The sequence below is a fragment of the Isoptericola sp. F-RaC21 genome (genome assembly GCF_038593535.1).
Classification (GTDB): domain Bacteria; phylum Actinomycetota; class Actinomycetes; order Actinomycetales; family Cellulomonadaceae; genus Isoptericola.
In genome coordinates this window covers 111880-169550 of sequence record NZ_JBCFYX010000005.1, presented here as the reverse complement: position 1 = coordinate 169550, position 57671 = coordinate 111880, and the positions used below count along the sequence as shown (strand labels likewise).

Annotated in this window: 45 protein-coding genes and 2 tRNA genes (2 of these 47 only partly in view); 28 read left to right on the top strand and 19 right to left on the bottom strand. The window is 71.7% G+C overall.

Annotation, left to right across the window (positions count from 1 at the left end):
* Together AAG589_RS18980 and AAG589_RS18975 are read left to right on the top strand one after the other, a co-directional pair.
* Positions 1–516 carry the 3' portion of a dihydrofolate reductase family protein gene (locus AAG589_RS18980; RefSeq protein WP_430568851.1) on the top strand. 66 nt of this gene lie to the left of the window's left edge, so the window shows 516 of its 582 coding nt (coding positions 67–582); its start codon lies beyond the left edge, outside the window; it ends in the stop codon at positions 514–516.
* A 2-nt stretch (positions 517–518) separates the two neighbouring features.
* The gene (locus tag AAG589_RS18975) at positions 519–1217 is read left to right on the top strand and encodes a histidine phosphatase family protein (RefSeq protein ID WP_430568850.1); all 699 of its coding nucleotides are present in this window, start codon (positions 519–521) and stop codon (positions 1215–1217) included.
* Between the two features lie 34 nt (positions 1218–1251).
* Here the strand turns inward: AAG589_RS18975 and dnaB are convergent, their stop codons facing one another.
* Positions 1252–3849 carry a replicative DNA helicase gene (dnaB, locus tag AAG589_RS18970; protein WP_430568849.1) on the bottom strand — a complete coding sequence of 866 codons (2598 nt, stop codon included), beginning with the start codon at positions 3847–3849 and terminating at the stop codon, positions 1252–1254.
* Between the two features lie 444 nt (positions 3850–4293).
* Between dnaB and AAG589_RS18965 the strand changes: the two genes are divergently transcribed.
* The gene (locus tag AAG589_RS18965) at positions 4294–5598 is read left to right on the top strand and encodes an MATE family efflux transporter (protein WP_430569218.1); all 1305 of its coding nucleotides are present in this window, start codon (positions 4294–4296) and stop codon (positions 5596–5598) included.
* 51 nt (positions 5599–5649) lie between these two features.
* Here AAG589_RS18965 and AAG589_RS18960 read toward each other — a convergent pair whose 3' ends face one another.
* Entirely contained in the window at positions 5650–6225 is a 576-nt protein-coding gene (locus AAG589_RS18960; RefSeq protein WP_430568848.1) for a winged helix-turn-helix domain-containing protein, read from the bottom strand.
* Between the two features lie 280 nt (positions 6226–6505).
* Between AAG589_RS18960 and AAG589_RS18955 the strand changes: the two genes are divergently transcribed.
* Positions 6506–10624 carry a carboxypeptidase regulatory-like domain-containing protein gene (locus tag AAG589_RS18955; RefSeq protein WP_430568847.1) on the top strand — a complete coding sequence of 1373 codons (4119 nt, stop codon included), beginning with the start codon at positions 6506–6508 and terminating at the stop codon, positions 10622–10624.
* 76 nt (positions 10625–10700) lie between these two features.
* On the opposite strand, the gene rplI is transcribed toward AAG589_RS18955, so the two are convergent.
* From rplI to AAG589_RS18930, 5 genes are all read right to left on the bottom strand, one after another.
* Positions 10701–11150: a 50S ribosomal protein L9 gene (rplI, locus tag AAG589_RS18950; RefSeq protein ID WP_430568846.1), complete on the bottom strand. Its 450-nt coding sequence runs from the start codon at positions 11148–11150 to the stop codon at positions 10701–10703.
* 20 nt (positions 11151–11170) lie between these two features.
* Complete coding sequence (gene rpsR, locus AAG589_RS18945; protein WP_100422261.1) at positions 11171–11407, bottom strand: 30S ribosomal protein S18; 237 nt, start codon at positions 11405–11407, stop codon at positions 11171–11173.
* An 86-nt stretch (positions 11408–11493) separates the two neighbouring features.
* Positions 11494–12042, bottom strand: a complete 549-nt coding sequence (locus tag AAG589_RS18940; protein ID WP_430568845.1) for a single-stranded DNA-binding protein — start codon at positions 12040–12042, stop codon at positions 11494–11496.
* A gap of 105 nt (positions 12043–12147) precedes the next feature.
* Positions 12148–12438, bottom strand: a complete 291-nt coding sequence (gene rpsF, locus AAG589_RS18935; RefSeq protein ID WP_380243995.1) for a 30S ribosomal protein S6 — start codon at positions 12436–12438, stop codon at positions 12148–12150.
* Positions 12439–12596: 158 nt separating this feature from the next.
* Positions 12597–15131 carry a transglycosylase domain-containing protein gene (locus AAG589_RS18930; RefSeq protein ID WP_430568844.1) on the bottom strand — a complete coding sequence of 845 codons (2535 nt, stop codon included), beginning with the start codon at positions 15129–15131 and terminating at the stop codon, positions 12597–12599.
* 309 nt (positions 15132–15440) lie between these two features.
* Between AAG589_RS18930 and AAG589_RS18925 the strand changes: the two genes are divergently transcribed.
* The 4 genes from AAG589_RS18925 to AAG589_RS18910 all read left to right on the top strand — a co-directional run bounded on the left by AAG589_RS18925 (position 15441) and on the right by AAG589_RS18910 (position 20554).
* Positions 15441–16115, top strand: coding sequence for a PadR family transcriptional regulator (locus tag AAG589_RS18925; RefSeq protein WP_430568843.1), 675 nt, complete (start codon positions 15441–15443; stop codon positions 16113–16115).
* Positions 16112–17203: an inositol-3-phosphate synthase gene (locus AAG589_RS18920; protein ID WP_430568842.1), complete on the top strand. Its 1092-nt coding sequence runs from the start codon at positions 16112–16114 to the stop codon at positions 17201–17203. Before AAG589_RS18925 ends, AAG589_RS18920 begins: the two co-directional genes overlap by 4 nt.
* Positions 17204–17296: 93 nt before the next feature.
* Positions 17297–18640 carry an MFS transporter gene (locus tag AAG589_RS18915; protein ID WP_430568841.1) on the top strand — a complete coding sequence of 448 codons (1344 nt, stop codon included), beginning with the start codon at positions 17297–17299 and terminating at the stop codon, positions 18638–18640.
* 342 nt (positions 18641–18982) lie between these two features.
* On the top strand, positions 18983–20554 hold the full coding sequence (locus tag AAG589_RS18910; RefSeq protein WP_430568840.1) for an MDR family MFS transporter: 1572 nt from the start codon (positions 18983–18985) through the stop codon (positions 20552–20554).
* A 55-nt stretch (positions 20555–20609) separates the two neighbouring features.
* Here AAG589_RS18910 and AAG589_RS18905 read toward each other — a convergent pair whose 3' ends face one another.
* Both AAG589_RS18905 and AAG589_RS18900 read right to left on the bottom strand, forming a co-directional pair.
* Positions 20610–21944 (bottom strand): MFS transporter, encoded by a 1335-nt coding sequence (locus tag AAG589_RS18905; RefSeq protein ID WP_430568839.1) that lies wholly within the window; start codon positions 21942–21944, stop codon positions 20610–20612.
* A gap of 94 nt (positions 21945–22038) precedes the next feature.
* Complete coding sequence (locus AAG589_RS18900) at positions 22039–23526, bottom strand: CCA tRNA nucleotidyltransferase (RefSeq protein WP_430568838.1); 1488 nt, start codon at positions 23524–23526, stop codon at positions 22039–22041.
* A gap of 83 nt (positions 23527–23609) precedes the next feature.
* Between AAG589_RS18900 and AAG589_RS18895 the strand changes: the two genes are divergently transcribed.
* From AAG589_RS18895 to trxA, 6 genes are all read left to right on the top strand, one after another.
* Complete coding sequence (locus AAG589_RS18895) at positions 23610–24260, top strand: NUDIX hydrolase (RefSeq protein WP_430568837.1); 651 nt, start codon at positions 23610–23612, stop codon at positions 24258–24260.
* Between the two features lie 10 nt (positions 24261–24270).
* Entirely contained in the window at positions 24271–26661 is a 2391-nt protein-coding gene (locus AAG589_RS18890; protein WP_430568836.1) for a DUF6049 family protein, read from the top strand.
* Positions 26658–28523, top strand: a complete 1866-nt coding sequence (gene murJ, locus AAG589_RS18885) for a murein biosynthesis integral membrane protein MurJ (protein WP_430568835.1) — start codon at positions 26658–26660, stop codon at positions 28521–28523. The genes AAG589_RS18890 and murJ overlap by 4 nt, the downstream gene beginning before the upstream one ends.
* 148 nt (positions 28524–28671) lie before the next feature.
* On the top strand, positions 28672–30618 hold the full coding sequence (locus tag AAG589_RS18880; protein WP_430568834.1) for a hypothetical protein: 1947 nt from the start codon (positions 28672–28674) through the stop codon (positions 30616–30618).
* A gap of 107 nt (positions 30619–30725) precedes the next feature.
* The gene (gene trxB, locus AAG589_RS18875; protein ID WP_430568833.1) at positions 30726–31775 is read left to right on the top strand and encodes a thioredoxin-disulfide reductase; all 1050 of its coding nucleotides are present in this window, start codon (positions 30726–30728) and stop codon (positions 31773–31775) included.
* Between the two features lie 31 nt (positions 31776–31806).
* Positions 31807–32139 carry a thioredoxin gene (gene trxA, locus AAG589_RS18870; RefSeq protein WP_430568832.1) on the top strand — a complete coding sequence of 111 codons (333 nt, stop codon included), beginning with the start codon at positions 31807–31809 and terminating at the stop codon, positions 32137–32139.
* Positions 32140–33926: 1787 nt separating this feature from the next.
* Here the strand turns inward: trxA and AAG589_RS18865 are convergent.
* From AAG589_RS18865 to rpmH, 8 genes are all read right to left on the bottom strand, one after another.
* A complete protein-coding gene (locus tag AAG589_RS18865) occupies positions 33927–35327 on the bottom strand; it encodes a ParB/RepB/Spo0J family partition protein (RefSeq protein ID WP_430568831.1) in 1401 nt (466 codons plus the stop codon).
* 166 nt (positions 35328–35493) lie between these two features.
* Entirely contained in the window at positions 35494–36561 is a 1068-nt protein-coding gene (locus tag AAG589_RS18860; RefSeq protein WP_446719767.1) for a ParA family protein, read from the bottom strand.
* Positions 36562–36737: 176 nt separating this feature from the next.
* Entirely contained in the window at positions 36738–37406 is a 669-nt protein-coding gene (gene rsmG / locus AAG589_RS18855; protein ID WP_430568830.1) for a 16S rRNA (guanine(527)-N(7))-methyltransferase RsmG, read from the bottom strand.
* A gap of 74 nt (positions 37407–37480) precedes the next feature.
* Complete coding sequence (locus AAG589_RS18850) at positions 37481–38011, bottom strand: Jag family protein (protein ID WP_430568829.1); 531 nt, start codon at positions 38009–38011, stop codon at positions 37481–37483.
* Positions 38012–38034: 23 nt separating this feature from the next.
* Positions 38035–38967: a membrane protein insertase YidC gene (gene yidC, locus AAG589_RS18845; RefSeq protein ID WP_430568828.1), complete on the bottom strand. Its 933-nt coding sequence runs from the start codon at positions 38965–38967 to the stop codon at positions 38035–38037.
* Positions 38968–39024: 57 nt separating this feature from the next.
* On the bottom strand, positions 39025–39348 hold the full coding sequence (yidD, locus tag AAG589_RS18840) for a membrane protein insertion efficiency factor YidD (protein WP_430568827.1): 324 nt from the start codon (positions 39346–39348) through the stop codon (positions 39025–39027).
* Positions 39345–39734, bottom strand: coding sequence for a ribonuclease P protein component (gene rnpA, locus AAG589_RS18835; RefSeq protein ID WP_430568826.1), 390 nt, complete (start codon positions 39732–39734; stop codon positions 39345–39347). The genes yidD and rnpA overlap by 4 nt, the downstream gene beginning before the upstream one ends.
* Before the next feature lie 3 nt (positions 39735–39737).
* Complete coding sequence (gene rpmH, locus AAG589_RS18830) at positions 39738–39875, bottom strand: 50S ribosomal protein L34 (protein WP_013840089.1); 138 nt, start codon at positions 39873–39875, stop codon at positions 39738–39740.
* A 418-nt stretch (positions 39876–40293) separates the two neighbouring features.
* On the opposite strand from rpmH, the gene dnaA reads away from it, so the two are divergent.
* From dnaA to AAG589_RS18805, 5 genes are all read left to right on the top strand, one after another.
* A complete protein-coding gene (gene dnaA, locus AAG589_RS18825) occupies positions 40294–41709 on the top strand; it encodes a chromosomal replication initiator protein DnaA (RefSeq protein WP_430568825.1) in 1416 nt (471 codons plus the stop codon).
* A 651-nt stretch (positions 41710–42360) separates the two neighbouring features.
* Positions 42361–43494 carry a DNA polymerase III subunit beta gene (gene dnaN / locus AAG589_RS18820; protein ID WP_429731084.1) on the top strand — a complete coding sequence of 378 codons (1134 nt, stop codon included), beginning with the start codon at positions 42361–42363 and terminating at the stop codon, positions 43492–43494.
* 44 nt (positions 43495–43538) lie between these two features.
* Positions 43539–44432, top strand: a complete 894-nt coding sequence (gene gnd, locus AAG589_RS18815) for a phosphogluconate dehydrogenase (NAD(+)-dependent, decarboxylating) (protein ID WP_430568824.1) — start codon at positions 43539–43541, stop codon at positions 44430–44432.
* 32 nt (positions 44433–44464) lie between these two features.
* Complete coding sequence (recF, locus tag AAG589_RS18810; protein WP_430568823.1) at positions 44465–45655, top strand: DNA replication/repair protein RecF; 1191 nt, start codon at positions 44465–44467, stop codon at positions 45653–45655.
* 118 nt (positions 45656–45773) lie between these two features.
* Positions 45774–46268, top strand: a complete 495-nt coding sequence (locus AAG589_RS18805; RefSeq protein WP_446719773.1) for a DUF721 domain-containing protein — start codon at positions 45774–45776, stop codon at positions 46266–46268.
* Positions 46269–46342: 74 nt separating this feature from the next.
* Here AAG589_RS18805 and AAG589_RS18800 read toward each other — a convergent pair whose 3' ends face one another.
* A complete protein-coding gene (locus tag AAG589_RS18800; RefSeq protein WP_430568821.1) occupies positions 46343–47905 on the bottom strand; it encodes an LPXTG cell wall anchor domain-containing protein in 1563 nt (520 codons plus the stop codon).
* Between the two features lie 442 nt (positions 47906–48347).
* Between AAG589_RS18800 and gyrB the strand changes: the two genes are divergently transcribed.
* The 7 genes from gyrB to AAG589_RS18765 all read left to right on the top strand — a co-directional run bounded on the left by gyrB (position 48348) and on the right by AAG589_RS18765 (position 55022).
* On the top strand, positions 48348–50450 hold the full coding sequence (gene gyrB / locus AAG589_RS18795) for a DNA topoisomerase (ATP-hydrolyzing) subunit B (protein ID WP_430568820.1): 2103 nt from the start codon (positions 48348–48350) through the stop codon (positions 50448–50450).
* 115 nt (positions 50451–50565) lie between these two features.
* The gene (gene gyrA, locus AAG589_RS18790; RefSeq protein ID WP_430568819.1) at positions 50566–53187 is read left to right on the top strand and encodes a DNA gyrase subunit A; all 2622 of its coding nucleotides are present in this window, start codon (positions 50566–50568) and stop codon (positions 53185–53187) included.
* Positions 53187–54044: a DUF3566 domain-containing protein gene (locus AAG589_RS18785; protein ID WP_430568818.1), complete on the top strand. Its 858-nt coding sequence runs from the start codon at positions 53187–53189 to the stop codon at positions 54042–54044. Before gyrA ends, AAG589_RS18785 begins: the two co-directional genes overlap by 1 nt.
* Positions 54045–54159: 115 nt before the next feature.
* A tRNA-Ile gene (locus AAG589_RS18780) sits at positions 54160–54233 on the top strand.
* A gap of 63 nt (positions 54234–54296) precedes the next feature.
* Positions 54297–54416, top strand: coding sequence for a DLW-39 family protein (locus AAG589_RS18775; protein ID WP_217700772.1), 120 nt, complete (start codon positions 54297–54299; stop codon positions 54414–54416).
* Between the two features lie 30 nt (positions 54417–54446).
* A tRNA-Ala gene (locus AAG589_RS18770) sits at positions 54447–54522 on the top strand.
* A 131-nt stretch (positions 54523–54653) separates the two neighbouring features.
* Positions 54654–55022 carry a YciI family protein gene (locus AAG589_RS18765; protein WP_430568817.1) on the top strand — a complete coding sequence of 123 codons (369 nt, stop codon included), beginning with the start codon at positions 54654–54656 and terminating at the stop codon, positions 55020–55022.
* Between the two features lie 81 nt (positions 55023–55103).
* Here the strand turns inward: AAG589_RS18765 and AAG589_RS18760 are convergent, their stop codons facing one another.
* Entirely contained in the window at positions 55104–56138 is a 1035-nt protein-coding gene (locus AAG589_RS18760) for a hypothetical protein (protein WP_430568816.1), read from the bottom strand.
* Between the two features lie 105 nt (positions 56139–56243).
* On the opposite strand from AAG589_RS18760, the gene AAG589_RS18755 reads away from it, so the two are divergent.
* Positions 56244–56783: a peptidylprolyl isomerase gene (locus AAG589_RS18755; RefSeq protein ID WP_430568815.1), complete on the top strand. Its 540-nt coding sequence runs from the start codon at positions 56244–56246 to the stop codon at positions 56781–56783.
* 219 nt (positions 56784–57002) lie between these two features.
* Positions 57003–57671: the 5' portion of a rhomboid family intramembrane serine protease gene (locus AAG589_RS18750; RefSeq protein ID WP_430568814.1), read on the top strand. It continues 126 nt past the right edge of the window; 669 of the gene's 795 nt are visible here — the first part of the coding sequence; it begins with the start codon at positions 57003–57005; its stop codon lies beyond the right edge, outside the window.

Here is a 57671-nt window from a genome sequence, read left to right as displayed (position 1 = left end):
TTCGACCGGTTTCTCTTCGAAGGGGACCATGCCGACGGGATCTGGCAGAGGTACCAGGGGACCGCACCCACCGAGCTCGCCGAGACAGCGGGCCTTCCGTTCCGCGACGGACCGTTCGACACGGTGCTGATGGGCTGGAACACGTACGCGGTCGGGCTCCCCTCGCTGCCGAACCCCTACCGGCACCTGCGCCAGATCGTGTTCACCCGCGGGCACGAGGCGCCGGAGGGCTCCGCGGACATCGAGTTCACCGACCGGGATCCCGTGGACGTGGTGCGCGAGCTGAAGGCCGAGGACGGGGCCGGCATCTGGCTCTGCGGCGGCGGCACGCTCGCCGCCGTGCTCGCCGACGAGATCGACAGGCTCACGCTCAAGCTGAACCCCGTGCTCTTCGGGAACGGCGTCCGCCTGTTCGGCGACCGCCCGTACAGCCCTGAGGCCCTGCGACCGCTCGCCATCACGCCCTACGAGTCCGGGGTCGTGCTCGCCGAATACGCGCGACGCCGACACGCGTGAGGGTGACCACCGTGAAGACACCAGGCGAGGTCAGTCCGCCCGCGCCGATTCCAGGGCGCGTCCCCGCGTGCGAGCGCAGGGTCAGCGTCGTCACACACCCGGAGGCGACCCATCATGTCGACCACGTGGTGGGCGGGCACTTCGACTCGGCACTCACCCCTCGCGGGGAACGGCACGCTCTGATGATCGCTGCCGCTCTCCGCGAGCGCATCGACGAGACGGCCCACGTCACGGTCGCGACGTCCGACCTGAGACGCACACGGCGGACGGCCGAGGTCATCGGACAGGCACTGTCCGTCGAGCCCGCTCTCGACCCGCGGCTGCGTGAGAAGTCGTACGGGGAGGCCGGCGGACGCCCACAGTCGTGGCTCGACGCGCGGTTCGTCCCTCCGCCGGCGGTCGGCGACCGCCTCCGGCATCACGAGGGCCTGGACGGCGCAGAGACGCGGTGGGACGTGGCGCAGCGCGTCTACAGCGCGATGACGGATCTGCTCGCGCTCCCGGTCGACGAACTTGTGATCGTGACGCACGGCGGCACGGCAGGACTCGTCATCGCGGCCTGGATCGGCATGCCGATCGAGGCGGCCGGCCACGTGGCATTCCCGGTGCCGTCAGGCAGCATCACGACGCTGCGAGAGGACGGCTATTTCCACAACCGTGCCGTCGTCACCGTCGGCGACACCCGGCATCTAGATATCTGAGGGTCGGGGACGCGGACTCGACGACGTTTCGACGTCAGGACTGCATGTCCACGAATCGCGAGTAGTGGCCCTGGAAGGCCACGGTGATGGTGTCGGTCGGGCCGTTACGGTGCTTGGCGACGATCAGGTCGGCCTCGCCGGCGCGAGGCGATTCCTTCTCGTAAGCATCCTCACGGTGAAGCAGGATCACCATGTCGGCGTCCTGCTCGATCGAGCCTGACTCACGCAAATCAGACATAGCAGGCTTCTTGTCCTGCCGCTGCTCAGGGCCACGGTTCAGCTGCGACAGCGCGATGACCGGGACGCCGATCTCCTTCGCCAGAAGCTTGAGCGCGCGGGAGAACTCGGAGACCTCCTGCTGGCGAGACTCGACCTTCTTGCCGGACGTCATGAGCTGCAGGTAGTCGATGACGACCAGCTTGAGGTCATGCTTCTGCTTGAGCCGACGGCACTTGGCGCGGATCTCGGTGAGGGACATGTTCGGCGAGTCGTCGATGAACATCGGCGCCTCGGACACGCGGCCCATCACCTTGGCGACCTTCTGCCAGTCGTCCTCGCCCATGGAGCCGTTGCGCAGCTTCTGCAGGTGGACGCGCGCCTCCGCCGACAGCAGGCGCATCGTGATCTCGTTGCGGCTCATCTCGAGCGAGAAGACGACGGACGACTGCTGGTGCTTGATGGACGCCGCACGTGCGATGTCGATCGCCAGGGTCGAGTTGTGCGTGGGGATCATGGCCCGGCTTGCCAGGTAGAGATGCGAGGAATGCTCGATCTCCACGCACCGGACGGGCACCGACTCAATGCGCCGCACGTCGACCACGAACCGTGACGTCAACTTGGCCGTGGACGGCCGACGCCGCGCCTTGTGCACAAGGCGCTTGCGCTCCAGCCCGAACACGTCGTCGTCCGTCGTGAAGGTGATCGTGTAGGCCACCGACGAGCCGGCGCTCCTGCCGCGCACAGCCTTCTCCCACCAGCCGGTGCGGTAACCCAGACTGTGGACGAGCTCACGGAAGCCCTCGGCGAGCTTTCGGCTGGTCACCGCGAACTGCACGCTGCCGGTGCGGTTCACGGTGCCGTCGGTGTCCAGCAGTCCTGCGAGCAGCTCGCGCCGCTGCGCCTCGCTGGCACGGAGGTACTGGTCGGGGATGTGCTTGTCGCCCAGCACTCCGAGGGTTCGCAAGATGGCGGGAACACTGCCGTGATGCTCGTGGCACGCCATGCACCGGCGGTGTCCCGAGCTGGGTTCACCGCAGTCAGGGCAGGTCGGGGCAGCCGATCGAGGAGACACCGCGGACGACTTACCGCCGCAGGAGCGGCCACACGTCTTGACGTGGGCGAGCTTCGGGATGAACTCGGTGCCGCAGACCACGCAACGGCGCGCTGCGACGGGCGCGTCGCTGGGCAGTTGCAGCTGATACAGCTTTGCGGTGCCGGGAACCGAGGTCCGCTCGCCGACGACATAGCCGAGCCCCTCGATCCGCATCGCTATCTCGGGATCTGCCGACGTGAAGCGGGCGGACGACGAATGTCCGTCGCCGAGCCACACTCCGAGGGCGTACGGGTGGAGCGGGAGCTCGGCTTCGGGAAGATCAAGCGCTCTTGCCGTCACGATCGAGTGATTCACCCGACGATCCGCCGTCGCGCAGAGCAATGACCCTGCGATCTCCTCGGTCGTCCGGATCTCGGACTCGGGTGCCTGCCCGTGACGCACCTTGCGGCGCTGGGCACGCGTGCTCGTCGACCATTCGTGCTGCGCGTCGGCGACGATGGTGGTGCCGTCGTCGAAGACGACCTCGTAGCACGGCCGGCCGGTCATCACCTCGGTGGCGCGGACGACGCGCGTGGGCGTGCCGTCGGCGGCGATCAGCTCGTCGCCCACCGCGACGTCGCCCATCGTCGTCCACCCGGTGGGTGTGGGCAGCGGGGTGTCGAGAGCCAGCGCCTTTCCCATAGCAGGCCGCGCGGCGATGACGATCATCTGCCCGGGGTGCAGGCCGTTGGTGAGACGGTCGAGGTCGGCGAAGCCGGTGGGGACGCCGACCATGCCCTCGCCACGGTTTCCGGCGGCCTCGATCTCGTCCATGGTGCCGCCGATGATCTCGGCGAGCGGCAGGTAGTCCTCGGAGGTCTTGCGCTCGGTGACGGCGTAGATCTCCGCCTGCGCGGTGTTGACGATGCCCTCGACGTCGCCGCCGTCGGTGGCGTAGCCGAGCTGCACGATCTTGGTGCCGGCCTCGACGAGGCGGCGCAGCACGGCGCGCTCCTGCACGATGCGGGCGTAGTAGCCGGCATTCGCCGCTGTGGGGACGCCGGCCATGAGGTCGTGGATGTACGGGGCGCCGCCGACCCGCGCGAGCTCGCCGCGCTTGGTGAGCTCGGCGACGACGGTGATGGCGTCGGCGGGCTCGCCGCGGCCGTACAGGTCGATGATGGCGTCGTAGATCGCCTCGTGCGCGGGGCGGTAGAAGTCGTTGCCGCGGATCTGCTCGACGACGTCGGCGATGGCGTCCTTGGAGAGCAGCATGCCGCCGAGCACGCTCATCTCGGCGGCGACGTCCTGAGGAGGGGTGCGGTCGAAGGTGGCGCCGGGCGCCCCCTGATATCCCGCCTCGAGCTCCTCGATCGACATGCTCACCCCGCTCCCCCGCCGTCGCCGGCGTCCGGTCCGTCACCGGACATCGACTACCGCTGTCAGGTCCACGTTCTACCGTGGCCCTCTGACACCGCGGACGACGCTAGGCGCGCCCGCGACCGTGCGCAATCGACGGTGTGGACACAGGTGTGGACGAGCCTGTGGATATGCCCCTCAGGCTGTGCACGGCCGGTGGACAGACATGTGCACAACTGGGGATATCGGCTGTGTACAACTTCTGACAGGCCGCTGACCTGCGGCGACGTTACCCTCAGGCTGTGGAGGAGAAGAAAGTTGGGTGAGGTGCACCGCACCCCGGATCCAGACGCCGGACACCCCGGCGCCACCCCTCCTTCACCGACGCCGCCGGAGGGTCACCCACCCGCGGAGGCCGCCGACCCCTCCGCCCACAGGGTTGTCCACAGGGGTGACCGACGCCGCATCGACCGCGACATCCTCGCCCTCGCGCTGCCCGCGCTGGGCGCCCTGGTCGCCGAGCCGCTGTTCGTGCTCGTCGACAGCGCCGTCGTCGGCCACCTCGGCACCGCGCAGCTCGCCGGCCTGTCCGTCGCGTCCACGCTGCTCGTCACCCTCGTCGGGCTGTGCGTGTTCCTCGCCTACGCCACGACGGCCGCCGTCGCCCGCCTCGTGGGCGCCGGGCGCACCCGCGACGCGCTGCAGTCGGGTATCGACGGCATGTGGCTCGCCCTGGGCCTCGGCGTCGTGCTGGCCGCCGTCCTCGCCGTCGGGGCGCACTGGGCGGTCGGGGCCATGGGTGCTGGCACCGACGTCGCCGGCTACGCCGCCACCTACCTGCGCTGGTCGGTGATCGGCCTGCCCGGGATGCTCGTGGTCCTCGCCTCCACGGGCGTGCTGCGCGGCCTGCAGGACACGCGCACGCCCCTGTGGGTGGCCTCCACGGGCGCCGTCGTCAACGCGATCCTGTCCGTCGTCCTCGTCTACGGCGCCGGCCTGGGGATCGCCGGGTCGGCCATCGGCACGGCCGCCACCCAGCTCGGCATGGCGGCGGTCCTCACGGTCGTCGTGGTGCGCGGGGCCCGGCGCCACCACGCCTCGCTGCGCCCCCACCACGCGGGCATCTGGGCCAACGCCCGGGCGGGCGCGCCGCTGTTCGTCCGGACGGCGTCGCTGCGCCTCGCCATCCTGCTCACGGTCGCCGTCGCGACCAGCCTCGGCGCGACGGCGCTGGCCGGCTACCAGGTCGTCAACAGCCTGTGGGGGCTCGCCGCGTTCGCCCTCGACGCCCTCGCCATCGCCGGGCAGGCGCTGGTGGGCCACGGCCTCGGGGCCGGCGACGTCGGCCGCGTGCGCGCCGTCCTGCGCCGGTCCCTCCAGTGGGGCGTCGGCGCCGGCGTCGTCATCGGCGTCGTCTTCGCCGTCTCCGGCTGGTGGCTCGCCCCGCTGTTCACGACCGACCACGACGTGCGGGTCGCGATCACCGCGGGCCTCGTGGTCACGGGCGTGCTCATGCCGATGGCGGGCTGGGTGTTCGTGCTCGACGGCGTCCTCATCGGCGCCGGCGACGGCCGCTTCCTCGCCTGGGCCGGCATGCTCACGCTCGTGGTCTACGTGCCCTTCGCCCTCGCGGTCCGCGCCTGGGCGCCCGACGGCGCGATCGGGCTCGCGTGGCTGTGGGGAGCGTTCGCGGGCGTGTTCATGCTGGCGCGCGCCCTCACCACCGGCCTGCGCGCCCGCGGCGACCGGTGGATGGTCACGGGCGCGTGACGCCGTCGGACCGCCGCGTGAACAGGGTGTGACGGCGGCGGCGCCGACCGGTCACGCGGGCACCACGAGCCGGTAGCCGATGCCGCGCACCGACGACACGCGCAGCTCGGGCACCACGCGCAGCCGCTTGCGCAGCCGCTTCACCGCGGACACCACCGGGTCCGGGTCGCCCAGGTAGCCGGTGCGCCACACGGTGCTGGTCAGCTCGGCGAACGACCACACCCGGTCCGGCGCGGACGCGAGCGCGACCAGCAGGTCGAACTCCCGCATCGACAGGTGCACGGGCGCGCCCCCGGCGGTGACCTCCCGCGCCGCGAGGTCCAGCACCAGCGCGCCGAGCACGATCCGCCGCGCCCGGCGCTCCTCGTCCGCCGCAGCCCCCGGCTCGTCGTGCGACGGCGCGACGGGCGCGCGGGCGTGCACCTCGAGCGTGTGCGGCGCCTCGTCGTCGGGCAGCACCGCGGGCGGAGCCGCGCCGAGGAGCGTCCGCGCGCCGTCGGTGTCGGCGGTCGCGATCACGGCCGCCCTGCCGCGCAGCAGGCGGGCCACCTCGCCCACCCGTTGCAGCGGCAACCCGATGCAGAGCACGTAACCGCCGACCGGCTCGACCACGTTCTTGGGGGGCATCTGCCGTCCTCCGTCCGACGCGCACTCCGGGAAAGGTCGCGGACATCGTTTACCCAGGTGCCTATCAGAGTTCAGGCGCCACCGCCCGCCGACGGCTCCGGAACCGACCCGGAGCTGGCCCCTGGTTGACCGGAAACTGGCCGCCGAGCGTCCTTGTCCGCCGGAGGAACGCCGGATGGGCTGGAGGGCGGGCCCCGACCGGGCGCCCGTCACGACGCCCCCGCACCCGGGGGCTCCCTCACCTGGAGGAAGCGTGCACACACCGATCCGCACGAGATCGATGGGAACGAGATCGACCGGAACCAGGCGGGGGTGGGTCGCGACGACCGCGGCTCTCGCCCTCCTCGCCACCTCCGCGGCCGGGGTCGCACCGGCGTTCGCCGACGACGGCCCGCCGCTCGCCCCCACCCCCGACGTCCCCGACCCCGCGGACAAGATCGGGGCCGCCGTCGAGAAGGACCTCGCCGCCGGCCCCGCCGACTTCTGGCTCGAGCTCGCCGACACGGCCGACCTGCGCGCGGCGCGCGACATCGCCGACTGGGACGACCGCGGGCAGTACGTCTACGACACCCTGACGGCCGTCGCGGACGCCGCGCAGGCCGGCCTCGTGAAGGACCTCGACGCCGCCGGCGCCGACTACGAGACCTTCTGGATCTCCAACGCCATCCTGGTGCGCGACGGCGACGGCGCCCTCGCCACCACGCTGGCCGCGTCCCCCGAGGTCGAGCGCATCAGCGCCCCGCGCGGCTACCACCTCGTGGAGCCGGTCGAGCGGGACAAGGTCTCGACGCAGGGCACGCAGTCGGTCGAGTGGGGCCTCCAGGCGATCAACGCCGACGACGCGTGGGCCCTCGGCTACACCGGCGACGGCGTCACCGTCGCGAACATCGACTCCGGCGTGCAGGGCGACCACCCGGCCCTCGCGGGCCAGTACCGCGGCCTGCAGCCCGACGGCAGCGTCGTCGACGACTACAACTGGTTCGACACGTCGAACGCCTGCCCCGGTGCCTCCCCCTGCGACACCGACGGCCACGGCTCCCACACGATGGGCACCATGGTGGGCGACGACGGCGCCGGCAACCAGATCGGCGTCGCCCCCGGCGCGGACTGGATCGCCGCCAACGGCTGCGCCACCTGCTCCAACGCCGACCTCCTGGAGTCCGGCCAGTGGATCCTGGCGCCCACCAAGGTGGACGGCAGCGACCCCGACCCGAGCAAGCGGCCGCAGGTCGTCAACAACTCGTGGGGCTACGACGCCCCGGGGGTGATCGACGACTTCATGGCGGACCAGATCGACGCGTGGGAGGCCGCCGGCGTCTTCGGTACCTGGTCGGCCGGGAACATGGGCCCGGGCTGCACCACCACGTCCTCGCCGGGCGCGAACACGAACACGTACTCCGTCGGCGCGTTCGACTCGTCCGGGGCCGTCGCCTCGTTCTCGTCGCGCGGCGCGGGCGAGGACGGCGGGACCAAGCCCGACATCGCCGCCCCCGGCGTCAACGTGCGCTCGTCGGTCCCCGGCGACGGCTACGCGTCGTACAACGGCACGTCGATGGCGGCCCCGCACCTCGCGGGCGCGGTCGCGCTGCTGTGGAGCGCGGCGCCGAGCCTCGTCGGCCAGATCGAGGAGACGCAGGCGCTGCTCGACGGCGCCGCGGTCGACGTCGACGACACGACGTGCGGCGGCACCGCCGACGACAACAACGTGTGGGGCGAGGGCAAGCTCGACGTCATGGCCCTGCTCGACGCCGCGCCCGTGGGCGACACCGGCCTCGTCACGGGCACCGTGGCCGCGGCCGACGGCGCGCCGGTCGCCGGCGCCGAGGTGACGTTCGACGGCTCCCGCGACCGCACCGTCACGGCCGGCGACGACGGCACCTTCACCGCCGAGCTCGCCGTCGGCGACTACGCGGTGAGCGCGCACGCGTTCGGGTTCGTCGCCTCCGCGCCGGCCGACGTCGCCGTCGCCGCCGACGAGACCGTCACGCTGCCGATTACACTCGAGCGGGCGGCGACCCGCACCGTCTCCGGCACGGTCACCGAGAAGGACGGGTCGCCCACCGCGGGCGCCGTCGTCACGCTCTCGGGCCCGCTGGAAGCCGTCACCACCGGCGACGACGGGCGGTACGCCATCTCGGGCGTGCCGGACGGCACGTACACCCTGACCGTCTCGGCGGGCACCTGCGCCGATCCGTTCAGCACGGAGGTCGTGGTGGACGGCGACGAGACCGTCGACGCCGCCCTCAAGCGGCTCGTGGACGGCTACGGGTACTACTGCTCCACCGGCACCGCGGGCGTCGCGACGGGCGACACGCCGCTGGCCCTCACGGGCGACGACAAGGCCGCGTCGGTCGACCTGCCGTTCGGCTTCCCGTTCTACGGCGAGACGTACGACACCGCGTACGTCGCGACCAACGGGTTCCTGAACTTCCTCTCCTCGTCGACCAGCCTGTCCAACGTGGCGCTCCCCGCCGCGGCGGCGCCCAACGCGGCGATCTACCCGTTCTGGGACGACCTGTTCCTCGACGAGCAGTCGGCCGTGTACACCGGCACCACCACGGTGGACGGCGTCGACGCGTTCGTCGTCGAGTGGCGCGACGCGCGCAAGTACCGCCCGGAGACCGACCGCGTGAACTTCTCGGTCACCCTGCTCGCCGACGGGCGCGTGACCCTCGGCTACGGGGCCGTCACCGACACCACCACCGCGCGCGGCGACTCCGCCACGATCGGCATCGAGAACGCGGCGGGCACGGTCGCGTCGCAGTTCTCGTACAACGCGGCCGCGGTCGCCGAGGGGCTGTCCGTCACCTACGACCTGGCGGGCATGGGTTCCGTGACCGGCACCGTGCGCGACGGGAACACCAAGGAGCCGCTGGAGGGCGCCACCGTCACGATCACGTCGAAGGACGACGGCGACGAGACGGTCGTCACCACCGGCGCCGACGGCACCTACACCGCCCGGCTCCCGCTGGAGCGGTACGCGCTCGCCTACGCGAAGGACGAGTACGCGGGCGCGACCCGCAACGCGGCCCTCACGGAGGACGGCCAGGTCGTGACGCGGAACGTCGCGCTCGGCGCCGGCCGCCTCGAGGTGAACAAGGAGAGCGTCTCGGCGTCGCTCGGCATGGGCGCCACCGCCTCCCGCGCGTTCCAGCTGACCAACACCGGCACCGAGCCGGTGGACGTGACGCTGGGCGCCGGTGGCGGCGGGTTCGAGATGCTCGGGGTCGGCGCCAGGGGCGGCACGGCGGCGGACGGCGGCGTCATCCACCACGTCGCCGACGACGCCACCGTGCCCGAGTCGCCGAAGCCGTCCTTCGGCACCACCGGGTCCGGGCTCGGCACCTCGGACGGGAAGAACGGTCTCGCGTCGTCCGGAGCCAAGGCAGGGACGGTCTCGCCGGACCTGTCGGCGGTCCCGCTCGACCAGACCACGCTGACCCACTCCGCGTCGCAGGACATCGTGGCGAACAACTCCGCGGCCTGCAGCAACCAGGTGGTCACGCAGGACAACGGCTACCTGCGCACCTTCACGCTGAGCGACTTCGGCATCGACGGGTCGTTCGACGTCTCGGCCGTGTCCTTCGGCGTCGAGGCCGTGCAGGTCGCACAACCGCTCACCGTCAACCTGTACACGCTCGAGGGTGACCTCGTGTACGCCAACATGACGCTGATCGGCAGCGCCGAGGCGACGGTGGGCACGGACGCGGGCGGCACGGTCGTCACCGTGCCCGTCACGGGCGAGGTGCCGAAGGACGGCACCCTCGTCGTCGAGATCGACGTGCCGGCCGGCGGCTGGTTCTTCGCCGGGTCGAACGGCGCCGGGCAGACGGCGCCCACGTACCTCCGGTCGGAGGCGTGCGGCCTCGTCGAGCCGACCGACACCGCGGAGGTCGACTTCCCGGACATGCACCTCGTCATGAACGTGTCCGGCGAGTCGTCGGGCGGCGCGGGCCTCACGTGGCTGGACATCCAGCCGCCGGAGCTCACCCTCGCGCCCGGGGCCTCCGTGCGGGCCGCGGTCGCCCTCACCGCCGCGGTCGAGCAGCCCGGGACGTACTCGGCCACCATCACGGCGGGCGAGGACACCCCGTACGAGGCACCCACCGTCGCCGCGCTCATGACGGTGAAGGCCCCGACCGGCTGGGGCAAGGTCGCCGGCACGGTGACGGGCGACGGCGACCCGCTCGACGGCGCCGTCGTCCACCTCGACGGCAAGGCGTACGACACGACCCTCGTCACGGGGGCCGACGGCGCGTACGCGTACTGGATGCCCAAGGCCAACGGGCCGCTCCAGCTGGTCGTCGCGGCGAACGGGTTCGTCCCGGCCGTCCGCACCGCACAGATCGTCGCCGGGCAGACGGCGGTCTACGACGTCGACCTGAAGCCGCTGCCCTGACCGTCCGAGGGAGGACGACGAAGGTCCCGGTCCCCTCGCGGGGGCCGGGACCTTCGTCTCGTCAGGCGTCAGGCGTTCAGCCGGCGACGACCTTGACGGCGATCTTCGCGGAGACCTCGGGGTGCAGGCGCACCGACACGGTGTACTCACCGGTCGTCTTGATCGGCTGACCGATCTCGATCTTGCGCTTGTCGACCTGCGGGCCCTCGGCGGCCACGACCGCGTCGGCGATGTCACCGGTGGTGACGGCACCGAACAGGCGGCCGGACTCGCCGGCGTGCGCCGTGACGACGACCGTCTTGGCGGCCAGCGAGTCGGCCACCGCCTTGGCCTCGTCCAGCGTGGCGATCTCGCGGGTCTTGCGAGCCTTGCGGATCGCGGAGACCTGCGACTCCGCACCCTTGGTCCACGGGGTGGCCAGGCGGCGCGGGATGAGGAAGTTCCGGGCGTACCCGTCCTTCACCTCGACGACGTCGCCGGGCTCACCGAGGCCGGTGACCTCGTGCGTCAGGATCAGCTTTGCCATGATTCAGTGATCCCTTCCGGTCAGCGGGCCGAGGACGAGTACGGCAGCAGCGCCATCTCACGGGCGTTCTTCACCGCACGGGCGATCTGGCGCTGCTCCTGGACGGAGACGCCGGTCACGCGACGCGCGCGGATCTTGCCGCGGTCGGAGATGAACTTGCGCAGCAGCGCGGTGTCCTTGTAGTCGACGGACTCGATCTTGGCCGTCTTGAGCGGGTTGGCCTTCTTCTTGGGCTTGCGCACCACAGGCTTCGCCATGGTGTTGCTCCTTCACAGGTGCAGTCCTCACGAGCGCCGGCACAGGGCCTGCACGGGAGGACGGGTGATCTGGGGACTGGCGCCGATCAGAACGGGGGCTCGTCCGAGAACCCGCCACCGGAGGAGGCGGGACCGGCCGTGGCCCACGGGTCGTTGCTCTGACCGCCGCCGGAAGAACCGAAGCCTCCGCCGGGCTGGCCGCCACCCTGGGGGCCGCCGAAGCCGCCCCCCTGGTTGCCGCCGCCGCCGCCGAAGCCGCCGCCACCCGAGCGCTGGGCGCGGGTGACCTTCGCCGAGGCGTACCTCAGCGACGGGCCGACCTCGTCGACCTGCAGCTCGAAGACGGTGCGCTTCTCCCCCTCGCGGGTCTCGTACGAGCGCTGAGTCAGACGGCCCTGCACGACGACGCGCATGCCCTTCGTCAGCGACTCGGCGACGTTCTCCGCGGCCTCGCGCCAGACCGAGCAGGACAGGAACAGCGCTTCGCCGTCCTTCCACTCGTTGGTCTGGCGGTCGAACGTGCGCGGCGTGGACGCGATGCGGAAGTTGGCGACGGCAGCCCCTGACGGGGTGAAGCGCAGCTCCGGGTCCGCGACCAGGTTTCCGACGACCGTGATGACGGTCTCACCAGCCATGCCATGCTCCTTCGTTCGTCCGTGAGTCGTGAGGGGATCCCATCACGGGCCGCCGACATCCGACAGGACGTCGCCCGCGACGGGGGCAGAGATTCGGTTCAGGTCTCAGCGGGCGTCGGTGCGCAGGATCTTGGTGCGCAGCACGGCCTCGTTCAGGCCGAGCTGGCGGTCCAGCTCCTTCGCGGTGTCCGGCGTCGAGGTGAAGTCGACGACGGCGTAGATGCCCTCGGAACGCTTGTTGATGTCGTACGCCATGCGGCGACGACCCCAGATGTCGACCTTGTCGACGGAGCCGCCCTCGGTCGAGATGACCGACAGGTACTTCTCCAGCGACGGGGCCACGGTGCGCTCCTCGACCTCCGGGTCCAGGATCACCATCAGCTCGTACTGACGCATGTGTTCAACCCACCTCCTCTGGTCTCAGCGGTCACGGTCGTTCCGTGACAGGAGGGTTCTTGCGTGCGTCGGCCGCGCGCCGACCCCGGAGCGGTCCGGGACGGTGGGCACAGCCAGTCGACCAGGATACCCGCCAGGGCGGGCGTCCCGGAAATCGGTCAGTTCTCGGTGCTGTTGTCGCCCCAGCCCGGTAGCACGGGATCGCCTTCCTCGTCATCGGGCGGTGGGGTCGACGCGCTCTCGGACGGCTCGGGATCCTTACCCGGCTTGGGGCCCTTGGAGACGATCAGCGTCACGGTGGAGCCCTGGTCGACGCTGTTGCCCTGCCCGGGGTCGGTGTCGATCACGATGCCGACGGGCTGGTCGCTGAACTCCTCCTTGACCGCGGGCTGCAGGGCGTCGCCGTAGATCATCTGCTCCGCCGTCGTCCGCGGCTGCCCCACGACGGTCGGGATCACGACCTGCTCGGGCTGGTCCGGCTGCCCCGTCGAGACGACGAGGGTGACGGTCGTGCCGACGGGCACCTCGGTGCCCGCCCCCGACACCTGCAGCACGGTGCCCTTGGGCTCGTCGCTGTTCTGCGCCTGCGTGCGTGCCACGAGCTGCAGCTTCTCCAGCTCCTGGGTCGCCTTGGCCACGTCCTGACCGACGAGGTCCGGCACGGTGACCTTCTCCTCCTCCGTCTCGGAGGGCGTCGGGGACGGCGTGTACGCCGGCTGCGACGGCACGTACTCCGGGAACTGCTCGACGTCCATGCCCTCCGTCGCGACCTGCATAAAGTCGGTCCACGCCCGCGCGGGCCACGAGCCACCGGTGATCTCGTCCCACTCGCCGAAGCCGTCGATCTGGTCCTGCCCGGCGATCTTGCCCGCCTCGAGGTCGAGCGTCTTGTACTGCCGCAGACCGACGACGGTCGTGAGCTGCGGCACGAAGCCCGCGAACCACGCCGACTTGTTGTCCTGCGACGTGCCGGTCTTGCCGGCCACGGGCCGGCCGAGCTCCTGGGCCGTGCGACCGGAACCCTCCTCGACCACCTTCGTCATCGCGTAGGTGGCCGCGGTGGTGACGTCCGCGTCGAACTCCTTCTCCTGCTCCTCCGGCGCCTCGTACAGCGTGGTGCCGTCGAGCGTCTCGACCTTCGACACGACGTGCGGCGTCGTGCGGTAGCCGCCCGCGGCGATGGTGGAGTAGGCGCGCGCGAGATCGATCGGGTAGACGGACGCGGTGCCGAGCACGTTCGAGGGCACCGGGTCGATCGGGTACTGCTCGGAGTCGCGGATCCCGGCCCGGTGCGCCACGTCCACGGTCTTCTCCGGGCCGACCTCGACGTTCAGCTCGGCGTACGCGGTGTTCACGGAGTGGGCCGTGGCGTCGGCCAGGCTGATCTGCCCGAAGTCCTCGAGCCCGAAGTTCGCGGGCGACCAGGGCTTGCCCTCGTCGTCCTTGATGTCCGGGAAGACGTGCGGCGAGTTGCCGTCGAGCTTCTCCTCGAGGGTGTGGCCGTCCTCGAGGGCGGCCATGAGGGTGAACGGCTTGAAGGTGGAGCCCGCCTGGACGACGTCCTGCGTCGCCGTGTTGAGCGACTGCTTCACGTAGTCCGGCCCGCCGTACAGCGCCTTGACCGCGCCGGTCTGCGGGTCCATCGAGACCAGCGACATACGGACGTTCTTGTTGGCCTTGCCGTAGGTGCCGTCCTCGTGCAGCGTCTTCTCCACCTCGACGGCGGTCTTCTGCAGCTTCTGGTCGATCGTCGTGGTGATCTTCAGGCCGCGGGTCTCGAGCTCCTGCTCGGAGTCGAGGGGGGCGTCAGGGTTGCTCTTGGACTTGACGAGCTCCTTCTTCACCTGCGCCAGGAGGTAGCCCTTCTGCCCGCCCTGGGTGTTGGTGGCTTCCTTCTTCTTCTGGAACTTGGGGAACTCGGCCTTCTTGTACTCGTCGTCGGTGACGTACCCCTGCTCGTGCATCTTGCGCATGCTGCGCGCCCAGCGCTCCTTCGCCTGGTCGAGGTTGACCGACGGGTCCCAGTTCTGCGGCGACGGGATGATGCCGGAGAGCATCGCCGCCTCGGAGGGCGTGAGGTCCTTGGCGTCCTTGTTGAAGTACTCCTGCGACGCCGCCTGGATGCCGTACATGCCGCGACCCCAGTAGATGGTGTTCAGGTAGTTCTCGAGCACCTCTTCCTTGGGCTGGGCCTGCGCCACCTTGAGCGCGATGATCGCCTCGCGCGCCTTGCCCGCGTACGACGTCGTCGTGTTGAGGTAGTACCGCTCCACGTACTGCTGCGTGAGCGTGGACGCGCCCTGCCGGCCGCCGCCCTTGAGGTTGTTGTACGCCGCGCGGACGATGCCCTTGGGGTCCACGCCCTTGTTGGTCCAGAAGGTCTCGTCCTCGGACGCGACGACGGCGTTCCCGACGTACGGCGGCAGGTCCTCGAGCTGCACGATCTCGCGCTTCTGCTCGGCGAACGTGCCCATCTCCTTGCCGTTTCCCCAGTAGACGGTCGTGGCCTGGTACTGCACGTCGTCCAGGCCGTCCGGGATCGTCGTCGTGCTCCACGCGGCCACGAACAGGCCCGCGCCGAGCGCCGTCCCGGTGAGCAGGGTGCCGACGACGATGCGCCAGGACGGCAGCCAGCGCTGCACCGGGCCCTTGCGCGGGCGCGGGTAGTTCCAGAAGCGACGTCTCCTCGCCACGTCAAGCCTTTCGTCGTGCGGGACCGGCGTGCTGCTCGTAGAGTGCGCCGGCCTGCGGACCACAGGGAACACTAGGCGATGCCACCGTGCCGACGGGAGCCTCGGGCGCCCGGGGCGACGGTTCGTCCCCAGGCGTCCCCATGCCTCTGGCCTGCGCTCCGCGGAACCTTCACAACTGGCCCGGCACCGCGTCCGAGCGCCTCCCGTTGCGCGACCGTGTCGGCGAGTCCTATCCTCGCGATGTATCGACTCGATACGTCGTGACGACGGGTCGGCAGCAACGGACGGACCGACAGGAAAGGAGCCCTCGTGCGCAGCAGGTCTGTGGTGCTCGAGACGGCCATCCTCGGCCTGCTCAACTCCGCCCCGCTGCACGGGTACGAGCTGCGCAAGCGGCTCAACCTGCTGCTCGGCTCGTTCCGCGCGTTCTCCTACGGCACCCTCTACCCGGCGCTGAAGTCCCTCGTCGCCCGCGGCCTCATCGAGACCACGGAGCGGGAGGCCCCGGCCCCCGCGGCGCGGGCGTCGGGATCCCGGCAGGCCGGCGCCAAGTCCTCGGGCAAGGCATCGCTGTCGGGCCGGCGCGGGCGGATCGTGTACCGGCTGACGGCGGACGGCAAGGAGCATCTCCAGACCGTCCTCGCGTCGTCGGGCCCGGCCGCCTGGGAGGACGAGAACTTCGACGTCCGCTTCGCGTTCTTCGCGCAGACGGACGCCGAGACCCGCATCCGTATCCTCGAGGGTCGGCGCACCCGGCTCACCGAGCGGCTGGAGGCGGTCCGAGAGTCTGCCGCACGCACCCGCGAGCGGCTCGACGAGTACACCCTCGAGCTGCAGCGCCACGGGCTCGAACAGGTCGAGCGCGAGGTGCGTTGGCTCGACGGACTCATCACCACGGAACGCGACCGTGCTCTCGGCCGCGCCCGCGACCACAGTGCCGGGGTGCCAGGCGCCCCGGCCCAGAGAAACAAGGAGCGAGGATGACCTCCGTCCGCGTTGCCATCGTCGGTGTCGGAAACTGCGCATCGTCCCTGATCCAGGGCGTGCACTTCTACCGCGACGCCGCCCCCACCGACACCGTCCCCGGCCTCATGCACGTGCAGCTCGGCGACTACCACGTGCGTGACCTGGAGTTCGTGGCGGCGTTCGACGTCGACGCGAAGAAGGTCGGCTTCGACCTGGCCGAGGCCATCCACGCCTCGGAGAACAACACGATCAAGTTCGCGGACGTGCCGCCCACCGGCGTCACGGTCCAGCGCGGCCACACGCTCGACGGCCTCGGCGACTACTACTCGGCGACGATCGACGAGTCGGACGCCGAGCCGGTCGACGTCGTCCAGGCGCTCAAGGACGCGAAGGTCGACGTCCTCGTCTCCTACCTCCCGGTGGGCTCCGAGGAGGCGGACAAGTTCTACGCGCAGTGCGCCATCGACGCGAAGGTCGCCTTCGTCAACGCGCTGCCCGTCTTCATCGCGTCCGACCCCGAGTGGGCGAAGAAGTTCGAGGACGCCGGCGTGCCGATCGTCGGCGACGACATCAAGTCGCAGGTCGGCGCCACGATCACGCACCGCGTGCTCGCCAAGCTGTTCGAGGACCGCGGCGTCGTGCTGGACCGCACGTACCAGCTGAACGTCGGCGGCAACATGGACTTCAAGAACATGCTGCAGCGCGACCGCCTCGAGTCGAAGAAGGTCTCCAAGACGCAGGCGGTGACCTCGAACCTCACCGGCGCGCTCGGCGGCAAGAAGGAGGACCGCAACGTCCACATCGGCCCGTCGGACTACGTCGCGTGGCTCGACGACCGCAAGTGGGCGTACGTCCGCCTCGAGGGCCGCGCGTTCGGCGAGGTGCCCCTGAACCTGGAGTACAAGCTCGAGGTGTGGGACTCCCCCAACTCGGCCGGCATCATCATCGACGCCGTGCGCGCCGCGAAGATCGCCAAGGACCGCGGCGTCGGCGGCCCGATCCTCTCCGCGTCGACGTACTTCATGAAGTCCCCGCCCGTGCAGATGGAGGACACCGCGGGCCGCGCCCAGCTCGAGGCGTTCATCCGCGGCGACGTCGAGCGCTGACGCCCCACCCCTCGGTGGTTGAGCCTGTCGAAACCCGGTGACGAGGTTTCGACAGGCTCAACCAGCGAGCTGCTCCATGGGAAGGTAAGGGACGTGGGAGCCATCAGCGAGACCTGGCAGGAGCTGCGCGCGCTGCTGCGGCTGGAGGGCTTCCGCAAGCTCTTCACCGTCCGGCTGGTCTCGCAGGCGGGCGACGGCATGTTCCAGGTGGGGCTGGCGTCGCTGCTCTTCTTCTCCCCCGAGTCGCAGGGCACCGCCGCGGCGATCGCGGGCGCGTTCGCCGTCATGCTCGCCCCCTTCACCATCGTCGGCCCGTTCGCCGGCGTGCTGCTCGACCGGTGGCAGCGCCGCCAGGTGCTGGTGTGGGGCAACGCGGTGCGCCTCGTGCTCACGCTCGCGATGGCGGTCGTGATGCTCTCCGGCGGCGTCGGCTGGGCGATCTACGCGATCGGCCTGGCGGCCCTGTCGGTCAACCGCTTCCTGCTGGCCGGGCTGTCCGCCGGCCTGCCGCGCGTCGTCGACGGCCCGCTGCTGCTCACCGCCAACTCGCTGTCCCCCACGCTCGGCGCGGGCGCGGCCTTCGTGGGCGGCGGCATCGGCTTCGTCCTCGGCCTCCTGTTCGAGCCCGGCCGGGTCAAGGACTCGTCCGCGCTCGTGTGCGCGGCCCTCGTCTTCGGCGTCGCGTCCCTGCTCGCCACGCGCCTGCGGCGCACCCAGCTGGGGCCCGAGGAACCCGCGGAGGCCGATCTGCGCGGCGAGCTCGTCAAGGTCGCGCGCGGCCTGGCGGACGGCGCGCGCTACCTCGTCGCCCGCCGCACCCCAGGCCAGGCGCTGCTCGCCATGGCCGTGCACCGGTTCCTGTACGGCGTGGTGTTCATCGCGTCGATCCTCATCTCGCGCAACCTGCTCGACCCCGGCAGCCAGAGCGCCGGGATGGCGACGTTCGCCGTCGTCATCGGGCTCACGGGCGCCGGCGGCGCCGTCGCGATGGTGCTCACGCCCACGCTGTCCCGCCGCACCGGCCCGCAGGGCTGGATCGCCGTCATGCTGCTGCTCGCGGCCGCGAGCCAGCTGCTGCTCGTCACCACGCCGGAGCGCGTCGTCGTCTACACGGGCGCCGCGCTGCTCGGCCTGGCCGCCCAGGGCACCAAGATCGCCGTCGACACGATCGTGCAGCGCGACGCCGAGGACGAGTTCCGCGGCCGTGCGTTCGCCTTCTACGACGTGCTCTACAACGCCGCGTTCGTCGGCGCCGCCGCCCTCGCGGCCTTCACCCTGCCGGACACCGGCTGGTCCCGCGGCGTCTTCGTCGGCCTCGCCGTGGCCTACGTCCTCGCCGCCCTGCTCATGGCGACGCGCGGCGCCCGCACCCCCGTGGTGGTGCCGCCCCGCGTCCGCCGGGCCGGGGGCGCCGAGGACGCCGCCGCCCGCGCCTGACGCCGGCCCCGTCGTGAACCGACGGTTCACGACCGTTCCCGGACCGGCCGTTGTTCCGGCACCGGCCCCTGCCGCAGGCTGAGGTTCCGCGCTCCCCGACGCGCTCGCACGTCGACCGACGAGTTCCACCCGGAAATCAGGTCGTCACGGGGAGCGGGAATATCGCAGGATGGTTCGTGGTCGTACACAGTACGGTCTCGCCCGTCCGGCGACCGTGAAGTTCGCACCGGGGTGACCGGCCCCCGGCACCACGACCGACCACGACGACGTGCCGCGCCCACCGGCGTCGGCCCTCCCCTGCCCTCCGCCGGGTTCCCCGGCACGACGCGAGCGGAGCACAGCGTGCCAGCCCCTCGACACACCGACACCACCGTCCCACCCGACGCGCAGACCCCGGAGGCCACCCTGACCACCCCCGCCACCACCGACGAGGGCACGACCGCGGCGAGCCACGGCATCGTCATCGACGAGGCCGTGCCCCAGCGCCTGACACGCCAGCAGTTCACCGTCATCGCGCTGCTGCTGGGCTCGGCGTTCGTCGTCATCCTCAACGAGACGACGATGAGCGTGGCCCTGGCTCCGCTCATGACCGACCTCGGCATCACCGCGAGCACCGGGCAGTGGCTCACCACCGCGTTCATGCTGACGATGTCGGTGATCATCCCGGCGACCGGGTTCCTGCTGCAGCGCCTCGGCACGCGCGGCGCCTACCTGCTCGCCATGTCGCTGTTCAGCGCGGGGACCCTGCTCGCGGCGCTCTCCCCCGGCTTCGGCTGGCTGCTGGGCGGTCGCATCGTGCAGGCCTCCGGCACGGCGATCATGATGCCGCTGCTCATGACGACGATCATGACCGTGGTGCCGCCGGCGATCCGCGGCAAGGTGATGGGCAACATCTCCATCGTCATGGCGGCCGCGCCGGCGCTCGGCCCGGCCATCTCGGGCATCATCCTCGACGCGCTGAGCTGGCGCTGGGTCTTCGGCATCGTGCTGCCGATCGCGCTCCTCGCCCTGGTCATGGGCTTCTTGTACGTCCGGGACGTGGCCGACCGTACACATTCTCGACTCGACCCGCTGTCGCTGTTCCTGGCGGCCGTCGCGTTCGGCGGCCTGGTGTACGGCCTGTCCAGCATCGGCGAGGCGGCCCGGCACGCGCCGCCGGTCGCGCCGTGGATCCCGATCGTCGTCGGCCTCGTCGTGCTCGGCCTGTTCGCCTGGCGCCAGCTCCGCCTGGCCCGCGACGACCGCGCGCTGCTCGACCTGTCGGTGTTCCGGTTCCGCGGCTTCTCGGTCGGCCTCACGATCATGGCCGTCGGCATGCTCGCCATGTTCGGGTCGCTGATCCTGCTGCCGCTGTTCCTGCAGGACGCGATGGGCCTCGAGCCGCTGGCCACCGGCCTCGTCGTGCTGCCGGGCGGGCTCCTCATGGGTCTCCTCGGCCCGACGGTCGGCCGCCTGTACGACAGGGTCGGCCCCCGGCCGCTGGTCACGCCCGGCCTGGTCGTCGTGACTATCGCCCTGGCCCTGTTCACCCAGGTGCACGCGGACTCGTCGCCCTGGTACATCCTGGCGCTGCACGTGACCCTCAGCCTCGGCCTGGCGTTCATGTTCACGCCGCTGTTCACCTCGGCGCTGTCGTCGCTCACGCCGCACCTGTACTCGCACGGGTCGGCCGCGATCGGCACGGTGCAGCAGCTCGCCGGCGCCGCCGGCACCGCGATGTTCGTCGCGGTCATGACGACGCGCTCCGTCGCTCTCCTGGAGGACGGGGCGACGGCGCAGGTCGCCCTGGCCGAGGGCGTCGGCGACGCGTTCGTCTGGGGCGCGGCGATCATGCTCGTCGCGGTGGGGCTGTCGCTCCTGCTGCGGCGCGTGCCCGACTCGCCCGAGGGACAGGGCGTGCCGGCGGCGCACTGACCCGCCGTAGCGCTGGTTGAGCCTGTCGAAACCCGGTCGCGTGGTGTCGACAGGCTCAACCGACGGTGCTCGGCTCCCGCGCCGCGACCTTGAAGGCCGGCGCCAGCACGATCACGCCCAGCGCGAGCATCGCGGGGACGGCGAACGCCAGCCGCAGGCTCAGCACCTCGGCGACGGCGCCGATCAGGCCCGCGCCCACGACGAACCCGACGTAGTTGAAGAGGTTGACGCGCGCGACGGCGACCCCCGTCCCCTCGGGGTCGAGCTTGCCCGCCACCGAGAACGACAGCGGCACCACGACGCTCAGGCCGAGCCCGGTCAGCCCGAAGCCGACGACGGCGACCCACGGCCCGGGGGCGAGCGTCACGGCCGCGAGACCCGCGGCCCCCACGACCCCGCCGACGGCCACGGGCGCCACGGGCCCGAACCGGTTGACCTGTCGGTCCGCCAGGAGGCGGCCGACGAGCTGGCAGCCGAGGTAGGCGGCGAGCCCCAGCGGCGCGACGTTCGCCGCCGCACCCAGGGCGTCCTGGATGTACTTGGTGGACCAGTTCGACGTCGCCGAGTCCGCGACGTACACGATCGTCACGGCCAGGCCTACCAGGATCAGCGGCCCCCACGGCGGGCGGGCCGCGCGCGACGGCGCAGCCGCGGCCCGGTCCCGACCTCCCGGTCCCACCGGCTCCGGCACCCCGTGCACCGCGCGCAGTGCGGCCTCCGACGACACCAGGCCCGGCACGGCCTCGCGCACGGCGGGCCGTGGCGCGCCGCCGCCGGCCGCCGCCGTCGCGACGAGGTCCACGGCGACGCCCACCGCGGCGACGAGCCCCAGCCCGGCCGCGAGCGACCAGCCCAGCGAGTGGGCCAGCACCGCCGCCAGCGACCCGAGGATGCCGCCCACGCTCCACGCCCCGTGGAAGGAGTTGAGCAGGCTCCGCCCGTACCGCTGCTCCACCTCGACGCCCTGCATGTTCATGCTCGCGTCGACCAGGCCGAGCAGCAGGCCCACGCCCGCGACGACGGGGTAGAGGATCGTGACGGTCGGCGCCAGGCCGGCTCCCAGCACGGCGACCGCGACGAGCGGCCCGCAGACGTGCAGCAGGCGGGCGCTGCCCACCCGCGGCGCCAGGGCTCCAGCGAGCACGCTGCCGACGCCGGCCACGATCGGCACCAGCAGCAGGATCAGCGTCAGCGTGCCGTCCGAGATGCCGAGGTCGTGCTGCAGCGTCGGCACCTGCGCGAGCAGGCCCGCGAAGCACATGCCCTGCACCAGGTAGAACGCCGTCACCACGAGACGCGCGCGGCGGTCGCGCGCCTCGTCGCCGCCCGCACCGATCACGCCGTCGACCATGCCGCCGGACGCACCGGACGCACCACCGGACCCGCTCATGCCCAGCCTCCGCTCGTCGCGCCGAGGGGCTCGCCGTCGGGCCCGCGCGCAAGCGTGAGGATAGACCCGTCGGCCGCCGGCGCGGGAGGGTCGCTCAGCCCTGGCGGTCGGCCCACCAGGCACGGAGCTCCTGCTCCGCGCGCTCCGCGCCGAGCGGGCCGTGCTCCATCCGCAGCGCGAGCAGGTGCTTGTACGCCTGCCCGACGGCGGGCCCCGGCGCGATACCGAGGATCGCCATGATCTGCGTGCCGTCCAGGTCCGGGCGGATCGCGTCGATCTCCTCCTGCTCGCGCAGGGCCGCGATCCGCTGCTCCAGGTCCGTGTACGAGTCGGCGAGCCGCTGCGCCTTCCGCTTGTTCCGCGTCGTGGAGTCGGCGCGCGTGAGCCGGTGCAGGCGCTCGAGCAGCGGGCCCGCGTCGGTGACGTACCGGCGCACGGCGGAGTCCGTCCACTGCCCCTCGCCGTAGCCGTGGAAGCGCAGGTGCAGCTCCACGAGGCGGGCGACGTCCTTGACCACCTGCTTCTCGTACTTCAGCGCGCGCAGGCGCTTGGCCACCAGCTTGGCGCCGACCACCTCGTGGTGGTGGAAGCTCACGCCGCCCCCGGGCTCGAAGCGGCGGGTGGCCGGCTTGCCGACGTCGTGCAGCAGGGAGGCGAGCCGCAGCACGAGGTCGGGCGCGGGCACCGGGCCGTCCGGGCCGGTCTCCTGCGCGATCGCCTGCTCCAGCACGGTGAGCGAGTGCTGGTAGACGTCCTTGTGCCGGTGGTGCTCGTCGATCTCCAGCCGCAGCGCGGGCAGCTCGGGGAGGACGTGGTCGGCCAGGCCCGTGTCGACCAGCACCTCGAGCCCGGCGCGCGGGCGGTCGCTGAGCAGCAGCTTGGAGATCTCCGCCTGCACCCGCTCGGCCGACACGATCCCGATCCGGGCGGCCATGTCGACGATCGCCTGCCGGGTCGCGGGATCGACGGCGAACCCGAGCTGGCCGGCGAACCGGGCGGCCCGCATCATGCGGAGCGGGTCGTCGTCGAACGACCGCTCCGGCGCGATCGGGGTGCGCAGCACGCCGCGGGCCAGGTCGCTGAGCCCGTCGAACGGGTCGACGAACGTGAGGTCGGGCAGCCGCACCGCCATCGCGTTCACCGTGAAGTCGCGCCGCGACAGGTCGCCGTCGAGCGTGTCCCCGAACGCCACCACGGGCTTGCGGGAGGCGGGGTCGTACTCGTCGCTGCGGTAGGTGGTGACCTCGACGACGACGTCGCCCGACGCCGGGCCGGACCCGCCGGTGCGCGCGAACCGCCGCGCGCCGATGGTGCCGAACTCCTTCCCGATGTCCCAGTGGGCGTCGCCCCAGCGGGCCAGCAGGGCCTGCGTCTCGTCCGGCGAGGCCGACGTCGCGAAGTCCAGGTCGTTGCTGGTGCGGCCGAGGAAGGCGTCGCGGACGGGGCCGCCGACGAGCGCGAGCTCGTGCCCCGCGGCGCGGAACACGTCGCCCAGCTCGACGGCCGCGGGAGCCATCTCGGTCAGGACGGCGAGGGCGCGGCGCAGCAGCGCGGCGGGGGCCGGGGGTTCAGGGGTCGACACGGCGTCCTATCCTCCCAGATCCGGCGGCCGGGCGCCCCGGCGGCTGGGCGAGGGCCGCCCTCCCACTCGGTAGGGTGGGGCGCATGTCATCCCCGGCCCCGGTTCCCGGCCCGCGGCGCCGGCGCCCGGCCGCGCCGGTTCCCGTGCCACCGGGAGGACACCCGCTCAAGGTCGACCCCGCGCGCCTCGCCGGCCCGCGCGGCACGACGACGCCGGCCGTGGTCGGCGTCGCGCCGTCGGGCACGACGACGCACCTGCCCGTCCACGAGGAGACGTCGGCGGGCGGGCTCGTCGTGCAGGTCACGACGGGCGGCCCGGAGGCGGCCGTCATCGTGCGGCGCAACCGCGGCGGGCGCCTCGAGTGGTGCCTGCCCAAGGGCCACCTCGAGGGCGAGGAGACGCCGGAGCAGGCGGCCGTCCGCGAGATCCGCGAGGAGACGGGCATCCTCGGCACGATCCGCACGCGCCTGGGCGTCATCGACTACTGGTTCAGCGGCGAGGACCACCGCGTGCACAAGGTGGTGCACCACTACCTCCTGCGCGCGGAGGGCGGCGTCATCACGGCCGAGGGCGACCCGGACGGCGAGGCCGAGGACGCCCTGTGGGTGCCGGTCGACCGGCTGACGGACCGCCTCTCCTACCCGAACGAGCAGCGGCTGGCGGTCGTCGCCCAGCAGGTGCTGCGCCGCACGCCCGAGGTGCTCGGCCACCCCGGCCTCGGAGCCGTCGAGTGAGGCCCGCCGCGTGACCACGTCCCGACCCTCGGGTGCCGTCGCCGCACCCGCGCCGACGCCCGCCCGCCCGGCCCGCCGGCTCGCCGCGCTGCTGCTGCTCGCCGTCCTGCTGGTCACGGGGGCGCTGGTCGCGCTGCCCGGCCCGGCGGCGTCGGCGGCCCCCTCGTCGCCCGGCCTCGCGCCGGCCGCCCGGGACGGCGAGGCGACGGTGGAGCTCGTGAGCTCCACCCCCACGCTCGCCACCCCCGGGTCCACCGTGACCCTCGAGGCCCGGGTCACCAACGGCACCGACCGACCGCTGGACGGCGCCGCGCTCGACCTCGGGGTCTCGTGGCGCCCCCTCACCTCGCGCGAGGACCTGTCGGCCTGGGCCGAGGACGACGGCACCAGCACCGCAGGACGGTCCCAGGAGCACGAGCCCGTCGACCGGCTCGCCCCCGGCGACTCCGCGCAGGTGACGATCAGGCTCGACGTCGACGCCCTCGGGCTCAGCGCGGAGAACCCCTGGGGGCCCCGCGAGATGTCCGTCGCGCTGACCCGGGGCGGCTCCACGCTCGACGTCGTGCACACCTTCCTGCTGTTCGCGCCCGAGGGCGACGCGCCCGACCCGGTCTCGGTGAGCGTGGCCGCCCCCGTCACCGGCCCCGCCGTCGACCCGCTCGACCCGGACGGCTACGACCTGGAGCTCGCCACGGCCACCGCCGCCGACGGACGCCTGTCGCGCCTGCTCGACGCGGCCGCCGTCACCGGCTCCTCCCCCGGCATGTCGCTCGCCGTCGACCCGGCGCTCGTCACCGCGGCCGCCGGCACGGACGACGACGACTCCCGGGCGTGGGCCACCCGGCTCACCGGGGCTCCCGCGGCCGGGGACGACGGCGACGCGACGGGCACCGACACCGCGAGCAGCACCAGCACCTCGGGCACCACGGCCACCGGCGAGCCCGCCGACGTCGCCGTCCTCCCCGGCTACGACCCCGACCTCGCCGCGGTCGCGCACGCGGAACCGTCCCGCGCCGACGTCGCCGCGGCGACCGGCGGGGAGGCCGCCCTCGGCTCGGCCTGGCAGCGGCCCGAGGGCTGGGACCTCACCGTCGCGTGGCCTGAGGGCCGGCCGGACGCCGCGACGCTCGCCGCCGGCCGCGAGGCCTCCGTCGACCAGGTGGTCGTGGCCGACGGCCTCGCGCCCAGCGACGGCGCCGCCGCCTCCGCCCGCACCGCCGTCGACACGCCGTCGGGCAAGGTGCCCGCGCTGGTCGCCGACGCCGGCCTCTCGTCCGACTTCGCCGCCCTCACCGACGACGACGACGCCCCGTCGGCCGCCGAGGCGTCCACGCGCGTGCTCGCGGACGCGGCGCTCATCGCCCTCCAGCAGCAGGAGTCCGGCCAGCAGGACCTGCACGTGCTCGCCACGCTGCCCCGGGGCTGGTCACCCGACCCGTCCCTGGTCGGCACGGTGCTGGGGGCCCTCCACGACGCGTCGTGGGCCGACGTCGTCCCGCTCTCGGAGACCGTCGCCGCCCCCGCCTCCCGCGTGCCCCGCGACGACCCCGCACGGGGCGAGCGGGCCGGTCGGTCCAAGGGCGAGCTCGCGCGGTCCTCCGTCCGCCGGCTCCTCGACTCCCACCGGGACCTCGCCGCGTTCTCGACCGTGGCGAGCGACCCCGTGGAGCTGAGCGGCGACGCCGACCAGGCGCTCGTCGCCCCGCTGTCGGTCGCCGCACGCACCGAGCCCGACGCCCGCGACCGCGCCGTCGACCTCGCCGTCGAGCGGTCCGACACGCTGCAGCAGGGCATCAGCGTCGCGGACCGCTCCAACGTCACCCTCGTCAGCGACACCGGCAAGCTGCCCGTCACCGTGTCCAACGAGCTGCCCGTGGACGCCACCGTCACCGTCGTGCTGCGCCCCGACGCCTCGCGGCTGGTCGTGGAGTCGCGGCCCACCGTCGTCGTGCCCGCCGGCACCTCCTCGAACGTGCACGTCCCCGTGCGCGCCATCGGGTCCGGCGACGTCGGACTGCAGGTGGAGGTGCTCGCGCCGAGCGGCACGGTCGTCGCCGGCCCGACGAGCTTCTCCCTCCGCGTCCGCGCCGGCTGGGAGACCGCCGGCACCGCCGTGGTCGCCGCGTTGGTCGCCCTCCTCTTCCTCGGCGGGATCTGGCGTACCGTGCGGCGGGGGCGTTCGTCGGCGCGGACCACCGGCGAGGGCGTCGCGGCCGCCGCCGCGGACCCGCAGGGGCCCGACGCCGCTGCCGACGGCCCCGCACCCGAGGACCCGGGCGACCCGCCCCCCGACCGCCCGCAGCGCGACCCGCACGACGACGACACGCCCGACCCGGGCGGCGGCAGCACTCCCGCCGCCCGTACATCCCCAGCCCAGGCCACGGAGACCGACCCCTCATGACCTCGACGTCCGCGTTCCCCGACGACGGCCGGCCCGACCTGCCCGGCGAGGGCGACGCGGCCGACCCGTCGACGCCCGGCGCTCCCGGCGCGGGCTGGTACCCGGTGAGCGGTGCCGGCGCCGACCACACGGGTCCCGCCGATCGGGCCGCCGCCGGCAACGACGCTGGTGACGGCAGCGCGGGCGAGGGCGGCGCGGGCGACGGCACCGGAGGTGGCGCCGACGCCGTACGACGCACCAGCCTCGGCCGCGGCTCCGTGGTGATGACGCTGGGCACCGTCGCGTCCCGGGCCTCCGGGCTGATCCGGTCGATGCTGCTCGTCGCCTGCGTCGGGGCCGTCGGCACCGTCGCGGACGCCTTCGACATCGCGAACAAGCTGCCGAACATGCTGTTCGCGCTCATCTCCGCCGGGGTGCTGCAGGCCGTGCTCATCCCGCAGATCCTGCGGGCGATGAACGCGCGCAACGCGCGCGAGCGGCTCGACAAGCTGCTCAGCCTGACGGGCCTCGGGCTGCTGCTGCTCACTGCGCTGCTGGTGGTCGCGGCGCCCCTGATCGTCTGGCTCTACACGACCAGCGACCAGTGGACCCCCGAGGCCAGGCACCTGGCGACGGTCTTCGCGTACTGGTGCATCCCCCAGGTCTTCTTCTACGGGCTCTACATGCTCTTGGGCCAGGTGCTCAACGCCCAGGGCAAGTTCGGCGCGTACGGGCTGGCGCCCGTCGCCAACAACGTCGTGTCGCTGGTCGGTTTCGGTGCCTTCCTGCTCGTGTGGGGCAGCGCGCCGCACGACGGCATCACCGACCTGGCCACCTGGTCCTCGGCACAGACGGCGCTGCTCGCCGGGACCGCGACCCTCGGCATCGCCGCCCAGGCGCTCGTGCTCGTCGGGGCGCTGCGTCGCTCCGGCTTCCGCTGGCGCTTCCGGCTGGGGCTGCACGGTATCGGCCTGCGCTCGGCGGGCACCGTCGTCGGGTGGACCATCGGCTCCGTCGTGCTGGAGCAGCTCGGCATCCTCTACCTGAGCAACGTGCTGGGGGCGGGCGCCCAGACCGCCATCCGCGCGGGGGACGTCGTGGCCGGCAACGCTGCCTACACGCAGGCGATGACGATCTACCTGCTGCCCCACTCGCTGGTGGTGGTCTCCATCGTCACCGTGCTCTTCCCACGGATGACGGCCGCCGTCCACGCGGGCAACCTCGACGCCGTGCGCGCCGACATGTCCCTGGGCATGCGCTCTGCCGGTGTCTTCTCCGTCTTCTCGGCGATCGCCCTGATCGTCCTGGCCGTCCCGCTCACCGACACGCTCCTGCCGACCCTGAGCGCGGGGCAGGTCGCCGCGCTCGCGCCGATCGTGCAGGCGATGGCGCTCGGCCTGGTGGCGCTCGGCGCCACGGTGCTGGTCCGCCGCATGTACTTCGCGTTCGAGGACGGGCGCAGCATCTTCGGCATCCAGGTGATCGCCACCGTGTCGATGGTCGTCGTCCTGTGGATCGGCGTCAGCGTGCTGCCCGTCGCCTGGTGGGCCGTCGCCGCCGGCGGCGCGTACGCCCTGTCCACGTGGATCTCGCTGCTCCTGCGCGTGCGCGGCATGCGTCGCAAGCTGCACGGCATGGACGGCCGGCGCGTGCTGCGGCTGTACGTCCGCGCGCTGATCGGCGCGCTGGTCGCGGGCCTGCTCGGGTGGCTGACGATCCGCCTCCTCGACGGCTACGACGTCACCTCGTGGGGGCACTCCCTGCTGGTCACGGCCGTCGCGGGGATCGTCATGGTCGTCGGCTACGTGCTCGCGCTGAAGGTCCTGCACGTGCGCGAGCTCGACGACGCGCTGGCCCCCGTCCTCCGGCGGCTCAAGCGATGACGACGGTCGCGTGCCCGGCTCGCGAGGGTTCCGTGAGGGCCCTGCGGGCGCGCCCGCAGGGCACGGCCTCGCGTCCGCCGGCCCGCCCGTACCATGGTCCGATGGACCGGAGGACACTCTCCCCCCGCACCCCCACCGAGGAGCACAGGTGAGCACCGCCCATCCCGGGACCGTCATGGTCGATCGCTATCGGCTCGTGCAGCTCGCAGCCACCGACCTCGCCGCAGCCGAGGCGTGGGAGGCGCACGACCAGATCCTGGACCGCCCCGTGCGGGTCACGTTCGTCGACGGCCCGTACGCGTCCGCCGCGCTCGACGCGGCGCGCCGAGCCGCGCTCGTCGCCGACCCGCGGCTCTCCCGCGTGCTCGACGTCGGCAGCACCGACCTCGGTGCGGGCCAGCGCAGCTACATCATCTCGGAGCCGTACCGCGGCTCGTCGCTGACCGAGGTCGTCTCGGGCGGACTGGTCGACGCCCAGCAGGCCCGCGCCGTCGTCGGCGAGGCCGCCGCCGCGCTCGAGTCCGCGGGGCAGCGCGGCGTCCACCACCTGGCGCTGCGGCCCGAGGCGGTGCGCGTCGACGGGCACCGCGTCGTCGTCACCGGCCTCGGCATCGACGCCGCGCTCGCCGGGGTCGACGGCGGTCGGGAGAACATCACGGGCTCGGGCGCGGCCGCGGCCGACGCGCGCGACCTCGTCGCCCTCGCCTACTACGCGCTCACCGCCCGCTGGCCGGGCGACTCGCTCGACGAGCCGTGGATCGCGCCCGACGCCGTGCGCCCGCTGCCCGCGCAGCGCGACGCGAACGGCGTCGTCCCGGTCTCCACGCTCGTGCCGCACGTCGACCCTGAGCTCGACGCCCTCGTGCGACGGACCTTCGGCTCGGACTCTCCGGACGCGCCCACCGCGCCCGGTGACGTCGTCGCCGCGCTCGCGCCCTGGGGCGAGGTCTCGGTCGTCGCATCGCTCCCCCAGTTCGTGCAGCCGTCGACGGAGCCGCCCGTGCGCTCCTCCGTCATGGGCACCGTCGGGGCTGGCACCGCCCTTCCTGGCACGCCGCCTCCGGCCCCGCCGGTCCGCCGGCCCGCCAGCGGGCGCATCGCCCGTTCCGCGGTGGTCGGCGGTGCCGCCGGTGCGGCGGCCGGAGCCGCCGCGGGTGCGGCCGGAGCCGCGCCCCAGCAGGCCACGCAGGCGATCCCGCCCGTCGCCGCGTCCACCTCGGCCCAGGCTCCCGTGCCGCCCGCCCAGGCGACGGCGGCCATGGCCCCGGTCCAGCAGCCCACGCCCGCCGCCCCCCAGGCCGGGGCACCCGCGGCCGGCTACGGCGCGCAGCCGTATCCCGCACCCCAGTCCGCCGCGACGGCGCAGCAGACCGCCCACGCTCCGGTGCCCCCGCCGCCCGGCGGCGGCGAGCCGCGCACCGACACCGGAGGCTTCGCCTCGTCCCCGGCACCCAAGCGCCGCGGCGTGAACCCCACGCCGATCGTGCTCGGTCTCGTCGTCGTCCTCGTGCTCGCGGGCGCCCTCTGGGCCGTCTCGAAGGTGATGTCACCCTCCGACCCGACGGCGGGCGCGAGCCCTGCCGCCACCCAGCAGGAGGAGGGTGGCGGTGGCGGTGCGGCGGCCGAGGAGCCCTCGGACGAGGAGTCCAGCACACCGTCCGAGACCCCCGAGGTGCGACCCGTCATCGAGTCGGGCGACCAGCTCGACCCCGAGGGCGACGGCCAGCACCCCGAGGCCGTGGACCTGGCCTACGACGGCGACCCGTCGACGTTCTGGTACACGATGTACTTCAAGACCCCCGACTTCGCCGGGCTGCGGTCCGGCCTCGGCTACGTCATCGAGCTCGAGAAGCCAGCGCCGGTCACCTCGATCACGCTCAACACCAACTCCGAGGGCGGTCACGTCGAGATCCGCGCGACGTCGCGGGACAAGCCGACGGACGGCCCGGTGCTGGCCGAGGGGTCGTTCAGCTCGGAGACCGAGCTCGAGCTCAAGGAGGAGACGGTCGCCGACTCCTTCGTCATCTGGATCACCGAGCTCCCGCAGACCAACGGCAAGAACTACCTGGAGCTCAACGAGATCGTCCTCTCGTGACGCTCCCGGGCGGCCGACCTGTCGCCCGGGAACACCACACCCCCTCGGGGTGTTGAGTGCGATGGCGCCCCAGGACGCGAACGACCACCAGACGAGCAGGAGAGAACGTGACCGATCAGCCGACCAACACCACCGGTGAGGCCACCGTGCACGACATCGTCATCGTGGGCTCGGGCCCGGCCGGCTACACCGCAGCGGTCTACGCCGCGCGGGCTGGTCTGGCGCCCGTCGTGATCGCGGGCTCCGTCACCGCGGGCGGCGCGCTCATGAACACCACCGAGGTCGAGAACTTCCCCGGCTTCCCCACCGGCATCCAGGGCCCGGACCTCATGGAGGCCATGCGCGAGCAGGCCGAGAAGTTCGGCGCCCGCGTGCTGTGGGACGACGCCGAGCAGGTCGAGCTCACCGGCGACGTCAAGACCGTCGTCACCGGCGGCGGCGAGACGTTCAAGGCCCGTGCCGTGATCCTCGCGACCGGCTCCGCCTACCGCGAGCTGGGCCTGCCCGAGGAGAAGCAGCTCTCCGGGCGCGGCGTCTCCTGGTGCGCCACCTGCGACGGCTTCTTCTTCCGCGACCAGCACATCGCCGTCGTCGGCGGCGGCGACTCAGCGATGGAGGAGGCCACCTTCCTCACCCGCTTCGCGTCGAAGGTGACGATCGTGCACCGTCGCGACTCGCTGCGCGCCTCGAAGATCATGGCCGACCGCGCGCAGGCCGACCCGAAGATCGAGTTCGCCTGGAACAGCGAGGTCGCCGGGATCTCGGGCGAGAACAAGGTCACCGGGATCACGCTGCGCGACACCGTCACCGGCGCCGAGCGCGAGCTCGACACCACCGGGCTGTTCGTGGCCATCGGTCACGACCCGCGCACCGACCTCGTCAAGGGGCAGATCGACCTGGACGACGAGGGCTACATCCTCGTCGAGGGCCGCTCGACCCGCACCAACCTGCCCGGCGTCTTCGCCTGCGGCGACGTCGTCGACCACACCTACCGCCAGGCGATCACCGCCGCCGGCTCCGGGTGCTCCGCCGCGCTCGACGCCCAGGCCTACCTCACCGAGGTCGCCGACGCCGAGGGCGAGCAGTCCCTCGCCGGCACCCCGGCGGCGCCCAACCCTGACGGGCTTCCTGCCGCGCTCGACTCCGTCGCCGGCTGACTCCCACCCACCCATACTGAAGGAGCGACACATGGCTACCGTCGCCGTCACCGACGACACGTTCAAGGCCGAGGTTCTCGAGTCCGACGTCCCCGTCCTCGTCGACTTCTGGGCGACCTGGTGCGGCCCCTGCCGCATGGTGGCCCCGATCCTCGAGGAGCTCTCGGACGAGTACGAGGGCAAGATCAAGATCGTGAAGCTCGACACCGACGCGAACCAGGCCACGACGATGGCCTACGGCATCACGTCGATCCCGACGCTCAACGTCTTCTCGGGCGGCGAGCTCGTCAAGTCCGTGATCGGAGCGCGTCCCAAGCGCGCGCTCCAGGAGGAGATCGACGCGGTCCTCACGCCGAGCGCCTGATCTCTTCCGGCAAGGCCGGTCGTGTTTCACGTGAAACGCGACCGGCCTTCGTCATGTCTGGGGTGCTGGAGGCGGGTGTACGTCGGTTCGGCGCCTCCTCATCGTCGGTTTCCGCCCCGCCGGGAGCGCCGGCGGCCGGCGGCCGGCCCGCCCCGCCACGAGCGGCTGGCCGGACCCATGGTCTCCGAACCGTCGGGACGTCAGCCGCCCACCCTCGGTTTGGCACGACAGGACGGTTGCTTCCGTCGCCCCTGAGGTGTGCGGACGGACCCTACGTGTCATGTCCCCGCGCCCAAGTGCCTCGCACGCCAACGACACCACCCCTCGTGCCGGGACACCCGGACTCTCGTACCTCGTGCCCGCCTGGCACGAGGGCCCACGCCCGGACCTGACGACTCGAACGGCCTCCGTCGAGGGCGGACTGTGTCGCGCGACCTACCTCCTCACCCGGGGTCGGAAGGAGCTGCCGGTCGATGTCCTCCGCATCACGTCCACGGCGTCCTCACCTGCACAGACGGCCTGATCTCCACTTCGCGCGGATCTCCCTCACGCCTCACACCGCAACCCGCGCCGGCGCCGGGCGGTGCTCATCCCGGTGGAAGGACGCATCCTGCCGAGGCGGCGACCATCGAGGCGCGCCCCACGCCCGCCGCACGGTCGGCCCGTATCCAGACCGCCCTTCGCCCCGACCTGTGTCGCCGCTCCCCCTGGCCACCAGGAAGGCATGGCGCGCCGGACCTCAAGGCACGCTATCCGTCCTTCGTGGCGTTGCTACTCGAGCTCCGCACCCGGCCCAGTGCGGACGCTGCTCCGTTCCCCGGGGCCACGGACTTCCAGACCGTGTCATCGCGACCGTGTCATGGCGACTGTGCAGGGCCCGTCGTCCTCTCCTGCGCTGCCGGTGCCCTTCCGATGATGTTTCACGTGGAACCCAGGGTCACCGCGTCCGGGCCATGGGTTGCCGCCCCAAGCCTCGATTGGAGACCTTCGCTTCGGGTCCGAGTCCGCACCCTCCCGGCAGGCGCGGGCGCCCTGGGCTCTGGCGCACCCACCTGCGACGCCGCACGCTGTGCCCCGGCGCGCCGCCACCTCCCATACGAAGCGTCGGTGGACGCGGTGCGAGGGATGGTCGCGACGAACCGTACGTTCCGTGCAAAGCGACGGCCGGCGCCCGAGCCTTTGTCGCCCTCGCCTTTCCGCGCGCACAGGTGATGCGCAACGCGGCGCCCACCAGGTCTTCGGGGCAATGCTCCGGCGTCGCACGACCGCGGCAACCACCGCCCCGGGCGCTGCTCCGCGCTCCGCCTCGCACCATCAATGCCGTCGCCTCGTCCACCACCACCGCGGCATTGCCGTCACCGCACCGGTGCCGACGCGACCCGTCGATTCGTCGCCGCACGGGCGACAACCGTGTCAGCTCGGCGCATGTCCCGCGTGCGTGCCAGGGGGGCTCACGATCCAACCAAGCAAGGCGGCCTCAGCCCGTGCCGACGGCCATCGGCCACCGGCCACCGAGCACGCCCTCCCCTGACCGCGCCCCTGAGGCTCGAGGCCCGTCCCTCGTTGAGCGAGCATCCAGCTCGAGACGCGCACACACGCGATCGTCGTTTCACGTGAAACGACGATCGCTGCACCGCACCGCCCCGCAACGCGCACTCGACCACGGCGGGTCGGCACCGTCCCGTCTCAAGAGCGCATGACGCCGGCAGCCAGCCGTCCCCACGACAACAAGCGGGCGCCGCACCCGAAGGTGCGACGCCCGCCACCGGTGCTCGTTCCGGGTGAGATCAGGAACGGAGGAGACCCGGATCCTCAGGCGCCATGACGCCCAGGATCCGGTTCAGGTCCTCGACAGAGGCGAACTCCACGGTGAGGCGCCCCTTGGTCTTCCCGATGTTCACCTTGACGCGGGTCTCGAAGCGATCCGCGAGCCGCGTCGCGAGCTCGTCCATGGCCTCGCTCCTCTGTCCGGCACGCGGGGCCCTGCGGTTCGGCTTGTCGGTGTCGCCGCTGGTCAGCAGCGTGACGACCTCCTCCGTAGCGCGTACCGAGAGGCCCTCGGACACGATGCGCTGGGCGAGCCGCTCGATCTCCGCGCCGTCACTCAGAGACAACAATGCACGAGCGTGGCCTGCCGAGAGAACGCCCGCAGCGACGCGGCGCTGGACCAGCGGCGGCAGCTTCAGGAGGCGCAGCGTGTTCGAGATCTGCGGGCGCGACCTCGCGATGCGGGTAGCCAGCTCCTCGTGTGTGCAGCCGAAGTCGTCGAGCAGTTGGCGATAGGCGGCGGCTTCCTCGAGCGGATTCAGGGCCGCACGGTGCAGGTTTTCCAGGAGGGCGTCGCGCAGCATGTCGCTGTCGTCCGTCTCGCGGACGATCGCCGGGATGAGCTCGAGGCCGGCAGCCTGGCTCGCGCGCCACCGCCGCTCTCCCATGATGAGCTCATATCGCTCCTGGTCAGAGGCGTCCGGGCGCACCACGATCGGCTGCAGCACACCGATCTCGCTGATGGACGCCACCAGCTCGTCGAGCTCCCCCTCGTCGAAGACGGTACGCGGCTGCCAGGTGTTCGGACGGATCGACTCCACGGGGATCTCGGCGAACCGCGCCCCCGGCACCGGCCTCAGGTCTGTTTCACGTGAAACGGGCGCATCTTCACCGTCCCCCACGTCCGACGACTCCGTCGACTCCGACACGGCAGCCTTCGAGGCCCCCGCGAGATCGTCCTGGTCCGACGACGAGCTTGTGTCCTCGACCAGCTCCGGCACCTCGATGCTGGTGATCAAACCCAGCGAGAGCCCGTCGGCGCCGACCCGCTCGGCCACGTCCACCTGCGCGCCACCCGCATCCGCAGTGGTCTCGGGCGTCTCGCTCGGGGCAGGCGACGCAGAGGCCGCGCTGTTCGCCGTCGCATCTTTGGCCGGCGCATCTCCACCGGTCCGAATGCTCAGGCGACCACCTGCGATCGCAGAGTCCCACGAGGCCGAGCGGCGCGAGGTGCGACCCTGCTCGTCCGTAGCCTCGCCGGGACGACGGTCCACAGCGACCGTCGCGAGTGCCGAACCGCTCTCGGAGGAATCGCGCCCCTCCCCCGCGGGAAAGAAGACGTCGACCGGACGATCCCCCTCGGGCCCGGACGGGATCAGCGCGCCGAGCCCGCGACCCAGACCACGCTTCTTCTGACTCATGCTCCAGCCTCCTGAACCATCTGGCTCCGCGCTTCCCTGATCGTCATGGGCATCCTGCCCTGCCCCCGAGACATCGGGGCATCCTTGTGGTCCTGGCTCGCGGACGCGTCGATGCGCCCCACGATCGTGTGACACCCTTGTCCCCACCGTGGCGCCCGCACCGCCGTCATCCCAGGTCAGCGCGCTGCGGCGCGCGCTCGGCGAGCTCCCGAGCGGCCTCCAGGTACGCCAGCGAGCCCGTCGACCCGGGGTCATACGTCATGACCGTCTGCGCGTGGCTGGGCGCCTCGGAGATGCGCACCGAGCGCGGCACGGTCGTCCGCAGAGTCTGGTCGGGGAAGTGCTCGCGGACTTCGGCGGCAACCTGCTGGGCAAGATTCGTCCGGCCGTCGTACATCGTCAGCAGGATGGTCGAGACCCGGAGCTCGGGGTTCAGGTGCGCCTTGATCAGCTCGATCGTCTTGAGGAGCTGGCTCAATCCCTCGAGCGCGTAGTACTCGCACTGGATCGGGATCAGGACTTCGCGACCGACCACGAATGCGTTCACGGTGAGCAGTCCGAGACTCGGCGGGCAGTCGACGAGCACGTAGTCGATGCGCTCCTCGCCCCGCTCCTCACGGCCGGCGAGGTAGGCGTCGAGCGCACGGCGCAGCCGTGTTTCACGTGAAACGAGCGACACGAGCTCGATCTCAGCACCGGAGAGGTCGATGGTCGCCGGCACACCATAGAGACCCGGGACGGACGGGCACTCCTGCACCGTCTTCTCGAGCGGCTCGTCCTCCACCAGCACTTCGTAGATCGACGGAGTCCCCGCACGATGCTCGAGCCCCAGCGCGGTCGAGGCGTTCCCCTGCGGGTCGTTGTCGATGACCAGCACCTTCAGCCCGGACTGCGCCAGTCCGGCCGCGATGTTGACCGTGGTCGTCGTCTTACCGACCCCGCCCTTCTGGTTCGCCACCGTGATGATCCTGGTCCGCGAGGGTCGCGGAAACTGTCGACCCTGCAGCTCGATACGCCGGCGCGCGTCGATGGCCAGTTGCGCCGCGAGCGGCGTCGTCTCGTCAGCCTCAGGAACGGAGGCCACCAGAGCAGCCCGGTGTCCGTCGATCGCGGGGGGAAGACCTCCCGGGGCCCAAGCCAGGGAAGGCGCTGTTTCACGTGAAACGTGCGGATCACCCGTCGCGGTCCCATCGTTCTGCGGGACGTCGTCGACGTGCTCCGTACTCGTGCTCACGTGCCACTCCTCCGGTTCGTCACAGGGACTGCACCACCGGGTACGGCACGTACGACGCCGCGGCCCGGTGCTCCGCGCTCACTCTACGGCCTCGCCGGCATCGTGCCGGGGCAAAACTCCGACCTGTGGACACGCGGAAGAGGAGGCGGTCCGACAGGTCGCCAGGACTGCGTCGGTCAGGGCCGGCGGACTCGCAAGATCGTCGTGGGCTCGACGTTCTCGACCGTGCTGCCCTCGAGGATCTCCGGCTCGGCGGTCTTGAAGGAACGAAGCACCTTGCGCGCGGGATCGATCTCCCGCTCCACGTTGCGACCCTTCAGCACCACCATCGCGCCTCCCCGGCGCACGAGCGGCAGGCTCATCCTCGCGAGCTTGCTCAGCGCCGCCACCGCGCGGGACGTCACCACGTCAACCTCGAACGCGCCGTGGTACTCCTCCGCACGTCCGCGCTTGACCTGCACGTTCTGCAGGCCAAGGTCCTCAACGCATTCCTGGAGCCACGCCGTGCGCCGCTCCATCGGTTCGATGAGATGGACCTCGACATCGGGGCGCTGGATCGCGAGCACGAGCCCTGGCAGGCCGGCACCCGAACCGATGTCCGCGATCGAACCTGCCTGGCCGAGGTACGGAGTGACGGCAGCCGAGTTGAGGATGTGCCGCTCCCACAGGCGAGCGACCTCGCGCGGCCCGATCAGCCCACGCAGCTCGCCCTCCGCGCGCAGGCTCGCGGCGTACCGCGCCACCGCGTCGTACTGCGCCCCGAAGTACGCGCGCACGGCCGCACTCTGCCCGAGCACTGCGTCCGCGTCACCCTGGTCGGCCTGCGCCTGTGTCTCGTCGCTCACGATCTCTCCTCGTACTCCCACTCATGACGAGAGCCCGTCGTTTCACGTGAAACAACGGGCTCTCATGACGTCACTCAGGCCTCGGACGCGCCGCCCTGCTCCACGCTCGGCTGCACCACCACGTATCGCGACGGCTCCACGCCCCGGGAGTCACTGACCAGGCCCGCGGCTGCGACAGCGTCGTGCACGACCTTGCGCTCGAAGGCGTTGAGCGGGTCGAGCTCGACCTCCTCGCCGGACTCGCGCACCTGACGGATCGCGTCCTCAGCCAGCGCGGTGAGCTCCTCCCGGCGGGCGGCACGGAAGCCGGCGATGTCCAGCATGAGGCGGCTGCGCTCACCCGTGCGTGCCTGCACGGCGAGGCGGGTGAGCTCCTGCAGCGCCTCCAGCACCTCGCCGTCGCGCCCGACGAGCGACGAAAGGTCCCCGTCCTCGTCCGCCACGATCTCCACGGCCGCCCGGTCGTGCTGGATGTCCAGGTCGATGTCTCCGTCGAGGTCCGCGATGTCGAGGAGCTCCTCGAGGTAGTCCGCCGCGATCTCGCCTTCCTCCTCGAGGCGCTTCGTACGGTCGGGCCCCTGCTCCACCGGCGTGTCCGTCGTCATCGGTGTTCGATTCCTCTCGCTGCTCAGCGGCGCTTCTGGCGGTTCTTGCGCTTGGGCTGCTGACGCTGCCCGCGGGGCTGCTCCGGCTCGGGCTCGGGGGTCGCCTCGATGGCACCCTTCGCCGCTGCCTTGCGAGCCTGCTTCTCCTTCAGGAGGCGCTCCGCCTCGGAGCCCGGGGCGGGCATCCGCTTGATCGTGTAGAACTGCTGGCCCATCGACCAGAGGTTCGAGATGACCCAGTAGATCAGCACACCCACGGGGAAGTTGATGCCCGAGATCAGGAAGATCACCGGAAGGATGTAGAGCATCATCTTCTGCGTGCTCGCCATCGGCCCCTCGAGGGCGGCCTTCGGCATGTTCTTCATGGTCAGCTGACGCTGCGTGAAGAACATGGTGGCGCTCATCAGCACGATGAGGCAGATGACGACGATGCGCGACGTCGTCGAGTCCGTGGTGCGGAAGACGTCGGAGAGCTGAGCGCCGAACAGCTGCGAGTGCTCGATGTCCGCGGCGACACGCTGGTCGATCGGGCCGATCGTGCGGTAGTCCCCCTGCGCGATCGCCGACAGGTGGTTGAGCACCCGGAACAGGGCGAAGAAGATCGGCGACTGCAGCAGGATCGGCAGGCAGGACGCCATGGGGTTGGTGCCGTGCTTGCGGTACAGCTCCATCGTCTCGCGGCCCATGGCCTCGCGCGACGCCGGGTCCGTCTTGCCCTTGTACTTCTTCTGCACGGCCTGCAGCTCGGGCTGCATCATCTGCATCCCGCGCGACGCCTTGATCTGCTTGAAGAACAGCGGGATCAGGGCGATACGGATGACGACCGTGAGGGCGACGATCGAGAAGACCCACGCCCAGCCCGGTCCGTCCTGCATGCCCAGTGTCGTGAAGACGGCGTGGGCCCCGTACATGATCCAGGCCACGACCCACTCGATGGGGTAGAGGATGGTGTCCATCCCGATATGTCTCCTCTGTCGGAAAGTCTGCGTCCCCGGCGGCGCGGTCCGGGATGGTCAGTGGCGAGCTGCGCCGCGGTGCTCGTGCGCGTCGACGTCGGTGTCGGCGTGCTTCGCACGAGCAGGCGGTACGTCGTCGACGCCGCCGAGGCTCCAGGGGTTGCATCGCAGGATGCGCCACAGAGCGAGACCGGTTCCCCGCAACGTGCCGTGCGTGCGGATCGCGATGATCGCGTACTGCGAGCACGAGGGGTAGTACTTGCAGGTGGGCCCGGTGAGCGGGGAGATGACCGACTGGTAGACGCGCAGCACGCCGATCAGCACCGCCGCCGGCAGGTTGCGCAGGGTTTCGCGTCCGTGGCCGAGCGTCGACGCGGTCACGAGGCCCTCCGGGTGCGTGAGACGGCGCGCTCCAGGCTGCTCACGAGGTCGCGGTCGAGCTGGCCGTAGGAGGCGCTGCTCGACGCCGGCAGGGCGCGCACCACGAGGCGCGCGCCAGCCGGGACGGAGGAGAGATGTGCCGCGGCGATGTGCCGCAGACGACGCTTCACCTGGTTGCGGTGCACGGCGTTCCCCACGGCCTTGGATACGACAAGACCGACCTGTGGCGGCTCGTCCCCCGCGGCGCCGGCGACGTGGGCCTCAGGGGCGACGTCGGGCTCGACGAGGAGATGGACCACCACGGTCGATCGACCTGCACGCGTGCCGCGGCGCACCGTCCGTTCGAAGTCGACGGAACGGCGCAGTCGGTGCGCCGCGGGCAGCATCCGTCAGGCAGAGAGCTCGGCGCGACCCTTGCGCCGACGGTTCGCCAGGATGGCGCGGCCGGCACGGGTGCGCATGCGCAGCCGGAAGCCGTGGGTCTTGGCACGACGGCGGTTGTTCGGCTGGAAGGTCCGCTTGCTCACGAGGTACTCCAAGAAACGTCGGGGAGGTACACCGTCAGTTCCTCGACGATGCAGGTCTTGTCGCAGGTCGGACCTCACGCACGAGACGTGGAAGCACCGACCGGGCCGACCCGAGGACCGGCAGCCCGCATAAGGGCGCGCGAAAGGACCTGGAACGGCTGTCCGACGTTACGCCGTGGAGCCCTCTCAGGTCAAACCCGCCCGGGGGTGACGTGACGCCGACGGTGGCTACGATGTGGAGGACCTCACGCACCTCGGCGCGACGTCGCGCCAGCCGCCCGGTACGGTCATCGCCCACAGGGTTGTCCACAGGTTCCACAGCATGTGGACAACGCTGTGGAAGAAGGTCCGGCATGGCAGACTCGCGACCTCGTTGACCAACAGCTGCCCATCCCGAACGACCCGAAGGACGACGCCCGTGGCCCAGCCGGACGAGAACATCACCGACGTCTGGGCACACACGCTCGCCACGCTCGAGGCACGGCCGGACATGACGGCCCGGCAGCTCGCGTTCATCAAGCTCGCCAAGCCCATGGCGATCCTCGAGGACACGGTCTTCATCGCCGTGCCCCACGAGCAGACCCGCGCCTACCTCGAGACCAGCGTGCGCGACCAGCTCGTCTCGGCGATGGCCTCCACGCTCGGCCGCGACATCCGCTTCGGCATCACCGTGGACCCGGAGCTCAGCAGCGACACGCTCACGGGCCCGTCGCAGGACTACACCGCTCCCCCGGAGCCGGGCGTCCCCGACGAGCCGGAGGCGGCGCCGCTCCCCCCGAGCCCCAAGCAGCCGGCCGAGCCGACCCGGCTCAACCCGAAGTACATCTTCGAGACCTTCGTCATCGGGTCGTCCAACCGCTTCGCCCACGCGGCCGCGGTCGCCGTCGCCGAGGCGCCCGCGAAGGCCTACAACCCGCTCTTCATCTACGGGGACTCCGGGCTCGGCAAGACACACCTGCTCCACGCCATCGGCCACTACGCGCACAACCTCTATCCCCACGTGCGCGTGCGGTACGTGAACTCCGAGGAGTTCACCAACGACTTCATCAACAGCATCGGCGAGGGGCGCGCTGGGGCGTTCCAGCGCCGGTACCGCGACGTCGACGTCCTCCTCATCGACGACATCCAGTTCCTGCAGGGCAAGGAACAGACGATGGAGGAGTTCTTCCACACCTTCAACGCGCTGCACAACGCCGACAAGCAGGTCGTGATCACGTCCGACGTCCCGCCCAAGCAGCTCAACGGCTTCGAGGACCGCCTCCGGTCCCGCTTCGAGTGGGGCCTCATCACCGACGTCCAGCCGCCGGACCTCGAGACCCGCATCGCCATCCTGCGCAAGAAGGCGGCGAGCGAGCGGCTCGACGTCCCGGCCGAGGTGCTCAGCTACATCGGGTCGCGGATCTCCACCAACATCCGTGAGCTGGAGGGCGCGCTCATCCGCGTCACCGCGTTCGCCAACCTCAACCGCCAGCAGGTGGACCTGGCCCTCGCGGAGATCGTCCTCAAGGACCTCATCACCGACGACGACACGCAGGAGATCACCCCGTCGATGGTGATCGCGCAGACGGCGGCGTACTTCGGGCTCACGATCGACGACCTGTGCGGTTCCTCCCGCTCGCGCGTGCTGGTGACCGCGCGGCAGATCGCCATGTATCTGTGCCGCGAGCTCACGGACCTGTCGCTGCCGAAGATCGGCCAGCAGTTCGGCGGCCGCGACCACACCACCGTGATGCACGCGAACAAGAAGATCGCGGGCCAGATGGCGGAGCGGCGCTCCACGTACAACCAGGTGACCGAGCTCACGAGCCGCATCAAGCAGCAGCACCGGGGCTGACTCCTCCGCCCCCGTCGCCCCGTCCCACGGGCCCGACCACGCCCTCCACAGGGGTGTGGATCCGGGCCCGTCGGCGTCTCTCCACACGTCTACCCACAGGCGCACGCCCGGATTCGGGCGGTTCGGCCCACCCTGTCCCCAGACCTGTGGAGGGACATCGTGGACAACTCGCCCTGTTGCCCCCACCGTGAGATTCACACCTGTGGAAAAACTTGTGGACGCGTGTGGACCACGGCCTCAGATCAGTGGACGACGGCGCACCGATCGGTGGACGGCTGTGGGTACAGAATCCGTCGTCCCCAGGGCACAGGTGTTGTCCACAGCTCCGCCCCCACAGCCTCCACACCCCGTCCAGCCCGCTGACCTGCACAAACGCACGTCATCCCCAGATTCCACAACCCCTATGACGATGACGAACGTGTGATCATCAAGAAATTCCCCACACCTTCATCAGGCCGGCTCGACGGTCCGAGGCGTGCTGCGCCCCGAGCCTGAGGATCACGTGCCGAAGAGCCCCTGTCTCGCGTAGGGTTTGGCTCGGACGACGAGGCAGGTCGGGTCACGTCGACGGTCCGGGCGGGTCCCAGGGCCACCGACCGCACGCCGGCACGTCCACATCGATCGACAAGGGTCGACAACGCGAGGAGTGGGATGAAGTTCCGGGTTGAGCGTGACGTCCTGGCCGAGGCCGTGACCTGGACGGCGCGCACGCTCCCCACGCGTCCGCCGGCCCCGGTGCTCGCGGGCGTCCGTATCGAGGTCGACACCGCGGGCACCATCTGGCTGTCCAGCTTCGACTACGAGGTCTCCGCGCGGGCCGAGATCCCGGCGGAGGTCTCCGAGCCCGGCACCGTGCTCGTGTCGGGTCGCCTGCTCGCGGAGATCTCCCGGGCCCTGCCCAACAAGCCGGTGGACGTCACGCTCGAGGGCACGAAGGTCGTGCTGACCTGCGGCGCCTCGCGCTTCACCCTGCTGACCATGCCGGTGGAGGACTACCCGGCCCTGCCGCAGATGCCGGAGCTGAGCGGCACCGTGACGGGCGACGCGCTGACGCACGCCGTCGCGCAGGTCAGCGTGGCCGCGAGCCGCGACGACACGCTGCCGCTGCTCACGGGCGTGCGGATGGAGATCGAGGGCGAGCGCATCACCCTCATCGCCACGGACCGCTACCGGCTCGCGCTGCGCGAGCTCACCTGGACGCCGGCCACGCCGGGGTACTCCGCGGTCGCGCTGGTGCGGGCCCGCACGCTGACCGACGTCGCGAAGTCGCTCGGCGGGGGCGGCGGCCTCGTCAACGTCGGCCTCTCCACCGGCCAGGGCGTCGACCTCATCGGCTTCGAGGCGGGTGGGCGCCACACGACGTCCCAGCTGGTCGACGGCGACTACCCGCCGGTGCGCCGTCTGTTCCCGGACGCGACGCCCATCCACGCCGTCGTCGCCACCGCGCCGCTCATCGAGGCCGCCAAGCGCGTGTCCCTCGTCGCGGAGCGCAACACGCCGATCCGGCTGTCGTTCACGGACGGCCAGGTGGTGCTGGACGCCGGCCAGGGCGACGACGCGCAGGCGTCGGAGGCCCTCGAGGCCGTGCTCGTGGGCGAGGACATCCAGGTCGCGTTCAACCCGCAGTTCCTGCTGGACGGGCTGGGCGCGCTGGGCACCGACTTCGTCCGGCTGTCGTTCACGCACCCGAACAAGCCCGTGGAGTTCACCGGCCAGGAGTCGCTCGACGGCGAGGACTCGTCGGAGTACCGCTACCTGCTCGTGCCGATCCGGTTCGCCGGCTGACGCACGTCACTGCCCGCCTGCCCGCACCGCTCCCGGAGGTACCCATGGTCAGCCACATCGGACTCGTCGGTCTGGGCAAGATGGGCAACAACATGCGCGAGCGGCTGCGCCGCGGCGGCATCGAGGTCACCGGGTACGACCCGCGGCCCGAGGTGTCCGACGTCGCGTCGCTGGCCGACCTCGCGGCCGCCCTGCCGGCGGACCGCCGCGTCGTGTGGGTGATGGTCCCGGCCGGCGACCCGACCCGCGGCGTCGTGCAGGAGCTCGGCACGCTGCTGGGCGAGGGCGACATCGTCGTCGAGGGCGGCAACTCGCACTACCCCGAGGACCAGGCCCGCGCCGCCGAGCTGGCCGAGCGCGGGATCGGCTACGTCGACGTGGGCGTCTCCGGCGGCGTGTGGGGCCTCGAGAACGGGTACGGCCTCATGTGCGGTGGCGACCGCGCGCAGGTCGAGGCGCTCATGCCGGTCTTCGACGCGCTGCGCCCCGAGGGGCCGCGTGAGGAGGGCTTCGTGCACGCCGGCGAGGTGGGCGCGGGGCACTTCGCGAAGATGGTCCACAACGGCATCGAGTACGGCCTCATGCAGAGCTACGCCGAGGGCTACGAGCTGCTCGCGGCCAAGGACATCGTCACGGACGTGCACGGCACGATGAAGGCGTGGATGCGCGGCACCGTGGTGCGGTCGTGGCTGCTCGACCTCATGGTCAAGGCGCTCGAGGAGGACCCGGCGCTGGGAGCCATCGACGACTGGGTCGACGACTCGGGCGAGGGACGCTGGACCGTCGACGAGGCGATCGACAACGCGGTGCCGCTGCCCGTCATCTCCGCGGCGCTGTTCGCACGGTTCGCGTCGCGCCAGGACGAGTCCCCGGCGATGAAGGCCGTGGCCGCGCTGCGCCAGCAGTTCGGCGGGCACGCGGTCAAGCCCGCGCAGTGAGGCCGGCGGTGACGGGCCGCCGAGCAGGTTAGATGTACGTCTCCCACCTCTCCCTCCTCGACTTCCGGTCGTACGCCGCGGCGGACGTCGAGCTCGAGCCCGGTCCCAACGCGTTCGTCGGGCGCAACGGCCAGGGCAAGACCAACCTCGTCGAGGCGATCGGCTACGTCGCGACGCTCGGCAGCCACCGGGTCGCGAACGACACCCCCCTGATCCGGGCGGGGGCGGAGCGCGCGGTGGTGCGCACACGGATCGTGCGCGGGGACCGCGCGTCGACGGTCGAGCTGGAGATCACCGCGGGGAAGGCGAACAGGGCCCGCGTGAACCGTGGGCAGCTCGGCCGCGCGCGTGACGTGCTCGGCATCCTGCGGACGGTGCTCTTCGCGCCGGAGGACCTGGCGCTCGTCAAGGGGGACCCCGACGGGCGGCGCCGCTTCCTCGACCAGCTGGTGGTGCAGCTCCTCCCCCGCGCCGCGGGCCTCCTGGGCGACTACGAGCGGGTGGTGCGGCAGCGGTCCGCGCTCTTGAAGTCGCTGCGCGGCGTCCGGCGCTCCGGCGGCGGGGACGTCGACACGAGCACGCTCGAGGTGTGGGACGCGCGGGCCGCGCAACTCGGCGGCCAGATCCTCGCCATGCGCCTCGCCCTCGTGGAAGGGCTGCGGCCACACGTCGCGGCCGCGTACGAGCAGGTCAGCGACGCCGACGGCGACGCCGAGCTCGGGTATCGCTCGAGCGTCCCGGGGGTCGCGGACGGCACGCCACGGGCGGCGGAGGAGCTGGAGAAGGCGATCCTGGAGGGGATGGCGGAGGCTCGCGCGCAGGAGCTGGAGCGCGGGGTGAGCCTGGTGGGCTCGCACCGCGACGACCTGGTCCTCACGCTCGGCGGTCTGCCCGCCAAGGGGTACGCGAGCCACGGCGAGTCGTGGTCGTTCGCCCTGGCGCTGCGGCTGGCGTCCTACCGGCTGCTCGGCGGCGGCGAGGACCCGGAGCACGTGCCCGACGCCGCGTTCTGGGACCCGGACCTCGACACGGACGCGGACCCCGTGCTGATCCTGGACGACGTGTTCGCCGAGCTGGACGTGCGGCGCCGGGAGCGGCTCGCGGAGCTCGTCGCGCCGGCGCGGCAGGTGCTGGTCACCGCGGCGGTGCCCGACGACGTCCCGCCCGGGCTGCTCGGTGCCCGCTTCGAGGTCACTCCCGGCGAGGTGCGTCGTGCGGGGTGACGGCGACGAGGACGACGGCCTTGTGGGTGGCCGTGTGGATGGCCGTGCGGACGACGACGGCGCCGGTGGCCGGGCCGCCCGCGACGAGGACCCGCGGCCGGTCAAGGACCGGACCGAGTTGACCCCGCCGTCGGCCGTCGCGCGCGAGGCCCTCAACCGTGCCAAGGCCGCCGCCCGGGCGAAGGGGCTGCGACCGGGCTCGCCGGCACGGCGCTCCCCCCTCGCGGAGCCTCGCCTGTCGGGGCAGGGCCCGGGCGCGCGCGACCCGCAGCTGCTGTCCGAGGTGGTGGGTCGCCTCATGCGCGACAAGGGGTGGACGGCGGACGTGTCCGTGGGCGGCGTCATCGGGCGCTGGCGCGAGGTGGTCGGTGCCCAGGTCGCGGACCACTGCCAGCCGGAGACGTTCGAGCAGAAGGTGCTCGTGGTGCGCGCCGACTCGACGGCGTGGGCGACGCAGGTGCGCCTGCTGGTGCCGACGCTGCTGCGCCGGCTCGCGGAGGAGGTCGGCGAGGGGGTGGTCGAGCAGGTCACGGTGCTCGGCCCCGCCGGTCCGGGGTTCCGGCGCGGACGCCGGTCGGTGCGCGGCCCAGGGCCGCGCGACACCTACGGCTGAGACGCCGGACGCCGGCCGAGCGTGCCGGGACCGAGGTCTCGACAGGCTCGACCGGCGCAGCGGTCGGTCGCGCGTCAGTGCTGGATGCGGCGACGCAGCCAGAACAGCAGGCCGCCACCCACGACGAGCAGCGCGGCGAGCCCGGCGTAGACGCCGACGGTCGCACCGGTCTGCGGGAGCTCGTCGGCAGCCTCGGCCTCGGCCTCCGCCTCGGGGGCCGGTGTGACGTCGTCCGCGACGACCTCGACGTCCGCGCCGCCCGCGCCGACGGGGTTGGCGCACTCGGTCGTGGCCTCCGGGTAGCTCACGAGCTGCGAGTACTCCGGGTTGACCTCGAAGAGCACCTGCACGCCGTCACGGGTCCAGGCGTAGTTGCCGTCGGTCTCGACGTAGGAGCCGTCGTCCTGCTGCTCCCAGCCCGGCCACTGCTTCGGCGCGGTGTCGGAGGCCCCCGGCCACAGGAGCTCACCCTCCAGCGGCTGGTCGGCGGCGACGAAGTTCTCCCCGCCGTCGGGGTTGATGAACGTGATCGTCAGCGGGGTGTCGTCGTCGACCTCGATCCCCTCGGGCAGCGAGACGCCGTAGTCGAGGTACGGCGTGTCGCCCTGGCAGACGGCGCCGATGTCACCGGGGACCAGCGCGCAGTCCTCCTCGGAGGGCACGAGCTGCTCGATCGGGAAGATCAGGTCGCCACCCTCGGTGCGGGTGTAGCCGGCGAGGTCGTCGCCGAAGGTGCGCCCCTCGGTCGGCACCGCGAGGACGCCCTGCTCGGTCGTGAGGTACGTGACGTCAGCGCTGTCCGCGGGGAGGATGACGTCGGAGGAGTCCGCTCCGCAGACGTCGATCGCGGCCGGGGCCTGCGGCACCACGACCTGGGGCTCCTCGACCTCAGGCGTCTCGGGAGCCTCGGGCTCGGACGGGGTGGCGCAGTCCTCCGCGGACGGCAGCTCGATGCCGAAGTCGCTCAGCTCCTGGTGGGTCCAGTCGACGAGGTTTCCGTCCATGGACGAGCCGTCGGGGTACGTGATCGTGTCGGGCATCGTGTAGTCGTCGACGCCGCCGCGCACGAGGTCCTGCTGGATGCCCCAGCCGGTGCACAGGTCGATGTCGTCGAGCGCGTCCGTCTCGGGGAGCTCGGTGTACCAGTGCTGGCCGTTCCTCAGCTCGTCCTCGGGGAGGGTGAGCGGCGTGGTGCCGAGGAGCTGCTGCTCGCCCGAGTTCTCCCAGGCGGCGCCCTTCGTCGCGTCCAGCTTGGGGTACAGGTAGATGCCCACCTGGACCTCGGTGCTCCGAGGCTCCTCCGGCGTCGTGGGCGGGCACGGCTCGGTGCTGCCGCGCTCGTGCGCGTCGTAGCGGTCGCCGTCCCGGGCGTCGACGTCGACGGACCATTCGTGGGCCTTCGCGCCGTCGAGCTCGAACGTCCGACGCCACGAGTCGCCGAAGGACTCGTCGGCGACGGTCGTGCCGTCGACGGTCACGACCACGTCAGCGCCCTGGTACTGGGTGAGGTTCACCTCGAGGCTGGTACAGGTGTCGGTGACGCGCGGGGTGTGGGCGGAGGCCGGCGCCGCGGTGGCGACGAGCATCCCTCCGACGGCGAGCGTCGTCGCGGCGACGCCGGCCAGGGTCCTCTTCACTGTGGGGTTGTCCCTTCGGTGGTGACCGGCGTGCGGGCGCGCGCCGGTCGACGTGCGAAACGGGGAATCGTGGTGTAGTACACCAGTTTTCGACCCAAACCGGGAGAGCCGTTGATAACGGTCAGAGCACGAAAACCGGGCGTACCGGAAGAGCGGCACTGATCGCCCCCCAACTGTGGACAACCCTGGGGAAAACCCTGTGGACAACGCTGTGGAGATCTCGCCGTCCACGACCTGTGGACAACGTGTGCCGAACTTCCCTCCAGCGGCGTCAATCCGCCGATTCCTTGCCTCCGGCAGGTAGACTGGGACGGTCATTCCGGGTCGTGCTGCGACCTCTCGCACGGCTCGGTCGAGCACAGCCCGGAACCTGAGAGCCGCGCCGCCTGCACACCGCACCAAGCGCCGGCGCGTGCACGACGACCGAGGAGCAGCTCCGCCTGTGGCAGACCGAACCGACACCCCCCGTCCCGACACTGTCGCCAACGGAGCCGCCGGACCGGGGAACGGGTACGACGCCGGCAACATCACCGTCCTGGAAGGCCTCGAGGCCGTCCGCAAGCGTCCGGGCATGTACATCGGCTCCACCGGCGAGCGGGGCCTGCACCACCTGGTGTACGAGATTGTGGACAACTCTGTGGACGAGGCCCTCGCCGGCCACGCCGACAGCGTGGAGGTGACCCTCCTGGCGGACGGTGGCGTCCGCGTCCGCGACAACGGCCGCGGCATCCCCGTCGCGATGCACCCCACCGAGGGCAAGCCCACGCTCGAGGTCGTCATGACGATCCTGCACGCGGGCGGCAAGTTCGGCGGCGGTGGCTACGCCGTCTCCGGCGGCCTGCACGGCGTCGGCATGTCCGTCGTCAACGCGCTCTCCACGCGCTTCGTCTCCCAGGTGAAGCGCGACGGCTACCACTGGCAGCAGGAGTACCGCGACGGCGGCGAGCCCGTCACCGAGGTGCAGCGGCTGGAGCCGCTCGCCGACGGCGAGCCGACGGGCACGACGCAGACCTTCTGGGCCGACGACTCGATCTTCGAGACCACGGACTACGACTTCGAGACGCTGCGCTCCCGCTTCCAGCAGTACGCCTTCCTCAACAAGGGCCTGCAGATCACGCTGCGCGACGAGCGCGCGGGTCACGCCGTCGCCGACGACGAGGTCGCGGGCCAGGCGCCGGACGGCGCGGACGCCGACGTCACCGCCGCGGACGGCGCGACCGACGTCGAGGACGCCAACCCCGTGCGGACGGTCACGTACCGGTACGACGACGGACTCACGGACTACGTGGCGCACATCAACGCGGCCAAGAAGTCCGAGCTGATCCACCCCGAGATCATCGACGTCGAGTCGGAGGACACGGAGCGGAAGATCTCCGTGGAGATCGCGATGCAGTGGACCAGCGCGTACAGCGAGTCGGTGCACACCTTCGCCAACACGATCTCCACCACCGAGGGCGGCACGCACGAGGAGGGCTTCCGCGCGGCGCTCACCACCCTGGTGAACAGCTACGCGCGCGACAAGCAGATCATCAAGGAGAAGGACGACAACCTCACGGGTGACGACATCCGCGAGGGCCTCACCGCCGTCATCTCCGTGAAGCTCGGCGAGCCGCAGTTCGAGGGCCAGACCAAGACAAAGCTCGGCAACACCGAGGCCAAGACGTTCGTGCAGCGCGTGGTGCGCGAGAAGCTCGTCGACTGGTTCGACGCGCACCCCACCGAGGCGCGCGACATCATCCGCAAGGCCATCCAGGCGTCGCAGGCCCGGATCGCGGCCCGCAAGGCCCGTGAGGCCACGCGCCGCAAGGGGATCCTGAGCTCTGGCGGCATGCCCGGCAAGCTCAAGGACTGCCAGTCCAACCGTGCCGAGGACTGCGAGATCTACATCGTGGAGGGCGACTCGGCCGGCGGCTCCGCCGTCCGCGGCCGTAACCCGCACAACCAGGCGATCCTGCCGCTGCGCGGCAAGATCCTCAACGTCGAGCGGGCGCGCCTCGACAAGGCGCTCTCCAACCAGGAGATCCAGTCCCTCATCACGGCGTTCGGCACCGGCATCGGCGAGGACTTCGACCTCTCGAAGCTCCGGTACCACAAGATCGTGCTCATGGCCGACGCCGACGTCGACGGCCAGCACATCTGCACCCTGCTGCTCACGCTGCTGTTCCGCTACATGCGCCCGCTCATCGAGCACGGCCACGTGTACCTCGCGCAGCCGCCGCTGTACCGGCTCAAGTGGTCGAACGCGCCGCACGACTACGTGTACTCCGACCGGGAGCGGGACGCCTTCCTCAAGGAGGGTCTCGCGGCCGGCAAGCGGATCCCCAAGGAGAACGGCATCCAGCGCTACAAGGGCCTCGGCGAGATGGACTACACCGAGCTCTGGGACACGACGATGGATCCCGAGCACCGCACGCTGCTGCAGGTCACCATGGACGACGCGGCCGCGGCCGACGAGATCTTCTCGGTGCTCATGGGCGAGGACGTCGAGTCCCGCCGCAGCTTCATCCAGCGCAACGCCAAGGACGTCCGCTTCCTCGACATCTAGCGGCTGACGACGGGTTCGTACAACGAGTGCGAACCCCGTTGTACACGGCCCCACCACGATCTCGAGGACGACGGAACCCGCGCCCCGGCGGCGCAGGACAGGAAGAAGGTAGACGGTGACGGACGAGACCCCCGGCCCCGACATGACGGACGGCGCCCCGGACGACGAGGCGATCGACACGACCGACGGCGCGGTCGCGGTGCACCACGGGCGCATCGACCAGGTCGACCTGCAGCTGGAGATGCAGCGCAGCTACCTCGACTACGCGATGAGCGTCATCGTCGGGCGCGCGCTGCCGGACGTGCGCGACGGGCTCAAGCCCGTGCACCGCCGCGTGCTGTACGCGATGTACGACGGCGGGTACCGCCCCGACCGCGCGTACTCGAAGTGCTCGCGCGTCGTCGGCGACGTGATGGGCAAGTTCCACCCGCACGGCGACACGGCGATCTACGACACGCTGGTGCGCCTCGTGCAGGACTGGGTGCTGCGCTACCCGCTCGTCGCCGGCCAGGGCAACTTCGGCTCCCCCGGCAACGACCCCGCCGCCGCCCCGCGGTACACGGAGTGCCGCATGGCCCCGCTGGCCATGGAGATGGTCCGGGACATCGAGAAGAACACGGTCGACTTCCAGGACAACTACGACGGCCGCACGCAGGAGCCCGTCGTCCTGCCCGCCCGCTTCCCGAACCTCCTGGTCAACGGCTCCGCCGGCATCGCCGTCGGCATGGCGACCAACATCCCGCCGCACAACCTGCGCGAGGTCGCCGAGGGCGTGCGCTGGCACCTGGCGAACCCCGACGCGACGCGCGAGGAGCTCCTCGCCGCGCTCATGCAGCGCATCAAGGGCCCGGACTTCCCGACGGGCGCGCAGATCCTCGGCACCAAGGGCATCGAGGAGGCGTACCGCACCGGGCGCGGCTCCATCACGATGCGCGCCGTCGTCAACGTCGAGGAGATCCAGAACCGGATCTGCCTGGTCATCACCGAGCTGCCCTACCAGGTCAACCCGGACAACCTGGCCAGCAAGATCGCCGACCTCGTCAACGACGGCAAGCTCGCGGGTATCGCGGACATCCGCGACGAGACGTCGGGCCGCACCGGCCAGCGCCTCGTCATCGTGCTCAAGCGCGACGCCATCGCCAAGGTCGTCCTCAACAACCTGTACAAGCACACGCCGCTGCAGTTCAGCTTCGGCGCGAACATGGTGGCGCTCGTCGACGACGTGCCCCGCACGCTCAGCCTCGACGCCTTCGTGCGGCACTGGACCACGCACCAGATCGAGGTCGTGCGCCGCCGCACCGAGTACCTCCTGTCCGAGGCGGAGCGCGAGATCCACATCCTGCGCGGCTACCTCAAGGCCCTCGACGCGCTCGACGAGGTCATCGCCCTCATCCGCCGCTCCCCCAACGCCGACGAGGCCCGTACCGGCCTGATGGAGCTGCTCGACGTCGACGAGCAGCAGGCGAACGCGATCCTCGCGCTGCAGCTGCGTCGTCTCGCGGCCCTCGAGCGGCAGCGGATCATCGACGACCACGACAGGCTGCAGCGGGAGATCGAGGACTACAAGGACATCCTCGCCAAGCCCGAGCGGCAGCGGACGATCGTCCAGGACGAGCTCGACGACATCGTCGCCCGCTACGGCGACGAGCGCCGCACCACCGTGCTGCCCTTCGACGGCGACATGTCGGTCGAGGACCTCATCCCCGAGGAGGAGGTCGTCGTCACGATCACGCGCGGCGGCTACGCCAAGCGCACGCGGAGCGACAGCTACCGCGCCCAGCGCCGCGGCGGCAAGGGCGTGCGCGGCGCCGCGCTGCGCGAGGACGACATCGTCGAGCACTTCTTCGTCACGACGACGCACCACTGGCTCCTGTTCTTCACGAACCTCGGCCGGGTCTACCGGGCCAAGGGCTACGAGCTGCCCGAGGGTGGTCGCGACGCCAAGGGCCAGCACGTGGCGAACATGCTGGCGTTCCAGCCGGGCGAGCACATCGCCCAGGTGCTGGACCTGCCCGACTACGAGGCGGCGGACTACCTGGTGCTCGCCACGCGCCGCGGGCTCGTGAAGAAGACGCGCCTGGGCGAGTACAACTCGCCGCGCTCGGGCGGCCTCATCGCGATCAACCTGCGCGAGGACGAGGACGGCAAGCCCGACGAGCTGGTGGCGGCGCGGCTCGTGAACGCCGACGACCACCTGATCCTCGTCTCCCGCAAGGGCCAGTCGATCCGGTTCCCCGCCGACGACGACACCCTGCGGCCGATGGGCCGCGCGACGTCCGGCGTCACGGGCATGAAGTTCCGGGACGACGACGAGCTGCTCAACGCGGACGTCGTGACTCCGGGCACGGACCTGTTCGTCGTCACGGAGGGCGGCTTCGCGAAGCGCACCGCGATCACCGAGTACCGCGTCCAGGGGCGCGCCGGGTACGGCATCAAGGTCGCCAACCTGGTCGAGGCTCGTGGAGACCTCGTGGGGGCCTTGGTCACGGAGGCGGACGACGAGGTGCTGGTCATCATGGAGCGTGGCAAGATCGTGCGCTCGGCGGTCGCGGAGGTGAACCTCACCGGCCGCACCACGCAGGGCGTCACGTTCGCGAAGCCCGACCGCGGGGACCGCATCATCGCCGTCGCCCGCAACGTCGAGCGTCGGGACGTCGACGAGGCAACCGGCGACGAGTCGGTTAGCGTGGACGAGCAGGCCGCCGACGAGCAGACCACGAGCGGGGACGAGGACTGATGACGGAGAACAGCGCGTCGACCCGGGCGTCGTCGGCGCCTCCCGCGAGGGAGGCGGACGTCGACGACTCGACCCACCGCCGCGGCCCGGCGGCGAGCACGCCATCGGGCACGACGTCGAGCAAGACATCGGCCGGCGCCGTGCGCGTGGGTGAGGTCCCGGCACCGCCCGCCCCGCCCGCCGCCGCCCCGCAGGCGTCGTCCGCTGCGGCGGCCCCCGCGGACGGCGCGACCGCGCAGGGTGCGTCCCCCGTCAAGGAGGGCGCGGTGAAGGCCGCGGCGGCCGCCCTCGCCGCCGCGCGCAGCGCGGCGAAGAAGGTCCAGTCGGTCATGCCGGAGGCGCCGGCCAAGGGCCAGGACGGCGCGGCGGACTCGCCCCAGAGCGCCGCGAAGCCCGCCGAGCCCCGCCCGGAGATGCACTACTCGGCCGGCGGCGTGCAGGGCACGGCGGCTCCCGCCGCGGGGTCCCCGATGGTGGGCACCGCGCAGCCGGGCATGGGGCCGCGCCGCGTGCGGCTGTCCGTCTCGCGGGTCGACCCGTGGTCGATCATGAAGCTCGCGTTCCTGCTGTCCGTGGCGATCGGCTTCATCACCGTCGTCGCGACGATGGTGGTCTGGTACGTGCTCAACGACATGGGCACGTTCGCCACCGTGCAGACGTTCCTGAGCGACACGATCGGCCCGCAGGCCGTGAACCTCATGCAGTTCGTGCAGTTCGACCGCGTCGTGTCGTTGTCGGTGCTGATCGCGATCGTGAACGTGGTGCTCCTGACCGCGCTCGCCACGATCATGGCCATCCTGTACAACATCACGGCCGCGCTCGTCGGCGGCGTGCACCTCACGCTGACGGACGAGTGACCACCGTCCCGACCGGGACCGACGTCACAGGGCGTGACGTCGTCTCCGGTTTGGGAACGGACCCGCGGGTACGGTAATGTTCCGTGCTGCACGCGCTCCCGCTGGGAGCGCGCTCGGGGCTATAGCTCAGACGGTTAGAGCGCTTCCCTGATAAGGAAGAGGTCGGAGGTTCAAGTCCTCCTAGCCCCACTCCAGGCCATCAGGCCAGGGCCCGAGACGCACCGCCTCACGGCAGTGACGAGGAGGCAGAAGATGAAGAAGCTGTTCGTCCTCCTGCTCGCGCTCGGCGCGGGCTACCTGGTCTGGCGCCGGCTCAACGAGGACTCGGCCGACCGGGACCTGTGGTCCGAGGTCACCGACACCATCGACTGAGCTCGCACGGCCCGTCTGACGAGGCCGCCAGGGGCCATGGCGCAATTGGTAGCGCACCTGCTTTGCAAGCAGGGGGTTAGGGGTTCGAGTCCCCTTGGCTCCACCACCGAAGACCCCGTACGCCTGGCGTGCGGGGTCTCGTCGTTCCACGCCCGAGGTGTTGAGCCTGCGGCCCCTGTCGCGCATGGTGGGTGGTGGGCCGTCTACCGGCCCGCCGTCACGACGAGGGGGTCGACGATGACGCTGTACCTGCTGTCCGTGCCGCACGACTCCGAGACCGAGCCCACGATGGCGACCATGGACCCCGCGGAGCTGGAGGCGACGCTCGCCGCGGTGGGTGCCTTCAACGCCACCCTGGAGGAGTCCGGCGCGCTGCGGTTCGCCGGCGGCCTGCACCCACCGAGCACCGCCACGACGATCGACGGCGCGCCCGACGTGCCGACCGTGACACCGGGACCGTTCGTCGAGGCCCCGGAGTATCTCGGCGGGCTCTGGGTGATCGAGGCCCCGGACGACGACGCCGCGATCGCGTGGGGCACGCGGGCCGCCGAGGCGCTCGGTGGCCGGGTCGAGGTCCGCGCCTTCCAGGACGTGTCGCAGGACTGAGGCCGGGCACGCCGAAGGGCCCCGCCCGGGTGGACGAGGCCCTTCGGTGAGCGGTGCGTGCCGTCCCGGACGGCGGTGCGGTCAGGCCTTGTCGCCGTCCCCCGCGTCCTTCGCGGCGTCGGCGGCGTCGCTCGCCGCGTCCTCCGTCTTCCGTGCGGCGGAGCGCGTGCGGCTCGTGGCCTTCTTGGCGGCGTCGGACGCCCTGTCCTTGGCCTTGTCCACGGCCTCGGTGACCTTCTCGCCGACGTCCTCGCCGAGCTCCGCGGCCTTCTCGCCAGCGCGCTCGGCGGCCTCGCGGCCCTTCGCGACGGCGTGTCCGGCCGCCTCGCCGACGGCCTCGGCCGCCTCGCCGACGGCGTGCCGCGCGTCGCGGGCCGCGGCGTCGTAGTCCGGGCCGGACTGCTGCTCCCACGGCTCGGCCCACGGGTCGTTCTGCGGCTGGGCGCGGCGCCAGAAGGCGTACCCGGCCACGGCCGCCCCGGCGAGCGCGAGGAACCAGAACAGCCCCTTGCCCTTGCCCGACTTCCCGGCCTCCTTGGCGGCCTTCTCCGCCGCCTTCTCGGCGGCGGCCTGGGCCTTCGCAGCCTCCTTGGCCGCCTTCTTCGCAGCCTTCTTGCCTGCGCGGCCGGCCTTCTCCGCGGCGTCGCGCGCGGCGTCCGCGGCCAGGACGCCGGCCGCCCCTGCGGCGGCCCCCGCGCGCGTCGCGGCGTCGTTGAAGGCCGAGACGACGCGCGGCAGGTAGTCGTCCACGATCTTGTCGTGCGCGGTGTCCACGAACGGACCGGCCTTGTCGGCCGCCTTCTCGACGCGCGGCGCCGCCGCGAGCACGCTCTCGCGCCACGCCTTCTCGGCGCGGGGCACGAGCCACTCGAGGAACGAGTCGACGCGCGGCTCCGCCCAGTCCTTGGCCTGGTTCGCCGCGTCCTTCGCGCCACCGGCCGCCCGGGCGCCGACGTCGACCAGCACGGCGGCGGCCTCCGTCGCGGAGTCCTTGAGCTTGTCGGTGTCGATCTCGTTCACCTTCTCCGACACCTTCTCGGAGACCTTTGCGGCGAGCTTCTCGCCGTGGTCCTTGGCACTGTCCTTGACGTTGTCGCCCACGTTCTTTCGCACCATGGACCCACTGTGCCACCTGGGGACCTGGCCTGCAGCGGTACGCGCGGGGCCCGCCGTGAGGGTCGAGGAGATGGATCGTGAGAGGGAGGGTGAGAGGATGAGGGCATGTTCGCAACCCTCCACACCACCGCCGGTGACATCCGCATCGAGCTGCTGCCGAACCACGCGCCCAAGACCGTCGCGAACTTCGTCGGGCTGGCCAAGGGCACCACGACGTGGACGGACCCGGCCACGGGCGCCGAGCGCAACGACCCCCTGTACGACGGCGTGATCTTCCACCGCGTCATCGACAACTTCATGATCCAGGGCGGGGACCCGCTGGGCACCGGCACCGGCGGCCCCGGATACACCTTCGACGACGAGATCCACCCGGAGCTCCAGTTCGACGACAAGTACATCCTCGCGATGGCGAACGCCGGCAAGCGCCGCAACCCGGTCACGGGCGCCGTCGAGGGCACCAACGGCTCGCAGTTCTTCATCACCACGGCCGCGACGCCGTGGCTGACCGGCAAGCACAGCATCTTCGGCAAGGTGGCGGACGACGAGTCCCGCGCCGTCGTCGACGCGATCGGCACCACGCCGACCCGCCCCGGCGACCGTCCCGTCCAGGACATCGTCATCAACTCGGTCACCATCGAGGACTGAGCTTCGGTCCAGGTCACGGTCGGGGTCGAGAACCTCGTCGCAGTCCCGTTCACGCGCCCCAGGGGGCGCTCCACCTCGGGAAAGATAGGACTGCGACGAGGTTCTCGACCCCGACCTTTCTCTCGGCTCACGGAGGGCTGACCCATCTCGACACCGACTCCCCCGCAGTTCGGACAGCCTGCCGGCGCGCCGCCGGTGTGCCCGCGACACCCCGACCGCGTGTCCTACGTGCGCTGCCAGCGCTGCGGCCGCCCGACGTGCCCGCAGTGCCAGCGGCCCGCCGCCGTCGGGATCCAGTGCGTCGACTGCGTCAACCAGGCCGCCCGGGCGACGCCGAGCGCGCGGACGATGTTCGGCGGCACCGTGCGCGGCGGCCGGCCGGTCGTGACGCTCACGATCGTCGCCCTGTGCGTGGTGAGCTGGGTGCTGCAGCTGGTCACGGGTGGCGACTGGACGCAGCGGTGGGCGTTCGCGCCGTCGGTGGGCCTCGAGGAGCCGTGGCGGTTCCTCACCGCGGCGTTCCTGCACTCCAGGAGCCCGCTCCACATCCTGTTCAACATGTACGCGCTGTGGCTCACCGGCCCGTTCCTCGAGCAGGCGTTCGGGCGCGGGCGGTTCATCGCGCTGTACGTGCTGTCCGCGGTCGCGGGGTCCGTGGGCTACCTGCTGCTCGCCGACCCGTACAGCTACTCCTGGGTCACCGCCGTCGTCGGCGCCTCCGGGGCCGTCTTCGGCCTGTTCGGCGCGATCATCCCGGTGCTGCGTCGCACCGGGCGCAGTGCCGCGCAGATCGTCGTGCTCATCGCCATCAACATGGCGATCCCGTTCTTCGTCGGGGGGATCGCGTGGCAGGCGCACCTCGGCGGCCTGGTGGTCGGCCTGGCGATG

Excerpts from the sequence above, each read along its gene's own strand:
- dnaB (WP_430568849.1), bottom strand. The coding sequence starts at position 3,849 with ATGTCGATCGAGGAGCTCGAGGCGGGATATCAGGGGGCGCCCGGCGCC.
- AAG589_RS18960 (WP_430568848.1), bottom strand. The coding sequence starts at position 6,225 with ATGCCCCCCAAGAACGTGGTCGAGCCGGTCGGCGGTTACGTGCTCTGC.
- AAG589_RS18955 (WP_430568847.1), top strand. The coding sequence starts at position 6,506 with ATGGGAACGAGATCGACCGGAACCAGGCGGGGGTGGGTCGCGACGACC.
- rplI (WP_430568846.1), bottom strand. The coding sequence starts at position 11,150 with ATGGCAAAGCTGATCCTGACGCACGAGGTCACCGGCCTCGGTGAGCCC.
- rpsR (WP_100422261.1), bottom strand. The coding sequence starts at position 11,407 with ATGGCGAAGCCTGTGGTGCGCAAGCCCAAGAAGAAGGCCAACCCGCTC.
- AAG589_RS18940 (WP_430568845.1), bottom strand. The coding sequence starts at position 12,042 with ATGGCTGGTGAGACCGTCATCACGGTCGTCGGAAACCTGGTCGCGGAC.
- rpsF (WP_380243995.1), bottom strand. The coding sequence starts at position 12,438 with ATGCGTCAGTACGAGCTGATGGTGATCCTGGACCCGGAGGTCGAGGAG.
- AAG589_RS18920 (WP_430568842.1), top strand. The coding sequence starts at position 16,112 with ATGACCTCCGTCCGCGTTGCCATCGTCGGTGTCGGAAACTGCGCATCG.
- AAG589_RS18905 (WP_430568839.1), bottom strand. The coding sequence starts at position 21,944 with ATGAGCGGGTCCGGTGGTGCGTCCGGTGCGTCCGGCGGCATGGTCGAC.
- AAG589_RS18895 (WP_430568837.1), top strand. The coding sequence starts at position 23,610 with ATGTCATCCCCGGCCCCGGTTCCCGGCCCGCGGCGCCGGCGCCCGGCC.
- murJ (WP_430568835.1), top strand. The coding sequence starts at position 26,658 with ATGACCTCGACGTCCGCGTTCCCCGACGACGGCCGGCCCGACCTGCCC.
- trxA (WP_430568832.1), top strand. The coding sequence starts at position 31,807 with ATGGCTACCGTCGCCGTCACCGACGACACGTTCAAGGCCGAGGTTCTC.
- AAG589_RS18865 (WP_430568831.1), bottom strand. The coding sequence starts at position 35,327 with ATGAGTCAGAAGAAGCGTGGTCTGGGTCGCGGGCTCGGCGCGCTGATC.
- AAG589_RS18850 (WP_430568829.1), bottom strand. The coding sequence starts at position 38,011 with ATGACGACGGACACGCCGGTGGAGCAGGGGCCCGACCGTACGAAGCGC.
- yidC (WP_430568828.1), bottom strand. The coding sequence starts at position 38,967 with ATGGACACCATCCTCTACCCCATCGAGTGGGTCGTGGCCTGGATCATG.
- rnpA (WP_430568826.1), bottom strand. The coding sequence starts at position 39,734 with ATGCTGCCCGCGGCGCACCGACTGCGCCGTTCCGTCGACTTCGAACGG.
- dnaN (WP_429731084.1), top strand. The coding sequence starts at position 42,361 with ATGAAGTTCCGGGTTGAGCGTGACGTCCTGGCCGAGGCCGTGACCTGG.
- gnd (WP_430568824.1), top strand. The coding sequence starts at position 43,539 with ATGGTCAGCCACATCGGACTCGTCGGTCTGGGCAAGATGGGCAACAAC.
- recF (WP_430568823.1), top strand. The coding sequence starts at position 44,465 with ATGTACGTCTCCCACCTCTCCCTCCTCGACTTCCGGTCGTACGCCGCG.
- AAG589_RS18785 (WP_430568818.1), top strand. The coding sequence starts at position 53,187 with ATGACGGAGAACAGCGCGTCGACCCGGGCGTCGTCGGCGCCTCCCGCG.
- AAG589_RS18775 (WP_217700772.1), top strand. The coding sequence starts at position 54,297 with ATGAAGAAGCTGTTCGTCCTCCTGCTCGCGCTCGGCGCGGGCTACCTG.
- AAG589_RS18765 (WP_430568817.1), top strand. The coding sequence starts at position 54,654 with ATGACGCTGTACCTGCTGTCCGTGCCGCACGACTCCGAGACCGAGCCC.
- AAG589_RS18760 (WP_430568816.1), bottom strand. The coding sequence starts at position 56,138 with ATGGTGCGAAAGAACGTGGGCGACAACGTCAAGGACAGTGCCAAGGAC.
- AAG589_RS18755 (WP_430568815.1), top strand. The coding sequence starts at position 56,244 with ATGTTCGCAACCCTCCACACCACCGCCGGTGACATCCGCATCGAGCTG.